The sequence below is a fragment of the Methylobacterium sp. AC315 genome (genome assembly GCF_979253755.1).
Map to the genome: position 1 here is coordinate 282,419 of NZ_CEEDEA010000001.1, position 56,529 is coordinate 338,947.

49 protein-coding genes and 1 tRNA gene (2 of these 50 only partly in view) are annotated in these 56,529 nt (G+C 69.6%); 30 read left to right on the forward strand and 20 right to left on the reverse strand.

The window, feature by feature from the left end:
* Positions 1-626, forward strand: partial view of a dihydrolipoyl dehydrogenase gene (gene lpdA, locus AC0IY0_RS01290; RefSeq protein ID WP_147907964.1) — the end only. It extends 814 nt beyond the left edge of the window; 626 of the gene's 1,440 nt are visible here — the last part of the coding sequence; its start codon lies beyond the left edge, outside the window; its stop codon occupies positions 624-626.
* A 137-nt stretch (positions 627-763) separates the two neighbouring features.
* Here lpdA and AC0IY0_RS01295 read toward each other — a convergent pair whose 3' ends face one another.
* Both AC0IY0_RS01295 and AC0IY0_RS01300 read right to left on the reverse strand, forming a co-directional pair.
* Positions 764-973: a hypothetical protein gene (locus tag AC0IY0_RS01295; RefSeq protein WP_147907963.1), complete on the reverse strand. Its 210-nt coding sequence runs from the start codon at positions 971-973 to the stop codon at positions 764-766.
* Between the two features lie 264 nt (positions 974-1,237).
* Entirely contained in the window at positions 1,238-1,462 is a 225-nt protein-coding gene (locus AC0IY0_RS01300; protein WP_147907962.1) for a hypothetical protein, read from the reverse strand.
* A 312-nt stretch (positions 1,463-1,774) separates the two neighbouring features.
* Between AC0IY0_RS01300 and AC0IY0_RS01305 the strand changes: the two genes are divergently transcribed.
* Together AC0IY0_RS01305 and AC0IY0_RS01310 are read left to right on the forward strand one after the other, a co-directional pair.
* Positions 1,775-2,773: a threo-3-hydroxy-L-aspartate ammonia-lyase gene (locus tag AC0IY0_RS01305; RefSeq protein ID WP_471762875.1), complete on the forward strand. Its 999-nt coding sequence runs from the start codon at positions 1,775-1,777 to the stop codon at positions 2,771-2,773.
* Between the two features lie 122 nt (positions 2,774-2,895).
* Positions 2,896-3,273: a HesB/IscA family protein gene (locus tag AC0IY0_RS01310; protein WP_147907960.1), complete on the forward strand. Its 378-nt coding sequence runs from the start codon at positions 2,896-2,898 to the stop codon at positions 3,271-3,273.
* A 110-nt stretch (positions 3,274-3,383) separates the two neighbouring features.
* On the opposite strand, the gene AC0IY0_RS01315 is transcribed toward AC0IY0_RS01310, so the two are convergent.
* The 3 genes from AC0IY0_RS01315 to AC0IY0_RS01325 form a co-directional block, all read right to left on the reverse strand.
* Positions 3,384-4,445, reverse strand: a complete 1,062-nt coding sequence (locus tag AC0IY0_RS01315) for a GGDEF domain-containing protein (RefSeq protein WP_471762876.1) — start codon at positions 4,443-4,445, stop codon at positions 3,384-3,386.
* Between the two features lie 93 nt (positions 4,446-4,538).
* Complete coding sequence (locus AC0IY0_RS01320; protein ID WP_471762877.1) at positions 4,539-6,200, reverse strand: DEAD/DEAH box helicase; 1,662 nt, start codon at positions 6,198-6,200, stop codon at positions 4,539-4,541.
* Between the two features lie 185 nt (positions 6,201-6,385).
* Positions 6,386-6,736, reverse strand: coding sequence for a hypothetical protein (locus tag AC0IY0_RS01325; protein ID WP_147907957.1), 351 nt, complete (start codon positions 6,734-6,736; stop codon positions 6,386-6,388).
* Between the two features lie 417 nt (positions 6,737-7,153).
* Here AC0IY0_RS01325 and AC0IY0_RS01330 point away from each other — a divergent pair, with 417 nt between their 5' ends.
* Together AC0IY0_RS01330 and AC0IY0_RS01335 are read left to right on the forward strand one after the other, a co-directional pair.
* Positions 7,154-8,020, forward strand: a complete 867-nt coding sequence (locus AC0IY0_RS01330; RefSeq protein WP_471762878.1) for an outer membrane protein — start codon at positions 7,154-7,156, stop codon at positions 8,018-8,020.
* 183 nt (positions 8,021-8,203) lie between these two features.
* Entirely contained in the window at positions 8,204-8,710 is a 507-nt protein-coding gene (locus tag AC0IY0_RS01335; protein ID WP_419830223.1) for a PRC-barrel domain-containing protein, read from the forward strand.
* A gap of 212 nt (positions 8,711-8,922) precedes the next feature.
* Here AC0IY0_RS01335 and parE read toward each other — a convergent pair whose 3' ends face one another.
* A complete protein-coding gene (parE, locus tag AC0IY0_RS01340) occupies positions 8,923-10,983 on the reverse strand; it encodes a DNA topoisomerase IV subunit B (protein WP_461231763.1) in 2,061 nt (686 codons plus the stop codon).
* A 168-nt stretch (positions 10,984-11,151) separates the two neighbouring features.
* Between parE and AC0IY0_RS01345 the strand changes: the two genes are divergently transcribed.
* On the forward strand, positions 11,152-11,526 hold the full coding sequence (locus AC0IY0_RS01345) for a hypothetical protein (RefSeq protein ID WP_471762879.1): 375 nt from the start codon (positions 11,152-11,154) through the stop codon (positions 11,524-11,526).
* A gap of 46 nt (positions 11,527-11,572) precedes the next feature.
* Here AC0IY0_RS01345 and topA read toward each other — a convergent pair whose 3' ends face one another.
* The 3 genes from topA to AC0IY0_RS01360 all read right to left on the reverse strand — a co-directional run bounded on the left by topA (position 11,573) and on the right by AC0IY0_RS01360 (position 16,472).
* A complete protein-coding gene (topA, locus tag AC0IY0_RS01350) occupies positions 11,573-14,260 on the reverse strand; it encodes a type I DNA topoisomerase (protein ID WP_147939463.1) in 2,688 nt (895 codons plus the stop codon).
* Positions 14,261-14,631: 371 nt separating this feature from the next.
* Positions 14,632-15,612, reverse strand: a complete 981-nt coding sequence (locus AC0IY0_RS01355) for a molybdopterin-dependent oxidoreductase (protein ID WP_471762880.1) — start codon at positions 15,610-15,612, stop codon at positions 14,632-14,634.
* Positions 15,609-16,472 (reverse strand): cytochrome b/b6 domain-containing protein, encoded by an 864-nt coding sequence (locus AC0IY0_RS01360; protein WP_419831065.1) that lies wholly within the window; start codon positions 16,470-16,472, stop codon positions 15,609-15,611. Before AC0IY0_RS01360 ends, AC0IY0_RS01355 begins: the two co-directional genes overlap by 4 nt.
* Before the next feature lie 192 nt (positions 16,473-16,664).
* On the opposite strand from AC0IY0_RS01360, the gene AC0IY0_RS01365 reads away from it, so the two are divergent.
* The 3 genes from AC0IY0_RS01365 (at position 16,665) to coaA (ending at position 19,177) form a co-directional block, all read left to right on the forward strand.
* Positions 16,665-17,612 (forward strand): aspartate carbamoyltransferase catalytic subunit, encoded by a 948-nt coding sequence (locus AC0IY0_RS01365; protein ID WP_147907951.1) that lies wholly within the window; start codon positions 16,665-16,667, stop codon positions 17,610-17,612.
* 255 nt (positions 17,613-17,867) lie between these two features.
* The gene (locus tag AC0IY0_RS01370; RefSeq protein WP_147907950.1) at positions 17,868-18,191 is read left to right on the forward strand and encodes a phosphoribosyl-ATP diphosphatase; all 324 of its coding nucleotides are present in this window, start codon (positions 17,868-17,870) and stop codon (positions 18,189-18,191) included.
* A complete protein-coding gene (gene coaA / locus AC0IY0_RS01375) occupies positions 18,188-19,177 on the forward strand; it encodes a type I pantothenate kinase (protein ID WP_419830219.1) in 990 nt (329 codons plus the stop codon). Before AC0IY0_RS01370 ends, coaA begins: the two co-directional genes overlap by 4 nt.
* Before the next feature lie 61 nt (positions 19,178-19,238).
* On the opposite strand, the gene thpR is transcribed toward coaA, so the two are convergent.
* Together thpR and AC0IY0_RS01385 are read right to left on the reverse strand one after the other, a co-directional pair.
* A complete protein-coding gene (thpR, locus tag AC0IY0_RS01380; protein WP_147907948.1) occupies positions 19,239-19,778 on the reverse strand; it encodes an RNA 2',3'-cyclic phosphodiesterase in 540 nt (179 codons plus the stop codon).
* Positions 19,778-20,377: an arylesterase gene (locus AC0IY0_RS01385; RefSeq protein ID WP_147939461.1), complete on the reverse strand. Its 600-nt coding sequence runs from the start codon at positions 20,375-20,377 to the stop codon at positions 19,778-19,780. Before AC0IY0_RS01385 ends, thpR begins: the two co-directional genes overlap by 1 nt.
* A gap of 213 nt (positions 20,378-20,590) precedes the next feature.
* Here AC0IY0_RS01385 and AC0IY0_RS01390 point away from each other — a divergent pair, with 213 nt between their 5' ends.
* From AC0IY0_RS01390 to AC0IY0_RS01405, 4 genes are all read left to right on the forward strand, one after another.
* Positions 20,591-21,292 (forward strand): ABC transporter ATP-binding protein, encoded by a 702-nt coding sequence (locus AC0IY0_RS01390; protein WP_419830218.1) that lies wholly within the window; start codon positions 20,591-20,593, stop codon positions 21,290-21,292.
* Complete coding sequence (locus AC0IY0_RS01395; RefSeq protein WP_419830217.1) at positions 21,292-23,871, forward strand: ABC transporter permease; 2,580 nt, start codon at positions 21,292-21,294, stop codon at positions 23,869-23,871. Before AC0IY0_RS01390 ends, AC0IY0_RS01395 begins: the two co-directional genes overlap by 1 nt.
* A gap of 381 nt (positions 23,872-24,252) precedes the next feature.
* Positions 24,253-25,023 carry a Bax inhibitor-1/YccA family protein gene (locus AC0IY0_RS01400; protein WP_147907945.1) on the forward strand — a complete coding sequence of 257 codons (771 nt, stop codon included), beginning with the start codon at positions 24,253-24,255 and terminating at the stop codon, positions 25,021-25,023.
* 97 nt (positions 25,024-25,120) lie between these two features.
* Positions 25,121-26,017 carry a dihydrodipicolinate synthase family protein gene (locus tag AC0IY0_RS01405; RefSeq protein ID WP_471762882.1) on the forward strand — a complete coding sequence of 299 codons (897 nt, stop codon included), beginning with the start codon at positions 25,121-25,123 and terminating at the stop codon, positions 26,015-26,017.
* A gap of 16 nt (positions 26,018-26,033) precedes the next feature.
* Here AC0IY0_RS01405 and AC0IY0_RS01410 read toward each other — a convergent pair whose 3' ends face one another.
* Positions 26,034-26,408, reverse strand: a complete 375-nt coding sequence (locus tag AC0IY0_RS01410) for a DUF2794 domain-containing protein (protein ID WP_147857607.1) — start codon at positions 26,406-26,408, stop codon at positions 26,034-26,036.
* A gap of 433 nt (positions 26,409-26,841) precedes the next feature.
* Between AC0IY0_RS01410 and bluB the strand changes: the two genes are divergently transcribed.
* Together bluB and AC0IY0_RS01420 are read left to right on the forward strand one after the other, a co-directional pair.
* Complete coding sequence (bluB, locus tag AC0IY0_RS01415) at positions 26,842-27,480, forward strand: 5,6-dimethylbenzimidazole synthase (RefSeq protein WP_471762883.1); 639 nt, start codon at positions 26,842-26,844, stop codon at positions 27,478-27,480.
* Between the two features lie 150 nt (positions 27,481-27,630).
* A complete protein-coding gene (locus AC0IY0_RS01420) occupies positions 27,631-28,140 on the forward strand; it encodes a L,D-transpeptidase (protein WP_147907943.1) in 510 nt (169 codons plus the stop codon).
* A 10-nt stretch (positions 28,141-28,150) separates the two neighbouring features.
* Here the strand turns inward: AC0IY0_RS01420 and AC0IY0_RS01425 are convergent, their stop codons facing one another.
* Positions 28,151-28,459, reverse strand: coding sequence for a cupin domain-containing protein (locus AC0IY0_RS01425; RefSeq protein ID WP_147856879.1), 309 nt, complete (start codon positions 28,457-28,459; stop codon positions 28,151-28,153).
* 219 nt (positions 28,460-28,678) lie between these two features.
* Between AC0IY0_RS01425 and AC0IY0_RS01430 the strand changes: the two genes are divergently transcribed.
* Entirely contained in the window at positions 28,679-29,689 is a 1,011-nt protein-coding gene (locus AC0IY0_RS01430) for a 2-keto-3-deoxygluconate permease (RefSeq protein ID WP_419830215.1), read from the forward strand.
* Between the two features lie 14 nt (positions 29,690-29,703).
* Here the strand turns inward: AC0IY0_RS01430 and AC0IY0_RS01435 are convergent, their stop codons facing one another.
* Complete coding sequence (locus AC0IY0_RS01435; protein WP_147897031.1) at positions 29,704-29,928, reverse strand: DUF1674 domain-containing protein; 225 nt, start codon at positions 29,926-29,928, stop codon at positions 29,704-29,706.
* A gap of 57 nt (positions 29,929-29,985) precedes the next feature.
* On the opposite strand from AC0IY0_RS01435, the gene AC0IY0_RS01440 reads away from it, so the two are divergent.
* From AC0IY0_RS01440 to AC0IY0_RS01455, 4 genes are all read left to right on the forward strand, one after another.
* Positions 29,986-31,359, forward strand: coding sequence for an RsmB/NOP family class I SAM-dependent RNA methyltransferase (locus AC0IY0_RS01440; protein ID WP_471762885.1), 1,374 nt, complete (start codon positions 29,986-29,988; stop codon positions 31,357-31,359).
* 972 nt (positions 31,360-32,331) lie between these two features.
* The gene (locus AC0IY0_RS01445; RefSeq protein WP_147906968.1) at positions 32,332-33,714 is read left to right on the forward strand and encodes a dicarboxylate/amino acid:cation symporter; all 1,383 of its coding nucleotides are present in this window, start codon (positions 32,332-32,334) and stop codon (positions 33,712-33,714) included.
* Positions 33,714-34,649 (forward strand): ROK family protein, encoded by a 936-nt coding sequence (locus tag AC0IY0_RS01450; RefSeq protein WP_147906969.1) that lies wholly within the window; start codon positions 33,714-33,716, stop codon positions 34,647-34,649. The genes AC0IY0_RS01445 and AC0IY0_RS01450 overlap by 1 nt, the downstream gene beginning before the upstream one ends.
* A 240-nt stretch (positions 34,650-34,889) precedes the next feature.
* Entirely contained in the window at positions 34,890-35,786 is an 897-nt protein-coding gene (locus AC0IY0_RS01455) for a bestrophin family protein (RefSeq protein WP_471763019.1), read from the forward strand.
* 8 nt (positions 35,787-35,794) lie between these two features.
* Here the strand turns inward: AC0IY0_RS01455 and AC0IY0_RS01460 are convergent, their stop codons facing one another.
* Positions 35,795-36,376 (reverse strand): histidine phosphatase family protein, encoded by a 582-nt coding sequence (locus tag AC0IY0_RS01460; protein WP_419830214.1) that lies wholly within the window; start codon positions 36,374-36,376, stop codon positions 35,795-35,797.
* 123 nt (positions 36,377-36,499) lie between these two features.
* On the opposite strand from AC0IY0_RS01460, the gene AC0IY0_RS01465 reads away from it, so the two are divergent.
* The 4 genes from AC0IY0_RS01465 (at position 36,500) to metH (ending at position 42,741) form a co-directional block, all read left to right on the forward strand.
* Positions 36,500-37,525: an ArsR/SmtB family transcription factor gene (locus tag AC0IY0_RS01465; protein ID WP_419830213.1), complete on the forward strand. Its 1,026-nt coding sequence runs from the start codon at positions 36,500-36,502 to the stop codon at positions 37,523-37,525.
* 75 nt (positions 37,526-37,600) lie between these two features.
* Positions 37,601-38,521, forward strand: a complete 921-nt coding sequence (metF, locus tag AC0IY0_RS01470) for a methylenetetrahydrofolate reductase [NAD(P)H] (RefSeq protein ID WP_419830212.1) — start codon at positions 37,601-37,603, stop codon at positions 38,519-38,521.
* 40 nt (positions 38,522-38,561) lie between these two features.
* Positions 38,562-38,813, forward strand: a complete 252-nt coding sequence (locus tag AC0IY0_RS01475; protein WP_419830211.1) for a hypothetical protein — start codon at positions 38,562-38,564, stop codon at positions 38,811-38,813.
* Positions 38,814-38,988: 175 nt separating this feature from the next.
* A complete protein-coding gene (gene metH / locus AC0IY0_RS01480) occupies positions 38,989-42,741 on the forward strand; it encodes a methionine synthase (protein WP_419830210.1) in 3,753 nt (1,250 codons plus the stop codon).
* Positions 42,742-42,820: 79 nt separating this feature from the next.
* On the opposite strand, the gene AC0IY0_RS01485 is transcribed toward metH, so the two are convergent.
* The 4 genes from AC0IY0_RS01485 to AC0IY0_RS01500 all read right to left on the reverse strand — a co-directional run bounded on the left by AC0IY0_RS01485 (position 42,821) and on the right by AC0IY0_RS01500 (position 47,821).
* Complete coding sequence (locus tag AC0IY0_RS01485) at positions 42,821-43,825, reverse strand: SMP-30/gluconolactonase/LRE family protein (protein ID WP_419830209.1); 1,005 nt, start codon at positions 43,823-43,825, stop codon at positions 42,821-42,823.
* Positions 43,826-43,932: 107 nt separating this feature from the next.
* Complete coding sequence (gene araD, locus AC0IY0_RS01490; RefSeq protein WP_471762887.1) at positions 43,933-45,663, reverse strand: L-arabinonate dehydratase; 1,731 nt, start codon at positions 45,661-45,663, stop codon at positions 43,933-43,935.
* Positions 45,664-47,037, reverse strand: a complete 1,374-nt coding sequence (locus tag AC0IY0_RS01495) for an MFS transporter (protein WP_471762888.1) — start codon at positions 47,035-47,037, stop codon at positions 45,664-45,666.
* 64 nt (positions 47,038-47,101) lie between these two features.
* Entirely contained in the window at positions 47,102-47,821 is a 720-nt protein-coding gene (locus AC0IY0_RS01500; RefSeq protein WP_147906978.1) for a ribonuclease activity regulator RraA, read from the reverse strand.
* 182 nt (positions 47,822-48,003) lie between these two features.
* Here AC0IY0_RS01500 and AC0IY0_RS01505 point away from each other — a divergent pair, with 182 nt between their 5' ends.
* The 4 genes from AC0IY0_RS01505 to AC0IY0_RS01520 all read left to right on the forward strand — a co-directional run bounded on the left by AC0IY0_RS01505 (position 48,004) and on the right by AC0IY0_RS01520 (position 52,361).
* A complete protein-coding gene (locus tag AC0IY0_RS01505; protein WP_471762889.1) occupies positions 48,004-48,696 on the forward strand; it encodes a GntR family transcriptional regulator in 693 nt (230 codons plus the stop codon).
* Positions 48,697-48,844: 148 nt separating this feature from the next.
* A complete protein-coding gene (locus AC0IY0_RS01510) occupies positions 48,845-50,515 on the forward strand; it encodes a thiamine pyrophosphate-binding protein (protein WP_471762890.1) in 1,671 nt (556 codons plus the stop codon).
* 61 nt (positions 50,516-50,576) lie between these two features.
* On the forward strand, positions 50,577-52,154 hold the full coding sequence (locus AC0IY0_RS01515; RefSeq protein ID WP_471762891.1) for an aldehyde dehydrogenase (NADP(+)): 1,578 nt from the start codon (positions 50,577-50,579) through the stop codon (positions 52,152-52,154).
* Positions 52,155-52,286: 132 nt separating this feature from the next.
* A tRNA-Gln gene (locus AC0IY0_RS01520) sits at positions 52,287-52,361 on the forward strand.
* 156 nt (positions 52,362-52,517) lie between these two features.
* Here AC0IY0_RS01520 and AC0IY0_RS01525 read toward each other — a convergent pair.
* A complete protein-coding gene (locus tag AC0IY0_RS01525; protein WP_471762892.1) occupies positions 52,518-54,821 on the reverse strand; it encodes a TonB-dependent receptor family protein in 2,304 nt (767 codons plus the stop codon).
* A 503-nt stretch (positions 54,822-55,324) separates the two neighbouring features.
* Between AC0IY0_RS01525 and AC0IY0_RS01530 the strand changes: the two genes are divergently transcribed.
* Positions 55,325-56,515, forward strand: coding sequence for a helix-turn-helix domain-containing protein (locus AC0IY0_RS01530; protein ID WP_471762893.1), 1,191 nt, complete (start codon positions 55,325-55,327; stop codon positions 56,513-56,515).
* Positions 56,515-56,529: the 5' end (the start) of an MFS transporter gene (locus tag AC0IY0_RS01535; RefSeq protein WP_471762894.1), read on the forward strand. 1,302 nt of this gene lie beyond the right edge of the window; the window shows 15 of its 1,317 coding nt (coding positions 1-15); its start codon is at positions 56,515-56,517; the stop codon falls past the right edge of the window. Before AC0IY0_RS01530 ends, AC0IY0_RS01535 begins: the two co-directional genes overlap by 1 nt.

The window sequence follows — 56,529 nt, forward strand, 5'->3', positions numbered from 1 at the left end:
CACAGACAATCACCGCGGAGAAGCTGATCTCGGCGGTGGGAGTGGTCGGCAACATCGAGAATATCGGCCTCGAAAAACTCGGGGTGAAGATCGACCGCGGTATCGTCGTCACCGACGGGCTGGGCCGGACCAACGTCCCGGGCCTGTACGCCATCGGCGACGTCGCCGGCCCCCCGATGCTGGCTCACAAGGCCGAGCACGAGGGCGTCATCTGCGTCGAGACCATCAAGGGCCTGCCCACCCACCCGATGGACAAGGCCAAGATCCCGGGCTGCACCTATTGCCAGCCGCAGATCGCCAGCGTCGGCCTCACCGAGGCCAAGGCCAAGGAGCTGGGCTTCGCCGTCAAGGTCGGTCGCTTCCCGTTCGCCGGCAACGGCAAGGCGATTGCGCTGGGTGAGCCGGACGGCCTCGTCAAAACGGTGTTCGACGCCAAGACCGGCCAGCTGCTCGGCGCCCACATGGTCGGCGCCGAGGTGACCGAGCTGATCCAGGGCTACGTCGTGGCGATGAACCTGGAGAGCACCGAGGAGGAGCTGATGCACACGGTGTTCCCGCACCCGACGCTCAGCGAGATGATGCACGAGAGCGTGCTCGACGCCTATGGCAAGGTGATCCACAGCTGAACGGTGGCGCGTCACGCCTGCGCACAACGGTTTTCGGCGGTCTCACACGTCCGACAGCCGAAACGCGCGTTGCTTGACGCAACAGCGCAGAAAGCAACGCGGGATAAGCGTGAGGATCGCTGCTCGTGGAGGCGCCGCTACGTCGGCGCCGCGGCGTTCGCGCGCGCCGTCATGGCAAGGCCGATGCCCTGGAACAGGGCGATTACGAACACGGTCGCCAGGCTTCCCCCGAGAGGAATCAGCGCCAGAGCCCACGGATCGAAACGACAGACCAACAGCAACGTGACAACGCTTCCGATCACGGACGCGATGATCATGCGAAAAATACAGCATTCCGAAGGCTGCATGATGTCTCCCGGTCGGCTACCCCCAACCTATAATTGTAATTTTAACCAAAGATTGCAATCGAAAATAGTACGCAGCACCGTGGCGGGATCTCTGTTCCGCTATTTCGCCGCCAAGGCGGATGCGCGGTCTACGGTCTCAACCCGTTCGCCGACCGCATGCAGGGACCGGCGGCCCGTCTCCCATGGCGTTTGGTTTACGAAAACGATCAAGGAGCCCGGGTCGGGGGCGGTGAAACGGCTTGCGCGATTACCTGTGTCAAACGCTCATCCGGTCCCGCGCTCCACCGGCTCCGCCTGATCTTGAGACGGCACATAGGCGCACCACTCGCAGATGCCGCGCTCGGCGCCGCGACTGGCGTTGCGCTGCGAACAGAGCGGGCAGACGAGCAGGATCAGCCGTCCGCCCGACCGGAGCGCCAGGCCCCGCCCGCGGAACGTGACCTCCGTCACCTCATCGCCAGCCCGCCGATCGCGCATCCTGTCGCTCATCGGGCCTCCGCGGTACCGCGCTGCGGGCCAGCGAGAAACGCGACTCGAACCTTCGATTCCAACGGCATGGCGACGCGACCCTCGAACGAATTCAGGGATACAAGCGGCGGGCCAACGAATGGCTCCGCTTGGCCTGTGAATCCCACGGATGCACGGGGCGCAAATCCTGCCTAAGAGTGGCCGCGACCGGGAGTGGTCCGCCGGCCTGATTCCGGTTTGGAGCGGGCGCGCGCAGGCGGTCGAGGGCAGGCGGCCGGAGCCGATCGCAGCGCGATCGAGCGCGGTTCTCAGGCAGGAGCTTTGTGGGATACGATGCCGGAGCAAGCACAGACGACGACCGCCGAGAGCGGCGTTCCGACCTTCGGGGACGTTGCCCGGGCCGCGGAGCGGATCGCCGGGATCGCCCACCGGACCCCCGTGCTGACCTCGCGCACCGTCGATGCGCGGACCGGCGCGAAACTGTTCTTCAAGGCCGAGAACCTGCAGCGGGGCGGGGCCTTCAAGTTCCGCGGCGCCTACAACGCGATCAGTGCCCTGCCGGAGGCGGTCCGCGCCCGCGGGGTGCTGTCGTTCTCCTCGGGTAACCACGCCCAGGCGATCGCCCTGGCGAGCCAGCTGCTGGGCATCCCGGCGACCATCGTGATGCCGGGCGACGCCCCCGCGGCCAAGATCGCGGCGACTCGGGGCTACGGCGCCGAGGTCGTGCTGTACGACCGCTATACCCAGGATCGGGAGGCGCTCGGCCGGGAACTCGCCGAGCCCCGGGGCATGACGGTGATCCCGCCGTTCAACCACCGCGACGTGATCGCCGGACAAGGGACGCTGGCGCAGGAACTGATCGCGGAGGCCGGCCCCCTCGACATGCTGGTGGCCTGCCTCGGCGGCGGCGGCCAGCTCGCGGGCTGCGCGCTCGCCGCCGCGGAATTGTCACCCGGCTGCCGGGTGATCGGCGTAGAGCCGGAGGCCGGCAACGACGGGCAGCAATCGTTCCGCGGGGGCGCGATCGTGACCATCCCGGTTCCTCGGACCATCGCGGACGGGGCGCAATCGACGGCGCTCGGCGACCTTACCTTCGCGATCATCCGCCGGGATGTCGCCGACATCCTGACCGTTTCGGACGCGCAGCTCGTCGAGACCATGCGGTTCTTCGCCGAGCGCATGAAGATCCTGGTCGAGCCGACCGGCTGCCTGGCGGCGGCAGCGGTCCTGCACGGGCTGGTCGACGTCAAGGACAAGCGCGTCGGCGTGGTGATCAGCGGCGGCAACGTCGATCTCGCCACCTTCGCGCGGCTCACGGGCGAAACAGCCTGACGCGCCGAATGCCGCGGCCCTGTGGCCCGGCCGTAGTGGACCGGGCGGGGACGGATGCTTATCTTGTGCCTGTCAGAATGCGCGCTCCCGGGCCTTGAACCCGGATGGGCGGGAGGGTGACGATGTTTGCAGGCTTCAAGGTTCTTTCGCTGACCGATCGTGCGGCCGAGCGGATCAAGGCGATCATGGCGGATGCCGACCGGCCGATCGCGGGCCTACGGGTCGGCGTTCGCAACGGCGGCTGCGCCGGCATGTCCTACACGATGGAATATGCCGAGGCGGCCAATCCCGGCGAGGACGTGGTCGAGGATCGCGGCGTCCGGGTGTTCGTCGATCCGAAGGCGGTGCTGTTCCTGCTCGGCACCGAGATGGACTTCACCACCACCAAGCTCGCCTCGCAGTTCGTCTTCAACAACCCGAATCAGACCTCGGCCTGCGGCTGCGGCGAGTCGGTGGCGATCACGCCGGTCTCGGAAGAGCGGATCCCGGCCCGGGTCTAGGGCGTCGTCCCGAAGGATGACGTCCGGCCTTCGGGAAATTCGTTGTGCGATCGACGACTTAGCGCATCATTCTGGCTGCGGTACCCAGGATGATGCCCGAACGCTTCGCGTCAGGCCACCTGCGGGAGCGACTCGGCCGCATCGTCCACGACGCGGTTCCGGCCGGCGCGCTTGGCCGCGAACATGCACAGGTCGGCGCGCTCCAGGAGTGAGGCCGGGCTGTCGCTGGCGTGCAGAACCGCGATGCCGAGCGAGATCGTGACCTTGCCGAGCGACTCGCCGGTGGAGCGCTTCACGAGTTCCCGGCCCATCACGCTGGTCCGGACCTTCTCGGCCACCTGTCGGGCCAGGACCCGGTCGGCGCCGGGCAGCACGATGCCGAACTCCTCGCCGCCGAACCGGGCGAGCAGCGCCTGCGGGCCGGCATTCTCCCGCATCACGATCGCCACGAGCCGAAGCACCTGATCGCCCGTGAGATGGCCGTACAGGTCGTTGAAGCGCTTGAAGAAGTCGATGTCGAGCACGACCAGGCTCATCGGCACGCCCCCGAAGCGGGACGCGTCCAGGGACGCCTTCAGCATCTCCTCGAAATGCTTGCGGTTCGCCAGCCCGGTCAGCGCATCGGTCAGGCTCTCGATCCGGCTCACCTCGAGCTTCTCGCGCAGGGTCTCGATCTCGGTGCGGGTCTCGCGCATCCGGGCCTCGAGGACGCGGTTGTTCACCGCGACCTCGCGGGTGGTGGAGACCAGGGTCGATACGATCTCGCCGAGGCGCGCCCGGGTCGGCATGCCCTCCTGGGCGAGGTCCTGGGCCAGGCCGCGCAGGGCTTCGCCATATTGCGTGGTGGAACCGAGCGACAGGTCGAGGATCTCGGTCACCGCTCCGATCTCATCGAGCACGCTGCGGCTGACGTCGCCGGCGGCGCTCGTGAGCTGGCACCCATCGAGATAGGTCTCGTGCAGGTCGTCGATGTCCGACTCGGTCAGGCAGCCGTTCTCGGTGGTCCGGCGCTTGACCGCGTCGCCCAGCAGCGGCAGCTCACCGGACACGTAGGCGTACCAGACCGCGTAGGCCCGGGGGGTGGCTGAGGGACCGTAATCGTGGATCAGATCGTGAGCCCGCTTCGCCAGCGCGAAGCTGCGGTCACGATCGGAATAGGTCTCCTGGCTCATCCGTAACCTGCGGTCCGAGGCCGCCGGTGGATCAATAAACCCGGCCCAAGACCAGTCTAGTGCCGGTTCGTAGCCGGAACGTTAAGCCGGACGTTACTTCTCTTTCTTTGCCAAAACTGGTCGAAGCAAGAAGGCTGGGACATGTGAACCAAGTCCGACCGGGGTATCCCCGTCGGGCTCGTTGCGGCGGCTGCGATCTTCGCGCACCCGCTCCTCGCGAACGGGTTCGGGGCGCGGAGCCGGACGGGTGTCTCCACGCGCGGCGGCCGACCCGCCGCGGAAGCGCTGGCGCCCACCGCCCTCGCGGCCATTCGGCTTGGCCTCGGCCCGAGGCTCCGACCTGCCATCGGTCGCGCGCGGCTCCGGTGCCCTGGCCTCCACCAGACCGGTCTCCGACGATCTGCTGTCGGGAGTCCTGCTGTCGGAAGTCTTACCCTCGGAAGATCTGCCCTCGGAAGATCTGCCCTCGGAGGCGCGCCGCTCGGAGCGTCCCCCCGATGACCGCCCTTCAGACGAGCGCCCCTCGGACGAGCGCCCCTCGGATTTGCCCGAGCGCGCGCCGCGGCGGCCCTCGCCCGAGCGGCCGCGATGCCGCGTGCCGGTATCGGCGGACGGATCGGCCACGGTGGACAGGTCACCGTCGAACCAAGGGATCGGCTGCCCGATCAGCGCCTCGATGGCGACCAGCGAGCGGTCGTCCCCGGGAGCGACCAGGGTGTAGGCGGCGCCGCTCCGGCCCGCCCGGCCGGTGCGGCCGATCCGGTGAACGTAATCCTCGGGGTGGTGCGGGATGTCGAAGTTGAAGACGTGGCTGACCGCCGGGATGTCGAGGCCGCGGGCCGCCACGTCGCTGGCGACCAGCAGGGCGGTCTCGCCGGCGCGGAACGCGTCCAGCGCGGTTGTACGCGCCCGCTGGTCCATGTCGCCGTGGAGCGCGGCGGCGTCGAAGCCGTGGCTGACCAGCGACTTCTGCAGCAGCGCGACGTCGCGCTTGCGGTTGCAGAAGATGATCGCGTTGTTCAACTCGGACTCGCCGCGGATCAGGGTGCGCAGGCGCTCGCGCTTGGCATGACCCTCGGAGCCGACCGCCACCAGCCGTTGCGTGATGGTCGAGGCCGTGGAGGCCGGCCGCGCCACCTCGATCCGCTGCGGGTTGTGCAGGAACATATCCGCCAGCCGCTCGATCTCCGGCGGCATGGTCGCCGAGAAGAACAGCGTCTGCCGGGTGAACGGCACCATCTTCACGATCCGCTCGATGTCGGGGATGAACCCCATGTCGAGCATGCGGTCGGCCTCGTCGATGACCAGCAGCTCGACTCCGGTGAGCAGCAGCTTGCCGCGCTCGAAATGGTCGAGGAGCCGGCCCGGCGTGGCGATCAGCACGTCGGTGCCGCGCGTCAGCTTGGCGTCCTGGTCCGCGAAGGACACGCCGCCGATGATCAGCGCGACGTTGAGCTTGTGGTTGGTGCCGTAGCGATCGAAATTCTCGACCACCTGCGCGGCGAGCTCGCGCGTCGGCTCCAGGATCAGCGTGCGGGGCATCCGGGCGCGGGCGCGGCCGTTCTCCAGCAGCGTCAGCATCGGCAGCGTGAACGCCGCGGTCTTGCCAGTGCCGGTCTGGGCGATGCCGAGGACGTCCCGGCGCGCGAGCACGTGAGGGATCGCCTGCGCCTGGATCGGCGTCGGCTCGGTGTAACCCGCCGTCTCGACGGCGTTGAGGACTTTTTCGCTCAGTCCCAGGTCGGAAAAAGGCATCTGCGTTCAGTAACCGTTGCGCGCCCGGCCGGCGCGGTGGACACCGTCGCGGCAACGGCTCGGGAGGGCTCACGTAAGGCGCACGAACGCACCCGTGGCCGCGGGGCGCATGGGCGAGTCAGTTAGGGGCTTGGCGCAGCTTGTCAATCTCGCAATGCGCGCATCGGGGTCCCGCACACAGCCGATCAGGGCTGGTGACGGTCCAGGGCGGGCAGGAGGCAGGGGTCGAGACGTGTCGCCCGAGCGGCGCCGGCCGGCGCGAGCGAGCCGGTCGTCTCAGGATCGGCCGGAAGCCCGTGTCCGGCCAGGGCGAGCTGCCCCGGCGCGGGGCCGGCCTGGCTCAAACGGGCGAGCTGGTGAGTCGCGGCCAGGGCGAGCAGACCCACGACGGCCGAGATGCGCAGCGCCCAGGCCAGGGATCCTGTGGGCCGGGCCGTTCGGCTCGGGCCCGGATGCGCCGGTACGGGCCTGTCCGACTCGGCGGCGGGTCGGCGAGTCCCGAAGGGCTTCTGACTCCGCTCGGCGGGCGGGAGCATGGTCTGTCCTTCTCGGTCCGGCGTGCGGCCGGCGACGGTCGATCCGGGACGGTTACCACCCCATGGTTAACCGCCGACTTACGCGGGACGGCACGAGCAAGCGCTCACCGTACCAGAATAAAACGGTGTCCCCGGCGCCCCCGCGGAAGAGCCCGACTTGCGCCGGGCCCGAATCGGACAGCTCCCGGCGTCTCCTGATAATGAAGCCCGACTAATCTTCAGACTTTGCTCAAACGCCGTTGCAGCTTCTGATACACAGTCCTTCGCCGAGGACAGGGATCTTCGCGCTTAACCTTCACCTTTCGTTGACGAGATCGGGCTAGTCTCGGCGGGCTTGTTGCAGGAAAGCGACAGACCCGCCGACCGAGAGCGCCTAGAAGGCAGCCGGCTCAAGCCAACCCCAGGACCCATGGCACCATGAAAAAAGTTCTTCTTGCATCGACCGTTCTCGCCGGCATGACTGTCGCCGCTTCCGCGGCCGACCTGCCGCGTCGCGCTGCGCCGCCGCCGGTGTTCACGCCGGTGCCGGTGTTCACCTGGACCGGAGCCTACTTCGGCGTGAATGCCGGCTACGGCTTCGATGCCAGCAGCCGCAACACCGCCAGCTACGGCCTGCCGGCCGGCTCGCTGGTCAATTCGCCCGCCACGAACGCCATCGTCAGCGTCGGCAACCGCAGCAACAACGACGGTTTCACCGGCGGCGCCCAGATCGGCTACAACTACCAGTTCACCCCGGGCTCCGGCATCGTGGTCGGCTTCGAGGCTGACGCCCAGTACGTCGACTTCGCCCGCCGCGCCAACGTCACCCAGAACTACGGCATCGCCGGCGCCCCGGGCTTTGCGTTCTCGAACCCGCGCGCCTTCGTCGCCACCAGCGGCAACGGCCTCGACTACTTCGGCACCGCCCGCGGCCGCCTGGGCTACGCCTTCGACCGGACCCTCGTGTACGCCACCGGCGGTTACGCCTACGGCTCGGGCCAGGACGACCAGAACTTCGCTGGCCGCAGCTTCCGCAGCAGCTTCCGCACCGGCTACGCCGTCGGCGGCGGCATCGAGTACGCCCTGCCCACCGACTCGTTCCTGAACTTCTTCAAGTCCTCGGCCGTGACCCTCAAGGTCGAAGGCCTGTACGTGAACCTGGACCGCCAGAAGAACACCGCCGGCGGCGTGTTCTACGGCAACCTGCTGGCCCCGAACGGCACCGCCTACCTCAACGGCGCCGCCGCCAACACCGAGTTTGCCGTCGTCCGCGCCGGCGTGAACTACAAGTTCGGCTCGTACTAAGATCGCACTTCGGCGCCGGCTTGGCCGGCGCCATCGTGACCCGGGGCCCGGCCGCAAGGTCGGGCCCTTCTGCGTTTTAGGACCACCGAGGCCCGGTGCGACAGGGGCGACAGGAACACCCGTCGCCGCCGGCGCCTTTCACGGTCGGCGCCCGGATGGCTCGGCCGCGCCGGAGCGATCCCGATGCGCAAGATCCGACTGATCACGTCCCGTCTGCTGCTGCCGCTGACTGTCCTGTCCCTGTCCGGACTCCCGGCTCCGGCTCAGGATGCCAGCGTGATCGGCACCAAGACTGTGCTGCCCGGGACCGGGCCGGGCACCTCCACCAGCGGGGAGGGCGGCGGCCGGCTGATGACGGCGGCCAGCGCCGAGGCCGCGGCCAGGCGCCAGGGCCTCAAGCCGGCGGCGTTCCTGGCCTCCAGGATGATCGGCGTGACGGTCCGCAACGCGGCCGGCGACAATGTCGGCACCATCGACGACCTGCTGATCGCCGATGGCGGTGCCCTGAAGGCGGTCGTGCTGGATGTCGGCGGCCCGCTGGGCCTCGGCAGCAAACGGATCGCCGTGGAGCCCGGCGCCCTCGTGCTGCGCCCGGGCGGGGAGCGGTTTTCGGCCGTTCTCAACATGAGCACCGACACCGTCGCGGCCGCCCAGCCCTTCGATCCGGCCAAGGCTATGGCGTCGGAGTAGCCTCGCCGGCAATCGCTTGACGCGGACGCGATCCAGGCGCTCCGACCCGAAAGCGGTCTGCAAGTCAGTCAGTGCGACCGTCGCGAAGCAACCCGGTATTGCGTTCCCCAGGTGTCGCGTTCCCCAGGTGTCGCGTTCCCCCGTGTCGCGCTTCCCCGAATCGCTTCGCTGCGGCCACGCTGAGGAAGCGTCGTTTTACGGCCGCCGTCGCCTCAGATATCCAGATCGACCCCGTCGGCGAAGGCGGCGCGCTCGCTGATGAAGGCGAAGCGGGCTTCGGGCTTGTTGCCCATCAGGCGCTCCACCGTATCGCCGGTGGATTCCCGGGCCTCCTCGAGGATCGCGACGCGCAGGAGCGTGCGCTTCTTCGGATCCATGGTGGTCTCCTTGAGCTGGGCCGGCATCATCTCGCCCAGGCCCTTGAAGCGCCCGATCTCGACCTTGCCGCTCTTGAACACCGTTTTGGTGATCCGCTCCCGGTCGGCGTCGTCCCGCGCATACACGACCTTCGAGCCCTGCTGCAGCCGGTAGAGCGGCGGGATCGCCAGGTAGAGGTGGCCGCGATCGATCAGCTTCGGCATCTGCCGGTAGAAGAACGTGATCAGCAGCGATGCGATGTGGGCGCCGTCCACGTCGGCGTCCGTCATGATGATCACCTTGTCGTAGCGCAGGTCCGCCTCACGGAAGGCCGCGCCGGTGCCGCAGCCGAGCGCCAGGGTGAGGTCCGAGATCAGCTGGTTGGCCCCGAGCTTGTCCCGGGAGGCCGAGGCGACGTTGAGGATCTTGCCGCGCAGTGGCAGGATCGCCTGGGTCGTCCGGTCCCGGGCCTGCTTGGCCGAGCCGCCGGCGGAATCGCCCTCGACGATGAAGATCTCGGAGTTGGCCGTTCCGGCGGCCGAGCAATCGGCCAGCTTGCCGGGCAGGCGCAGCTTGCGGGTCGCGCTCTTGCGGGCGACCTCCTTCTCCTGGCGCCGGCGCAACCGCTCCTCGGCCCGGTCGATCACCCAGTCCAGCAGCTTGTTGGCCTGGGCCGGGGAGGCCGCCAGCCAATGGTCGAAGGCGTCCCGCACCGCCGTCTCGACGATCCGCTGCGCCTCGACGGTGGCCAGCTTGTCCTTGGTCTGGCCCTGGAATTCCGGCTCGCGGATGAACACCGACATCATCGACGCGCAGGTCGCCATGACGTCGTCGGTGGTCACGGCCGTCATGCGCTTGGCCTGGTTCACGCGCTCGGCGTGCTCGCGCAGGCCCCGCAGCAGCGCGACCCGCAGGCCGGCCTCGTGGGTGCCGCCCTCCGGCGTCGGGATGGTGTTGCAGTAGGAATGCGAGAAGCCGTCCTCGGCGACCATCCAGGCCACCGCCCATTCGAGCGAGCCGTGGGAGCCGGGCTTGGTCACCTTGCCGGTGAACATCGCATCGGTGACCAGGTCCTTGCCCTCGATGTCCCGGGCCAGGTAGTCGCGCAGCCCGTCCGGGAACCGGTGCACCGCCTCGGCCGGTACGCCCTCCAGCCCTTCGAGCAGGGCGGGGGCGCAGCGCCAGCGGATTTCGACGCCGCCGAACAGGTAGGCCTTGGAGCGCGCCATCTTGAACAGGCGGCGCGGGTCGAACTTCAGGGAGCCGAAGATCTCGGCATCGGGGTGGAACCGCACCCGGGTGCCGCGCCGGTTCTGGACCCGTCCGACGAGTTCGAGGGCCCCCTGCGCGTGGCCGCGCGAAAAGGTCTGGCGGTAGAGGGTCTGGTTGCGGGCGACCTCGACTTCGAGGAGGTCGGACAGGGCGTTCACCACCGAGATGCCGACGCCGTGCAGGCCGCCGGAGGTCTCGTAGACCTTCGAGTCGAACTTACCGCCCGCATGCAGCGTCGTCATGATGACTTCGAGGGCCGACTTGCCGGGGAATTTCGGGTGCGGGTCCACCGGGATGCCGCGGCCGTTATCGGTGATCACCAGGGAGCCGGATTCCTCCAGCTCGACCTCGATGAAGCTGGCATGGCCGGCCACCGCCTCGTCCATGGAATTGTCGATCACCTCGGCGAAGAGGTGGTGCAGCGCCCGCTCGTCGGTGCCGCCGATATACATGCCGGGCCGGCGCCGGACCGGCTCCAGGCCCTCCAGCACCTCGATGTCGGAAGCCGTGTAGCCGGCCTCCGGCTCGGCCGCCGCGATGGCCGGGACCGAGGCCGATTCCACCAACCGCCGCCGCGGCTCCGCCGGACGCGGGGCAGGGGGCTTGCCGCCAGGCCCGAACAGGTCGCGCGCCGGATCGCTCACGCGCGGCCTCCGCGCGCACGGCGCGTCGGCCGGCTCGGCGTCGGGCAGACGGGCCTTTGGCGATCGGACCTGGGATCGTGCAGCATGCGCCTTCATCCCCGCATGATAGCGGAACAAAACAGAAACATCTAGAGGGTCCGGTGCGTCGCCGAACCGACCCATCATCGCATGCTGCGCCGCCGCGAGCGAGGGGCGCGGCCGGCGCGGCCGGCGCGGCGCGAAGGCGCCGTCATCGCCACGTTGCACAATCGTGGGTTAACGGTTTCTCCGCCGCCGCTCGGATCGGAACCGGGTGGCTCCGACCGCGTTCTGTCGGAAAAGAACTTGACCGTGGTCCGGGAGCCGCCGTCGATGAGCAACGCCGCTATCGAGGCCCGCCGCCTCACCCTGATCCGCTTTGAGCGAGCCGCCGGCACCGTATTCGGGTGCGAGGACGATGCGCCCTCGGTCGTTCCGCAGGCCCGCATCTTCGTGAACGGCCTGACCATCGCGTTGGCGACCGTCGCGACCGCGTTGGCGGCCACGATCACCTACCTGGCCTGAACGCGACGAACCGCGACGCTTTCTTCGCGGTTAGCGGGTCCGGCGCTCAGCCGGCCCCGGATTTCTTCGCCGTCGTCTTCTTGGCCGCTGGCTTCTTCGCGGCCGTCTTCTTCACCGCCGGCTTCTTCTCGCCCGCCGCCGCGCGCGCCGGCGCCTTCCGGGCCGAGCTGCGCTTGGCCGGCTTGCCGCCGCCCGACGCCCGCTTGGCGTTCACCAGCGCGATCCCCTCATCGAGGGTCAGCGCTTCGGAATTCATCGTCTTCGGCAGCGTCGCGTTGACTTCGCCATCGGTGACGTAGGGGCCGTACTTGCCGGCCTTGACCACGAGGTCCCGCCCACTCGTCTCGTCCTTGCCGAGCGGGCGGCCCGGATCGGCGGCAGCGCGGCCGCGGCCGCCGCCCTGCTCCTTGGCGACGATCAGGTCGATGGCGCGGTTGGCGCCGATCTCCAGCACGTCGTCGTCCTTGCCGAGGTTGGCGTACATCTTCCCGTGTTGAACGTAGGGACCGAACCGGCCGAGATTGGCCAGGATCGGTTCGCCGGTCTCGGGGTGGCGCGCCACCTCGCGGGGCAGCGCCAGCAGCGCCAGGGCCTTGTCGAGGCCGACCTCGGACGGCGAGAGCCCCTTGGGCAGCGACGAGCGCTTCGGCTTCGCGGCGTCCTTCTCGGTGGAGGCTTCGCCGAGCTGCACGAACGGCCCGAAACGCCCGTCCCGGATCGTCACCGGCATCCCGGTCACCGGATCGTCGCCCAGCACCCGGACGCCCGGCTGGCCACCCTCGCCCGAGGAGCCGTCGCCGTCGCCGTCGATCCCCGAGGCCGAAAGCTGACGGGTGTACTTGCACTCCGGATAGTTCGAGCAGCCGATGAAGGCGCCGAACTTGCCGAGCTTCAACGAGAGCTGGCCGGTGCCGCAGACCGTGCAGGTTCGCGGGTTCGCGCCGTCGCCCCTGTCGGGGAAGATGTGCGGACCGAGAAGGCCGTTGAGCGCCTCCAGCACGTCGGTGACGCGCAGCTCCTTGGTCTCCCCGATCGCCGCGGAGAAGTCCTTCCAGAAGTCGCGCAGCACCGCCCGCCAGTCGATCTCGGCGTTGGAGACCCGGTCGAGCTGGCCTTCGAGGTCGGCCGTGAAATCGTACTCGACATAGCGCCGGAAGAAGCTCTCCAGGAAGCCGGTGACGAGGCGTCCCTTGTCCTCCGGCTGCAGCCGCTTCTTCTCGATCTTGACGTATTCGCGATCCCGCAGGGTTTGGAGAACGGCGGCGTACGTGGACGGCCGGCCGATCCCGAGCTCCTCCATGCGCTTGACCAGGCTCGCCTCGGAATAGCGCGGCGGCGGCTCGGTGAAGTGCTGGGTCGAGGTGATACGCTCACGGGTGAGCGGGTCGCCGGCCTTCATCGGCGGCAGGCGCTTGCTCTCCTCGTCCTCCTCGTCGTCCTTGCCCTCCTGGTAGAGGGCCAGGAAGCCGTCGAACTTCACGACCTGGCCGGTGGCGCGCAGGTCGATCCGGCGCGGGCCGACGCTCGCCGCCACCTCCACGGTGGTGCGCTCCAGCTCGGCCGATTCCATCTGGCTCGCCATCGTGCGGGTCCAGATCAGGTCGTAGAGCTTGGCCTGCTCCGGCTCGAGGTGGCGGGCCACCATCTTGGGCAGGCGGCTCATGTCGGTCGGGCGCACGGCCTCGTGGGCCTCCTGCGCGTTCTTGGCCTTGACGCTGTACTTGCGCGGGACGTCCGGCACGTAGCGGTCGCCGAACTCGGTGCCGATGACCTTGCGGGTGTCCTGGATCGCCTCCGGCGCCATGTCGACGCCGTCGGTCCGCATGTAGGTGATGATGCCGACCGTCTCGCCGCCGACGTCCACGCCCTCGTAGAGGCGCTGCGCGACCCGCATGGTCTGCGCCGGCGCCATCCCGAGCTTTCGCGATGCTTCCTGCTGCAACGTCGAGGTGGTGAAGGGCGGCTGCGGGTGGCGCTTGGCGGGCTTCGCCTCGACGCTCGCCACCTGGAAGCTCGCGAGCTCGAGGTCGCGCTTGAACGCGGCGGCGTCGGCGCCGGTGCCGACATCGAGGCGCTGGATCCGCTTGCCGTCGGCTCCGACCAGGCGGGCCTCGAAGGTCGCGCCGTCCTTGGTGGTGAGGGTCGCGACGATCGACCAATACTCGCGCGGCTTGAAGCTCTCGATCTCCATCTCGCGCTCGACCACGAGCCGCAGCGCCACCGATTGCACGCGGCCGGCCGAGCGGGCGCCGGGGAGCTTGCGCCACAGCACCGGCGAGAGGTTGAAGCCGACGAGATAGTCGAGCGCCCGGCGCGCCAGGTAGGCGTCCACCAGCGCCTGGTCGATCTCGCGCGGCTTGCGCATCGCCGCCTCGACCGAGGCCTTGGTGATGGCGTTGAAGGTGACCCGCTCGACCGGGATGCCCTTGAGCGCCTTTCGGGCGTTCAGCGCCTCCAGGACGTGCCAGGAGATCGCCTCGCCCTCGCGATCCGGGTCGGTCGCCAGGATCAGCTTGTCCGCGCCCTTGCAGGCCTTGGCGATCTCGCTGACGCGGCTGGCGCCGCGGTCCGCGAGTTCCCAGACCATGTGAAAATCCTGCTCGGGATCGACCGAGCCGTCCTTGGCCGGCAGGTCGCGGATGTGCCCGAAGGAGGCGATCACCTCATAGTCGCGGCCAAGATACTTATTGATCGTCTTGGCTTTGGCCGGCGACTCGACGACGACGACTTTCATTCAGACCTCTGCCCCTCGACGGGGCCTGGGCGCGACGGACGAATTCTGTTCGAAATTCGCGTGGGACAAGTGCCCGCCGTCGGGCCGGGGCCGCGCGCCGGGGACAAGTGGGTTACGGGGCACGGGTTGTCAAATGGCAACGGTCGCCGAACGGCTCGCCGGGGCTGTCATGCGCGGGGCGCGCATCCGACAGGATTGCGGATCGCCGGCAATCACCGTCGACCTGGCCGGCTTGCCTCATGCCGTCGTGGGACGCCCAGCCAAGCGACCTGCCCAGCTAAGCGACCTGCCCAGCGCTACACGCGGGGATCGCGCGCCAGACCGGGTTGCCCCGCCGCGCGCGCACTGACGGCGGGGCGGGCTCGACCTGTTCAGATCCCCGCGTACCACTCGTAGCCGCGATCCTCCCAGTAGCCGCCGCTGCCCTGGCCGAAGCCCGCCAGCGAGTCCACCAGCTCGACCCGCATCACGTACTTGGCCTGCTTGTAGCCGAGCTGGCGCTCGACGCGCAGGCGCAGGGGGGCGCCGTTCGAGACCGGCAGCGGCTTGCCGTTGAGGTCGTAGGCGAGGATCGTCTGCGGGTTGACGGCGTCGAACAGGTCGATGCTCTCGTAGTAGCGGATCGGGGTCCGCTTATCCTCGGGCGCCTCCGGCTCCGGCGCGCCCTGGCCCCAATCGTCCGTGCCTTTGTCGTCCGTGCCTTTGTCGTCCGTGCCTTTGTCGGCCTTGGGCGGGGCACCGCCCCAATCCTCGGCGGCGGCAAATTGGATCATGCCGTCGCGGACCGAGCCCGGATGCTCGGGGCGCCACAGGGAGGCGCCGTCGCCGCCCTCGAGGCCGCCGCCGGCATATTCCAGCGTGTCGGCGCAATGGAACACGGCGTAGCGCGCCTGCGGCTTCAGGCCGGCCCGGGTGAGCAGCTCGGCCAGCGGCACGCCCGACCATTGGCCGATGCAGCTCCAGCCCTCGACGCAATCGTGGCGGGTGATCTGGGTGCGCGCCGGCAACCCGCGCAGGTCCGCAAGGCTGAGCGACAGCGGCGTCTGCACCAGCCCGTCGACCGTCAGCTTGAAGTCGGCGAATTTCTTGGCCGCCAGGGCGCGAAAATCCCTGTCCGGCGGGTCGATGGTGCCGTTCGGCTTGAACCACGGCGAAATCATCGCGGCCGGATATTCCCGGGCCAGGGTGGCGGGGGACATCAGCAGCCGCTGAACGAACAGGTTGGCATCCTCGCCGACCTTGAGGGTGCGGCGCCCGGTCTCGGTCCCGGCGAAGCGGTCGCAGCCGCCGAGCAGGGCGGTCCCCGCCAATCCGGCGCCGGCGGTGAGCAGCTTGCGGCGGTGCAGGATCATCGCACGGTCTCCTTCTCGGGACGGCCGAGGCTGAACCAGCCGGTGAGCATGCCGCGCATGTTGTTGACGAGGCCGGAGACCAGAACGAGGAGCACGTGGACGACGACGAACAGCACCAGCAGCCCGGCGGCGATGAAGTGGATGCTGCGCGCCGATTGCCGGCCGCCGAACAGCTCCGGCAGCCAGGGCCAGGCGGCGTCGACGCCGGGCGACATGGCGAGCCCCGCCAGCACCATGGCGGGCAGGAGGCCCAGCACCACGACGAGGTAGGTCAGCTTCTGGATCACGTTGTAGCGCTTGGCCTCCTCACCTTCGGGGAAGCGTAAGAGCAGGTGCTCCTTCACGGAGCCGGCGAAGTCGCGGATCTGGTCGCCGTCCGGGATCAGGCGGCGGCGGAGCTGGCCGCTGAACAGCCCGTAGAGCAGATAGACCGCGCCGTTGATCACCAGGAGCCACGCGAACAGGAAATGCCAGCGCCGCCCGGTGGCGAGGTCCTGATCGGCCGGAAGGGTCGCCCAGGCCGGGAAGGCCCGGTCCACCGCGGTGCCGCCCTCCCGGGACAGGCCGAGCACCCCGGTCGTGTCGAAGCTGTGCGATCCGACCGTCACCACACCGCGATTCGTGCCGTCGCGTCCCTGCTCGCTGGTGATCGCCAGGGCCGGATCGTCGAAGGTCGAGACCGCCCCCCAGTACAGCGCCGGGTGGGCGTTGAAGATCTGCAGGCCGCTCATCAGCAGCACCAGCAGCACCCCCGCGTTGACCCAATGCGCCACCCGGATCACCGCGGGGTGCCGGTAGAACCAGCGCCGCCCGGAGGCGTCGACGGTCTCCGGGGCTTCGAGCGCCGGGGCGGCGTCCAGAGTATCGGTTCTCAAGCGTGCGTCTCGCGAGGCGATGGCGGCGCGAATGCCGCGCGATCCGGCTGATACGTGGCGCGGGCGCCGAAGTTACCAACCGGTGAAAAAAGGCCGCCGGCACAGGCCATGAAAAGGGCCGCAGGCGCTCGTCCGCCTTGCCGGAACGACCGGCCGGACCTACACCCCGGTCTCATCATGACGAGCCCCGCGCCCCCGGCCTTCCCGCACCGGCATCTCCTCGGCATCGAGGGCCTGACCCGCCCCGACATCGAGGGGCTGCTCGACGCCGCCGACGCCGCCGTCGACATCTCGCGGCAGGTGGAGAAGAAGCGCACGACCCTGCGGGGCCGCACGCAGATCAACCTGTTCTTCGAGCCCTCCACCCGGACTCAGTCGTCGTTCGAACTCGCCGGCAAGCGACTCGGCGCCGACGTGATGAACATGTCGGTGGCCTCGTCCTCGGTGAAGAAGGGCGAGACCCTGATCGACACCGCGGCGACGCTGAACGCCATGCGGCCGGACATCATCGTGGTGCGCCACGAATCGGCCGGTGCGGTGCATCTGCTCGCCCGCAAGGTCGATTGCGCGGTAGTGAATGCCGGCGACGGGGCGCACGAGCATCCGACCCAGGCGCTGCTCGACGCGCTGACGATCCGCCGCAACAAGGGCCGGATCGAAGGGCTTCAGGTCGCGATCTGCGGCGACGTCCTGCACTCGCGGGTGGCGCGCTCGAACATCATCCTGCTGCAGGCGATGGGCGCCCGGGTTCGCCTGATCGCCCCCTCGACGCTGCTGCCCGCGGGAATCGAGCGGTTCGGCGTCGAGACCTTCACGGACATGCGCAAGGGCCTGGACGGCTGCGACATCGTGATGATGCTGCGCCTCCAGCGCGAGCGCATGAACGGCTCGTTCGTGCCCTCCGTGAAGGAGTATTTTCGGTACTTCGGCCTGGACGGCGAGAAGCTGGCGCTCGCCAAACCGGACGCCCTGGTGATGCATCCGGGTCCGATGAACCGCGGGGTCGAGATCTCCTCGGAGATCGCAGACGGCGCGCAGTCCTTGATCCGCGAGCAGGTCGAGATGGGGGTGGCGGTGCGCATGGCCGTGCTGGAATCGCTGGCCCGGCACCTGCCGAACGGCTGAGCACCGTCCCGGATCGATTTCGACCCCGCATAAGCCCGACAAAGCCGGGGCGCTTTCACCCGCGCGGCTTGATCGCCGGGCGGCTGCAGCGCAGTTTCCTGCCGAATACGGCGTCGGCCGGACCTTCAAGCATCATCCCGAGCGGCGGTTGCCGGCTTTCGGGGAACGATGATGCACCATCAAACGCTGGCGCATCGTACCGGATCGGATATCCAGGACGTTGCTCTACAGACGACCTCACATGCAGATCGCGTCATGACCGCCTACACGCTCGACGACCTCGCCAAGCTCGTCGCGAGCCGCGCCGGGACCGACCCGGAGACCTCCTACACGGCCAAGCTCCTGTCGGAAGGCCCAGCGAAGGCGGCGAAGAAGCTCGGCGAGGAGGCCGTGGAGGCGGCCATCGCGGCCGTGCAGGGCGACAAGACCGGCCTCCGGAACGAGGCCGCGGACGTTCTCTACCACCTGGTTGTTCTGCTTCGCGCCGGCGGCGTCGAGCTCGACGCCGTGATGGCGGAGCTGGAACGCCGCACCGCCCAGAGCGGGATCGCCGAGAAGGCCGCGAGGCAGCCCGCGTGAACGCGGCCGCGCTGCCGGGCTCCGTCGAGGCGATCCTCGACGGATCGGATCGGCTCTCGCCGTATCGCCGGTTCAACCGCGAGGAATGGGCGCAGCTGCGCGCCGACACGCCGCTGACCCTCAAGGCCGAGGACATCGAGCGGCTGCAGTCGATCAACGACCCGATCTCGGTCGAGGAGGTGGTGGCGATCTACCTGCCGCTGTCGCGGCTGCTCTCGCTCTACGTCGCGGCGACGCAGGGGCTGTTCAAGGCGACGCAGCGCTTCCTGCTGGCCGAGCGCGAGACCAAGGCCCCCTACATCATCGGCCTGGCCGGATCGGTGGCGGTGGGCAAGTCGACCACCGCCCGCATCCTGGCCGCGCTGCTGGCCCGCTGGCCCAACACCCCGAAGGTCGACCTCGTCACCACCGACGGCTTCCTGCTCCCCAACGCCGCGCTCACCGCCAACGGCATCATGGAGCGCAAGGGGTTCCCAGAGAGCTACGACACCGCCTCGCTGCTGCGCTTCCTCCACGACGTGAAGGCCGGGCACAAGCGCGTGACCGCACCGCTCTACTCCCACTTGGTCTACGACCGGGTACCGGGGGAGGAGCGGGTGGTCGAGAGCCCCGACATCCTGATCGTCGAGGGCCTGAACGTGCTCCAGCCCGCCCGCCTGCCGCGGGACGGCACCGCGATCCCGTTCGTCTCCGACTTCTTCGACTTCTCGATCTATCTCGACGGCCACGAGGACGACCTGCACCGCTGGTACGTCACCCGGTTCATGAAGCTGCGCCAGACCGCGTTCCGGGACCCGCGCTCGTACTTCCGGAAATACGCCGAGGTGCCGGAGACCGAGGCGCTGGACATCGCCGACCGGCTCTGGACCACGATCAACCTGCCGAACCTGCGCGAGAACATCTTACCGACCCGACAGCGGGCCAGCCTGATCCTGACCAAGGGCGCGAGCCACCGGATCGAGAGCGTGGCGCTGCGGCGGCTGTAGGTCCAGTCCGGGGATCCAACCCAACGCCCTCATCCTGAGGTGGTGGGTTGGACTGCGGGCGTTAGACGAACGGAAACTCAGCCTCCGCGAGGTACGGCCCGCCCCCGGTCGATTCCTTGGCCGAGAACATGGTCACCCGGTCGGCGGTGAAGGCCAGGGGCGCGAAGGCCGGAGCCTGGGAGAGATACATCGCCACCGCCTCCGGGCTGGCGTCGCGCTTGAGGCGGGCCAGGGTGACGTGGGGTGTGAACTTCCTGCGTTCGGGCGCGATGCCGGTGCGCCGCACCAGCCGCTCCTGCTCGGCCTGGAGGTCGATCAGCTCCGGGCTCGGTGCCACCGACGCATAGAGGGCCCGCGGCCTGTCGCCTCCGAAGATTCCGAGCCCGTCGAGGGTCACCGTGAGGGCGGGGCGCACCCGCATCTCGGCCATCGCCTCCAGCACGTCCTCGGCCGCGGGCACCTCGACATCGCCGAGGAACCGCAGGGTGACGTGGTAGTCGCCGGGCTCGATCCAGCGCGCGCCGGGCAGGCCGCCCCGGTAGATCCGCAGCGCCTCGGCAATCTCCGTCGGGATCGCGAGCCCTGTGAACAGGCGCGGCATTACCGCGATGCCCCCTGCCGGAGGCCGCCCAAGAAAGTCTCGACCGTGGGGAGGATCTGGGCCGCAATGGTCTCGACGCCCTGCCGGTTCGGGTGCAGCCCGTCGTCGAGGTGCTGGGCCCGGTCGCCGATGATCCCGTCGAGGAAGAACGGGTAGAGGGTCAGCCCGTAGCGCTTGGCCAGGGTCGGGTAGATCGCGTCGAACCGCGCCTTGTAGTCCGGCCCGAGATTGGGGGCGGCCTGCATGCCGGCGAGCAGCACCGGGATCCCCCTGGCCTGCAACCGCTCGATGATCGCCGCGAGCGCCCCCTCGGTGACCTTCGGGTCGGTGCCGCGCAGCATGTCGTTGGCGCCGAGTTCCAGGATCACCCCGGCGGTCCCGTCCGGCACCGACCAGTCGACCCGGTCGAGGCCGCCCGTGGCGGTGTCGCCGGAGACGCCGGCATTGGCGACGGTCACGTCCGCGCCCTTGGCCTTGAGCAGGCGCTCCAGCACGGTCGGGAAGGCTGCGTCGGATGGCAGGCGGTAGCCGGCGGTGAGGCTGTCCCCGAGGGCGACGAGCTTGACCGGGCCGGTGGTGGCGGCGTGAGTCGCTGTCATGAAAGGGAATACCAGACCCGCTAGCGCTGCGACAAACAGGGCGGCCCGCCGAACGCGGCCGGCGCCGTCATGGCGTAGCCCCAATGCGCCCCCCATATCGCGGTGCATCAACGGGCGGTGCCGCCAAGTTCGTCGCCACGTCAGCGGCCAAGTCAGCAGCCAAGTCAGGACCTCGCGCGCCATGCTCGTCATCGCCCACAGATCGGCCGCCCGGTGAGCAACGGCAAGGTGCTGCGCGAGCCGGCGATCGCGTTGTCCGACATCGATCTCAGCTTGGGACGCGGTGCCGCCCGGGTCCACGTCCTGCGCGGAATCTCGCTCACCGTCGATCGCGGCGAAGCAGTCGGGCTGGTCGGCCCCTCGGGCTCGGGCAAGTCGACGCTGCTGATGGTCATGGCCGGGCTGGAGCGACCCGATTCCGGCGGCGTGGTGATCGAGGACACCGACCTCGCCCGCCTCGACGAGGACGCGCTCGCCCGGTTCCGGGGCCGGCGGATCGGAATCGTGTTCCAGGCCTTCCACCTCGTTCCGACCATGACCGCGCTGGAGAACGTCGCGCTGCCGCTCGAGCTCGCCGACCGGCCCGGCGCCCTGGAGCGGGCCCGCGCCGAGCTGGAGGCGGTCGGCCTCGGGCACCGGCTGCACCATTATCCGGCCCAGCTCTCCGGGGGCGAGCAGCAGCGCGTCGCCATCGCCCGGGCAGTCGCCCCCGATCCGGCGATCCTGGTGGCCGACGAGCCCACCGGCAACCTCGACGAGGCCACCGGCCGGCAGATCGTGGACCTGCTGTTCCGGCTGAAGCGCGACCGGGGCGCCACCCTGGTGCTGGTCACCCACGACAACGGCCTCGCCCGCCTGTGCGACCGCACCGTGCGCCTGCGCTCCGGCCGGGTCGAGGAGGCGGTGAGCGCCTGATGCACGGCACGATCTCGCATCCCGAGCCCGCGCCTCGGCGCATCCCGCTCACCCTGCGTCTGGCCGTGCGCGAATTGCGCGCGGGCCTGTCCGGCTTCGGGGTGTTCCTCGCCTGCATCGCGCTCGGCGTCGCGGCGATCGCCGGCGTGGCGTCGATCTCGCGCTCGCTCTCCGACGGTCTCGGCCGGGAGGGGCGGCGGATCCTCGGGGGCGACCTCGCCTACAACCTGATCAACCGCGAGGCGACCGACGCGGAGCGGCAGGCCCTGTCGCGCGAGGGCACGGTCGACGCCGTGGCGTCCCTGCGTGCCATGGCGGTGGCGGCCGGTGGCGAAGCCGCGCTGGTGGAGCTGAAGGCCGTCGATCCCGCGACCTACCCGGCGGCCGGCGAACTCGTCACAGATCCGCCGGGCCGGCTCGCCGACCTGCTGGCGGAACGCGACGGGACGCCCGGCGCCCTCGCGGACCCGGCCCTGCTCACCCGCCTCGACGTCAAGGTCGGCGACCGGATCGCGCTCGCCGGGCACCCGGTCGTGATCCGCGGCACGCTTACCTCCGAGCCCGACAAGATCGCCGGCGGCATCGGCTTCGGCCCGCGGCTGATGATCTCGGAGCCGACGCTGCGCGCCACCGGCCTCGTCCAGCCGGGCAGCCTCAACCGCTGGAGCTACCGGATCGTCCTGCCGAAAGACGCCGCCCGGGACCCGGACCTCGACGCCGCGCAGGTGCGGATCCGAACCGCGACTCCGGAGGCCGGCTGGGAGATCCGGTCTCGCGGCAACGCCGACCCGCGCTTCGCCAAGAGCATCGAGCGCTTCACCCAGTTCCTGACCCTGGTGGGACTGACGGCGCTGATCGTCGGGGGCGTGGGCGTCGGCAACGCGGTCCACGCCTTCGTGGAGCGCAAGCGGCCCTCGATCGCGACGCTCAAGAGCGTCGGCGCCCCGGGCTCGCAGGTGGTCGCCCTCTACCTGACCCAGGTGATGCTGATCGCGGGCATCGGCACGGCGATCGGCCTCGCGGTCGGTGCGAGCCTGCCGTTCGTCCTGGATGCGCTGTTCTCCGCCGACCTGCCGCTGCCCCTGAACCCGACGCTGGCGCCCGGGGAATTGCTGCTCGCCGCCGCCTACGGGCTGCTGACCGCCTTCGCGTTCGCGATCACGCCGCTCGGCCGTGCCCACGACGTGCCGGTCTCGGGCTTGTTCCGCGACACGGTCGATCCTGCCCGGGTCAGCCCGCGCTGGCGCTACCGGATCTGGCTGGCCCTCAGCCTCGCCGCCCTGGTCGGCCTGGCGGTCGGCACGGCGTTCGACCGGCGCGTGGCCCTGATCTTCATCGCGGCCGCCGCTATCGCGTTCGCGCTGCTGCACGGGGTGGCGCTCGGCCTGATGGCGCTCGCCCGCCGCCTGCCGCATCCGCGCTGGCCGGCGCCCCGGATGGCGCTGGCGAACCTCCACCGGCCGGGCGCGCTGACCCCCGCCATCGTGCTGTCCCTCGGGCTCGGCGTGACCCTGCTGGTCACCCTCAGCCTGATCGACGCCAACGTCCGCCGGACGATCAGCGCGACCCTGCCGGCGCGTGCGCCGAACCTGTTCTTCCTCGATATCCCGTCCCGCGACGCCGCCGAATTCCGCGCGTTCCTGGCGCGCTCGGCCCCCAACGGCAAGATCGAGGACGTGCCGATGATGCGCGGCCGGATCGTCGCCCTTAACGGCGTGCCGGCCAACAAGATCCGCCCCCCGGAGGACGCCGCCTGGGTCCTCGACGGCGACCGGGGCATCACCTACGGCGACACGGTGCCGGAAGGCTCGACCCTCACCGAGGGGGCGTGGTGGAGCGCCGAGCAGGGGGCCAAGCCGCTGGTCTCGTTCGAGGCGGACCTCGCGCGCCAGCTCGGGCTGAAGGTCGGCGACACCGTCACCGTCAACGTGCTCGGGCGCGACCTGACCGCGACGATCTTCAACCTGCGCCGGGTGGAGTGGCGCAACCTCGGCATCAACTTCGTCATGGTGTTCTCGCCCGGCACCTTCCGGGGCGCCCCCCACTCGGATCTCGCGACCCTGTCGCTGCCCGGCGGTACCGATGCCGGCGCCGAGAACCGCATCCTGCGCGACGTCGCCAAGACGTTCCCGTCGGTGAGCGCCGTGCGTGTGAAGGACGCGCTCGACGCGATCGGCGACCTCGTCGGCCGCCTGGTCCTGGCGATCCGCGGGGCGAGCGCGGTGGCGGTGCTGGCGAGCCTGTTCGTGCTGGCCGGGGCCATTGCGGCCGGCCACCGGGCCCGCCTCTACGACGCCGTGGTGCTGAAGGTCCTGGGCGCCAGCCGGACACGGCTACTCAGCGCCTACGCCATCGAGTACGCCGCCCTGGGGCTCGCCACGGCCGTATTCGGCCTCGCCGCCGGCAGCCTCGCCGGCTGGGTGATCGTCGCGAAGGTCATGCACCTCGACTTCCGCCTCGACCTGTCCGGCGCGCTTGTGGCGGCGACCGCCGCGGTGGCGCTGGCGATCCTGCTCGGGCTGGCCGGCACGTGGCGCATCCTCGGCCAGAAGCCGGCGCCGTATCTCCGGCAGATCTAGAGCCTTGATTAGTCGCACTCGCTGACGCCGGACCGGTACCCATTTCGGCGGTGCGCGCTCTGACCGCTGGTCTTCGCGGCCCCGCTTCCGGTCTCCGCGCATGGTTAAGACTTGGGCGGAGAGACATCGACCCGATGCGATCCGGGCAACCGCCAGTCGAACCCGGGGCCGTGAGCGCGGGAATCCGTTTTAATCCCTGACTTCATGGACAAAAATACATCCTCCGACACCGGAAAAGCGCCCCCGCAACCGTAGCTGGGGACTTGTGCGGGCGGCGGCCGCGCAACATATTCCTGTGCGAGGTGCCAGCCTGGCGCCAGAGGTCCTGCGTGGGCCTCGCCCGAAACACCACGCTGAGAGAGCCTCCGCAAGGAAACTCCCATGGCATTCGAGAACTCTCCCTTCCGGTACGGCGCCCAGCAGCCGTCCGGGTACGCAGGCACCCAGGTCGATGTCGATCAGGGCCTGCGCACCTTCATGCTCGGCGTCTACAACAACATGGTCGTCGGGCTGGGCATCTCCGGCCTCGTCGCCCTCGGTCTGAACATGGCCGCGGTTGCGTCCTACCAGGGTACGCGCCCGATCCTGACCTCCTTCGGTCAGACCCTCTACACGAGCCCGCTCAAGTGGGTTCTGATGCTGGCCCCGCTCGCGTTCATCTTCGTCTTCTCGATGCGGATGGACCGGATGTCGGCCTCGTCGGCCCGGACGATGTTCTGGGCCTTCGCGGCGGTGATGGGCGCCTCGATGTCCTCGCTCCTCCTGGTCTTCACCGGGGCGAGCGTGGTGCGGGTGTTCTTCATCACGGCGGCGGCGTTCGGTTCGCTGAGCCTCTACGGCTACACGACCAAGCGCAGCCTGTCGGGCATGGGCTCGTTCCTGATGATGGGCCTGATCGGCATCATCCTGGCTTCGCTGGTGAACATCTTCTTCGCCTCGTCGGCGCTGCAGTTCGCCATCTCGGTGCTCGGCGTGCTGATCTTCGCGGGCCTGACCGCCTACGACACCCAGAAGCTCAAGGAGATGTATCTCTCCAGCAGCTTCGACGGTGAGATGGCGGCCAAGATGTCGGTGAACGGCGCCCTGACCCTCTATCTCGACTTCATCAACATGTTCCAGTTCCTGCTCAGCCTGGTCGGCGACCGCCGCTAAGTCCTGCAAGAACCCGGATCCAGAAGCCCCGGCGCGAAACCGCCGGGGCTTCTTTTTTGGCCTGCGCGGATCGGGTGAGGGCAGCTATCATGCCGGCATGCCCCAACCGATCTCCGGCCTCTCCGCCTTCCCGATCACCCCGAGCGACGCGGACGGCCGCGTCGATGCAGCCGCCTTGTGCCGGCTGCTGGAACGCCTCGTCGATGCACGGGTCGATTCGATCGGCCTGCTAGGCAGCACCGGAACCTACGCCTACCTGTCCCCGGACGAGCGGCGCCGCGTCGTCGAGATCGCCGCCGAGGCGGTGGCCGGCCGCGTGCCGCTTCTGGTGGGGATCGGGGCGCTGCGCACCGACGACGCGATCCGGCACGCTCGGGCGGCCCGGGCCGCGGGGGCCGACGTGGGCCTGCTTGCCCCCGTCTCGTACACGCCGCTCACCGACGACGAGGTGTATCGGCATTTCGCGGCCGTGGCGGGGGAGGGCGGCCTGCCGCTCGTGATCTACGACAACCCGGCGACCACGCATTTCCAGTTCTCGCCCGCGCTGATCGGCCGGATCGCGCGCCTGCCGGGCGTCGTGGCGGCCAAATGCCCCGCGCCGGAGCCGGCGGCGGCCGAAGCGGGAGTTGCCGGTCTGACGGAAGCGGTCCCGGCGGAGTTTCCGGTCGGGTTCAGCGGAGACTGGAACGTGACCGAGGCGCTGCTCGCGGGCGGTACGGCCTGGTTCAGCGTGGCCGGCGGCCTGTTTCCGAAAACCTGCCTGGCGATCGTGCGCGCCACCGAGGCCGGCGACGCCGCGCAGGCCCGGGCGCTGAACGAAGCGCTCGCGCCGCTCTGGACGCTGTTCAAGGCGCATTCGAGCCTGCGGGTGGTCTACGCCCTCGCCGACCATCTCGGCCTCTGCCGCGCCGAACCACCGCGGCCGATCCTGCTGCTGCCGCCGGAGGTTCAGGCGGACATCGTCAGCACCGTCGAGCGGTTGAACCTCGCCTGAGGCGATCCTGGAACACTCACACCGCCCGGGGAGGGGGCTCCAGCACGGCGAGCACCCGGGCCAGCTCGGTCCCGCGCTTCATCACCAGTCCGCTGGCGGCGATCACCGCGTAGGCGCCCTGGCGGCGGGCGAGCTTCGGGTCCTTCTCGATCCGGTAGAGCGGCATCTCGGAGGCGCGGCGGTAGATCGAGAACACCGCCTTGTCCCGGCGGAAATCCATGGCGTAGTCGCGCCACTCGCCCGCCGCGACCTGCCGGCCGTAGAGGTTGAAGATCGTGCGCAGCTCGTCCCGGTTGAAGGCGATCTGCGGGGGTTCCGCACGGGCGGGGAACGGAATGACATGGCCCGCCGCTTCCTCGGGCCTCGACTCCGCGCTCGTCCGCTCCGTCATCGTCACTCCGTGGTGCCCATGCTGTGCCGAATGATGGCCCCCGCGCCCGCGACCCGCAAGGGTGGCCGCGCCGGGACCCCGTGTCGCCCACGACACATCCAAGCGACAAAAAACACGGTTCCGCCCGAATGCCGCCTTTCCCGGGCCGCGTTGCACTGGCACAATACTGCCTGAACCTCGCCGGCTCCTGCCGGACCAGCGGCCGAAACCCAGCTCCCCAGCCTTCGGTCGCCGGTCGGGATTCCAGAATTCGGCACTCCGAGGTTTCGAGACCCAATGACTTCAGGCCGCCCCTCTGGGCGGCCTTTTTTCGTGGCCTGTCCCGCGCCCCGGCAGGAGGGTCGTCCCGAGAGGCCGCTGCCGGCTCCGATGCGCGGCCGGGGTGTTTTCGTTCTCCCGTTTGACGCCGGATGCAGGTAAGGCGAGCCGCATCATGGGTCCGCCCGCCTTCGACGTCAGCTTCATCCAGGCCCTCGACACGCTGTTCGCGTGGCGCCGCGACGTGCGTCGGTTCCGGCCGGACGCCGTGGACCCGGACGCCCTGCGCGCCTGCCTGGCCGCGGCGCACCGGGCGCCGTCGGTGGGCAACAGCCGGCCCTGGCGGTTCGTACGCGTGTCCGACCCGACCCGGCGCGCTGCCGTGGCAAGCGACTTCTCCCGCTGCAACGCGGCAGCCGCGGAGGGCTACGACGCGGCACGGGCCGCCCGCTACCGGGCGCTCAAGCTCGCCGGCCTGAACGAGGCGCCGGAACACCTCGCGGTGTTCTGCGACGACGCCACCGAGACCGGCCTCGGCCTCGGCCGCGCCAGCATGCCGGAGACCCTGGCCTATTCGGTGGTCGGGGCGGTGCAGTGCTTCTGGCTGGCGGCGCGGGCGCGCGGACTCGGGGTCGGCTGGGTCTCGATCCTGGAGCCCGCCCGCGTCGCCGGGATCCTTGCGGTGCCGGAGACCTGGCGGCTCGTCGCCTACCTGTGCGTCGGCCATCCGGTCGAGGAGCATCGCGACCCGGAACTGGAGCGCCACGGCTGGCAGGCGGAAGACCCCCGCGGCGCCGAGTTGTTTGAGCGCTGAGCCGTCCGGCCTCACGATTGAGGCTACTTCTTTACCCTCCCCAAGACTTCCCGGGAGAAGCAGAGCGTCAACCATAGCGCTCAAGGGAACGGCAAGCGCGGCCGTGGATTACTGGCCGGCATACGCTCACGCTTGTCGAGGAAGTCCAGGATGTCGGGTCGGGTGACGGCTTTATTCGGTTTGGCCGGCGCGATGCTGGCGGGTTGCTTCGGGGCGGCCCAGGCGCGGGAGGTGGTGCCGTTCCAGAACGGCGTCGCGCCGGGCTCGGTGGTGATCAGCGTGTCCCAGCGCAAGCTCTACCTGGTGAACGGCGACGGCACCGCGATCCGCTATCCCGTGGCGGTGGGCAAGCCCGGCAAGCAATGGTTCGGCACGGCCGCGATCGACGGCAAGTACGTCGCCCCGGCCTGGTCGCCGCCGGCCGAGGTCAAGCGCGACAACCCCCGGCTGCCGAACGTCATCGCGGGCGGCTCGCCCAGCAACCCGATGGGGGCGGCCGCGATGACGCTGGCCGGCGGAGAGTACGCGATCCACGGCACCAACCGGCCGAACTCAGTCGGGACCTACGCGTCCTATGGGTGCATCCGGATGTACAACCAGGATGTGGTCGATCTCTACGCCCGGGTTGATGTCGGCGCGCAGGTCTACATGACCCGGTGAGGGATTTCCCTTACTTCGCCGGCGGCGCCGTCGCCTCGACGGACGTGAAGGTCTCGAGGATCCGGTAGGTGTGCTCGGCGCCCGCCGGCACACAGTAGGAATCCCCTGGCGCGAGCGCGACCGTCTCGCCGCCGACCACCAGCTCCGCCCGGCCGCTGATGACGTAGCCCACGGTCTCGTGGGGCGAGGACGTCATCGGCTTGTCGGCGTTCGGCTCCTCGGCCCGCCACATGCGCATGCCGAGTCGCTCGCCGCGGGCCAGGGTGATCTCGCCGTGCGGTCCCGCGGCCGCGCCGTGGGCCGATACCTTCGTCGCCATCATCGTCTCCTGTCGGTGAACCAGCCCAACGGCGCCCGGCCCGCGACGTTCCGCGCCCGGTGTCGCGGCCTCGGCCTGGGTCGCCGCTTGACGCCTCCCGGGGGCGACAACAGGATGCGGTACCGGTCCGACAAGGCGCCCGACAGAGGCGTGGGCCGGTGCGACGCCGCGAATCCGTTCGGGTCCGGCGCGTCGCCGAATCGACCGGAGGGACGCGCCATGCAGATCAAGGCGGCGATCGACAGGATTCCCGGCGGGCTCATGCTGGTCCCGCTCCTGCTGGGCGCCCTGTGCAAGACGTTCGCGCCGGGAGCGCCGGCCTATTTCAAGGGCTTCACGCAGGGGATCATGACCGGGGTGATCCCGATCCTGGCGGTCTGGTTCTTCTGCATGGGCGCGTCGGTCAGCCTGAAGGCGACCGGCACCGTCCTACGCAAGTCCGGCACCCTCGTGCTGACCAAGCTGCTGTCGGCCTGGGCGATCGTGCTGGTGGCTGCGCTGTTCATCCCGCCCGAGGGCATCCAGACCGGCTTCTTCGCGGGCCTCTCGATCCTCGCGATCGTCTGCGCGATGGATATGACCAATGGCGGGCTCTACGCCTCCCTGATGCAGACCTACGGCAGCCGGGAGGAGGCGGGCGCGTTCATCCTGACCTCGATCGAGTCCGGCCCGCTGATGAGCATGATCATCCTGGGCGCTTCCGGGGCGGCGCATTTCGAGCCGCAGATCTTCGTCGGCGCGGTGCTGCCGTTCCTGGTCGGATTCCTGCTCGGCAACCTCGATCCAAAACTGCGCGCCCTGTTCGCCCCGGGCGGCCAGCTGATGATCCCGTTCTTCGCCTTCGCGCTGGGCAACACGGTGGATCTCAACAACCTGCTCTCGCCCCTCGCCGGACTCGGGATCGTGCTCGCGCTGGCCGTCATCGTGCTCACCGGGATACCGCTGATCCTGGCCGACAAGGCCATCGGGGGCGGAACCGGGACGGCGGGGCTCGCGGCCTCGTCCACCGCCGGGGCGGCCGCCGCCAACCCGCTGGCGATCGCGGCGGTGGCGCCGCAATTCGCCCCGGCGGCGCAGACCGCCACGGTGCTGGTGACGATCTGCATCATCGTCACGTCGATCCTGGTGCCGATCCTCACCGGGCTCTGGTACCGCCGGTTCGGGGCGGGCGCGGCGGAGGCCAGGGCCAAGCCGCCGCCGACGCCCTTCGAGGGCGTGCCCGCGGAGTAGGGTCGGGGGGCGGCTCAGAAATCGACCGCGAGACCCTTCACCTCCCAATCCTGGTAGCGCACCGGCTCCAGGCCACCGCGGCCGAGATGCTCCGGCGCGGCGCGGATCGCAGCCGCGCGGGCGTCGATCGCGGCCCGGCGCTCGGCCGCCTCGGCCAGGGCACGCTCGGCCGCAGGGCTGAGTTTGCGCGGGGCCGCGGCGGCGCCATCGGTCGCATCCTGTCCGTTCGGGTCTTGCATCGCGGTCGCTCGGGTGTGAGGGCGTGTGTCAGCGGATCATCGGGTTCAGGAGTAGAAGTGGCATCGCGGGACACAGGCCGCAACATTCCGGTCGAGACATCGACGGGTACGCCCGACACCGCGGGGCTCGGCGCCCGGCGGGCCGCCCTGAATGCGGTGGCCGAGATCATCGGCCAGGAGCGCCCCCCGGCCCTCGAGGAGACCCTGGCTCAGGCGATCCGGACGGAGAACCTGAGCCCCGCCGATGCGGGCCTGGCCCGGGCGATCGCGGTGGCGACCTTCCGGCGCTACGGCCTGATCCGGGCGGCCCTCGCCGCCCGGCTCGAGCGCGGCCTGCCGGTCGACAAGCCGCGGCTCACCGCGCTGCTCGCCACCGCGACGGCCCAGATCCTCGACCTCGCGGTCCCCGACCACGCCGCGGTCGATTGCGCGGTGCGACTCGCCAAGGGGGACAACCGCACCGCGCATCTGGCCGGCCTGGTCAACGCGGTGCTGCGCCGGGTCGTGCGGGAGCGCGACGCGATCCTGGCCGCCTCCGCCGACGCGCTGGCCGTCAACACGCCGGACTGGCTGGCGAGCCGCTGGCTTGCGGCCTACGGACCGGAGCGAGCGGCCGCCATCGCGCAGGCCCATCTCGCCGGGGCGGCGATCGACCTGACCCCACGCGGCGACGCGGCCGCGTGGGTCGAGCCGCTCGGTGCGGTGCGCCTGCCGACCGGCTCCCTCCGGCTGCCGGAGAACGGGCCGGCGATTCCCGACCTGCCGGGCTTCCAGGAGGGCGCCTGGTGGGTTCAGGACGCCGCCGCCGCGATCCCGGCGCGGCTGCTCGCCCCGCAGGCGGGCGCCCGGGTGCTCGATCTCTGCGCCGCCCCGGGCGGCAAGACGATGCAGCTCGCTGCCACCGGCGCGCGGGTGACGGCGGTCGACCGCTCGGCGCCGCGGCTGGAGCGCCTCCGCGAGAACGTCGCCCGCCTCGGCCTCGACGTCGAGATCGCGGTCTCCGACGCCCTGGCCTTCCAGGCCCAGGACCACGACGCGGTGCTGCTCGACGCCCCGTGCTCGGCCACCGGCACGATCCGGCGCCACCCCGACGTGGCCTGGACCAAGTCGAAGTCCGACATCATCCGGCTGTCGCTGCTCCAGGTCAGGCTCCTCCAGAGCGCGGCCGAGTTGGTGCGCCCGGGCGGCCGGCTGGTCTACTGCACCTGTTCGCTGGAGCCCGAGGAGGGCGAAGCGCAGATCGCCGCCTTCCTGGCCCGGGACACCCGCTTTGCGCGCGTGCCGGTGCGGCCGGAGGAGATCGGCGGCGCCGCCGAGATGATCGACGGCAACGGGGACCTGCGCACCCTGCCGTGCCACCTGCCCGAGGTCCCGGGCGCCCGCGGCGGCCTGGACGGCTTTTTCGCGAGCCGGCTCGAACGCGTGGGGTGAGGAGCGCCCCGCGGCCCTTTCCGTCATCGCGGGCGCAGCGACGCATCCGAGCAGAGCACGCGCTCGAGAACGGCGGATCCTTGGGCGAGGGACCGCGCGCGACCGGGTGCAGGCCGATCGGCACCCTACGCCGCCCTTGACAATGTTCCTATTTTGTGCTCATTAGCCGTCACCTGTCCTTCGGCGGTGTGGGGGTGACTCCACGGCGCTCCTCGGGGGTCCGTCCGGTGGCTGACCGGCGGGCTCGGGGGATGGGGCGATGCCCGCGTCGGTGGCTCTCAGCCGCCATCGCCCCGGGCGGCGTGCCGATGCAGGGCGTGTCTCGGATGCGGGCGTGAAGATCGGGCGGTAGTCTGCCCGGCGGGGTGCGGAAATGCCCCCGCGGCGACCCGGATCTGGGCGTGACCCTCAGAAACCTGCGGACCCGCCCACTACGAGGCGGATGTCGGGTGGAAGGCCACGGCGGTGATGCGGGTTCCGGGGGCGTCTCGGCTGCGATTGCGGCTTGGGCGCCATGGGCAGTGACCGCTAACACGGAGTCGCGGGGATCGGGGCGTCGCACAGACATCGCGACGAGACAGACGGCACCGGCCGGGGACCATGCCCGGCCGATGCCGCGGGTCGCCGCGGGGATCGGATCCCGCGCGTAACTTGGCCGACACCTGGGTTCCCGCGGCGTCCCGCGTCCAGCGTGAGGAGACTTCTTGGGCCATGCCCCCGGCGCACCAGGCGCGCGGGGACGATGAGGCCTGTCGGGAGGTCGCGTGCGAACCGTTGATTCGATCCGTCTGGTATGGATCGACTAGGTTGGCTGATGAATATCCGCCGCCGAGATCTTTCGGCCGGGGATCGATAGGTTTTTGTCACACTTCGTTCGAGGAGTAAGGCAGAGCCGCCGTTGAGGCGGGGAACGATTATCGCTAGCGTGCCGCCATATCGGGAGGATGCACGGCAACCGTGCACGGGATGGATATGGCACACGCAACCCACGCGACGACCGCGCCCGGCGCTCCCCGCGAGCCCTGGTACAAGGTCCTCTATATCCAGGTCCTGATCGCCATCGTGCTCGGCGTCCTGCTGGGCTGGTACGACCCGGCCACCGGCAAGGCGATGAAGTGGCTCGGCGACGCCTTCATCGGCCTGATCAAGATGATGATCGCGCCGATCATCTTCTGCACCATCGTACACGGCATCGCGTCTGTCGGTGATCTCAAGAAGGTCGGCCGGGTCGGCGTGAAGGCGCTGGTCTATTTCGAGGTCGTCTCCACCCTGGCGCTGCTGATCGGCGTGCTGGTCGGCGAGGTGATCCGGCCGGGTGCCGGCTTCAACGCCGACCCGACGAAGCTCGATGCCAGCAAGGTCGCGAGCTACGCCAACAAGGCGGCCGCCGATTCCACCGTCGCCCACATCCTGGCGATCATCCCCAAGAGCTTCCTGGATCCCTTCGCCACCGGCGACCTGCTGCAGGTGCTTCTGATCTCGATCCTCACCGGCGTGGTCGTGACCAGCCTCGGCGAGCGCGCGGCCGCGGTGAACAGCGCGATCGATACCGCCGGGCAGATCTTCTTCAAGATCATCGGCATCGTGGTGAAGCTCGCCCCCGTGGGCGCCTTCGGCGCGATGGCGTTCACCATCGGCGAGTACGGCATCCAGAAGGTCTACGACCTCGCCTGGCTGGTCGGCACCTTCTACGTCACCGCGATCCTGTTCGTGGTCGTGGTACTGGGCAGCATCGCCAAGGTCGCGGGCTTCTCGATCTTCCGCTTCCTCGCCTACATCAAGGACGAGCTGCTGATCGTGGTCGGCACGTCCTCGTCGGAGACCGTGCTGCCGCAGCTGATGACCAAGATGCGCCGGCTCGGCGCCTCGGATTCGGTGGTCGGCCTCGTGGTCCCGACCGGCTACTCGTTCAACCTCGACGGCACCAACATCTACATGACGCTCGCCACGCTGTTCCTGGCGCAGGCGGTGGGTGCGGACCTGACCTTCGCGCAATACGCGACGATCATCCTGGTGGCGATGCTGACCTCGAAGGGCGCCTCCGGCGTCACGGGTGCCGGCTTCATCACCCTGGCGGCCACGCTCTCGGCGATCCCGAACAGCCCGGTCCCGGTCGCCGCCATGACCCTGGTGCTCGGTATCGACAAGTTCATGTCCGAGTGCCGCGCGCTCACCAACCTCGTGGGCAACGGCGTCGCCTGCGTGGTGGTCAGCCGCTGGGAGGGCGAGCTCGACATGGCCAAGCTCAACGAGGTCATGGCCCATCCGGTCGCGATCGGCACCGACATCTCCGATCACGCGCCGCAGCCGATGGGGACCGACACCAAGGTCACCAAGGTCGCCGCGGCGGAGTGATGCCGGCGCCCAGCGGGCGGGCTCGCCTCGGCATCGATCTCGGCGGCACCAAGATCGCCGGGATCGTGCTGGATTCCAGCGGCGCGACCCTGGCCGAGGCCCGGGTCCCGGCCCCGCGCGGCGATTACCGGGGCACCCTCGACGCCCTGGCCGCCCTGGTGGAGCGACTGGAAGCCGAAGCCGGCGCCGCGTCCGGCGCTCCTTGCAGCGTCGGCATCGGCATGCCCGGCAGCCTGTCGCCGGCGACCGGCCTCGTGCGCAACGCCAACTCCCACTGGCTCAACGGTCATCCGTTCGGGATCGACCTCGCGCAGCGGCTCGACCGTCCGGTCCGAATCGAGAACGACGCCAACTGTCTCGCGGTCTCTGAGGCGGTCGACGGCGCCGGGGCCGGCGCCCGGGTGGTCTGGGCGGTAATCCTGGGCACCGGGGTCGGATCGGGCATCGCCATCGACGGCCGCGTGCTCACCGGCCGCAACGGCATCGCGGGCGAGTGGGGCCACGGCCCCCTGCCGGCGCCCACCCCCGACGAGCAGCCAGGACCGGATTGCTATTGCGGTCGCCGGGGCTGCGTCGAGACCTGGCTGTCCGGGCCAGGACTCGCCGCCGACCATGCCCGTCGGCACGGCGGCCATCGCACCGCCGAGGCTGTCGTCTCCGCCGCCCGCGACGGCGACGAGGACGCGCGGAAAACCCTGACGACGCATCTCGACCGGCTCGGGCGCGCCGCGGCCCAGGTGGTCAACCTGCTGGATCCGGACGTGATCGTGATTGGCGGCGGCCTGTCGCGCATCCCCGAGCTGATCGCCGGACTGCCCGGTGCGATCGCCCCGCACGTCTTCTCCGACGCCTTCGACACCCCCGTGCGCGCCAGCCTCCATGGCGACGCCTCCGGGGTGCGCGGGGCGGCCTGGCTCTGGGAAGCCGACCGATAACACCGGCTCAAGAGCTGGCCGCCGCTCCGGGATGCCGATGCGCCGGTGCCGGAGGAGCCTTGGACATCGCGGTCGTCGGGCGAACCTGAAAGTTACCTCCAAGGCCCGGCCGGGCGGCGCAGCCCGGGGCAAGGCGGCGGGAGACCACAGGCGGGAGACCACAGGGACGTGTACGGCGGGCCCCTTGCCCATGCCGGGAGGGCAGGGCAGGAGGGCCGCACCCGCTACCGCGAAGCCCCGATGATCGTCCGCACCCGGCCCAACCTGTTCACCCTGCTGTTCACGATGCAGGGCTCGATCCTGCCGCGGGTGGCCCAGAAACTCGTCGGGATCGTCGCGGTCTCCTGCCTGGTGGTCTGGGCGGAGGCGCGCTGGCCCGCTTTCTTCCCGGTGACCGCCGGGGTCGCGCCGTTCACGCTGGTCGGCCTCGCCCTGTCGATCTTCCTGAGTTTCCGTAACAACGCCTGCTACGAGCGCTGGTGGGAGGCTCGGAAGGCCTGGGGCAGCCTGATCGGCGAGGTGCGCAACCTCGCCCGCCTGATGCCGGCCCTGCTGCCGGCCGCCGAGGCGGCACCCCAGCTGCGGCGCCTGTCGGCCTTCGCGCACGGCCTGCACGCCCGCCTGCGCGGCCTCGACGAGGCCCGCACGGTGGACGGGAAGGCGCCGGGCTCGGACCTCTGCGGCCCGAACCCGACCGATTCGGTCCTGGCCGCCATGACCCGCGACCTCGCCGGGCTGATGCGGGCCGGGCGCCTCACCGACATCCAGTTCGGCCTCCTGGAAACCCGGATCGAGGCCCTGTCCGGGGTGCACACCGCCTGCGAGCGGATCGCCAACACGCCGCTGCCCTTCGCCTACACGCTGCTCGTCTACCGCACGGCCTGGCTCTACTGCCTACTGCTGCCGGTGGGCCTCGCGGGCTCGCTCGGCTGGGCGACGCCGGTCGTAGTGGCGCTCGTCGGCTACACGTTCTTCGGCCTCGACGCCCTCGGCGACGAATTGGAGGAGCCGTTCGGCACCGAGCCGAACGACCTGCCCCTCGATGCGATGGTCCGGGCCGTCGACCGCATCGTCCACCACGCCCTGGGCGAACCGATGCCGGCGCCGCTCGCACCGGACGGGTATTGGCTGCGGTAGCGCCGGGATCAGCAGTTCCAGGCACGCAGGACCGGTTCGCTCCGGTCGTGCTCGTAGCCCAGCACGCTGACCCTGGCGGTACCGAGCACCAGCAGCGCGCCGCCCTCCGGCGGCAGGCCGATCCAGCGGGCGGCGAGCACGCGCAGACAATGGGCACTAGAAAAGAGGATCAGGTCCGCATCCAGGGCGCGGATCCGGGCGATGACCCGGTCGGCCCGGGCGCCGACATCGGCGGCCGTTTCGCCGCCGGGGCAGCCGTCGCGAAAAAGCCGCCAGCCCGGGCGCTCGGCCAGGATCTCCTTCGTGGTCCGGCCCTCGTAGGCGCCGTAATCCCACTCGGCGAGGTCCGGATCGATCGTGCGGTCCGCGCCGAACCCCGCAAGCGCGCAGGTGGTCGCCGCGCGGCTCGACGGGCTCGACCAGACGGCCGCATAGGCTCCGGCCGCCAGGCGCGGCGCGAGGGTGCGGGCCGCAGCCTCGCCCGCCGGCGTCAACGGGATGTCGCTGCGCCCGGTATGTTGCCCGGACAAGCTCCAGGCGGTCTCACCGTGGCGGACCAGAGTGATCTGTGGGAGCTTGGTCTGGGACATGCGCGCCTCCGGGTGCCTGCACGCAACGCACCTGCACGCATCCGGCACACAAAAACCAGGCAATACGCTGGCACCGCAACATCACCCTTGCGCCTCTGATGAAACGGACATAAACATATCTTTATGTCTAGCGCTGAGAGTCGAACGGCGGGATCGATCCCTTTTCCAGAAGCCCTGGGCGTCCTGCGCGCGGCGGCCGAGGAGACGCGCCTGCGCATCCTGGCGCTGCTCACCGACGGCGAATTGTCGGTCTCCGACCTCACCGACATCCTGGGCCAGTCGCAGCCGCGCATCTCACGCCACCTCAAGCTCTTGGTGGAAGCCGGTCTCGTCGAGCGGCATCGGGAAGGAGCCTGGGCTTTCTTCCGCCTGTCCGAGGCCCGTGCCGGCCTGGCCGACCCCCTCCTGTCCGGGTTGGACCGGAATACGCCACCGCTCTCGGAGGATCGGGCCCGGCTCGACGCGGTCCGCACCCAGAGGGCCGAGACGGCCCAGACTTTCTTTGCCCGACTGGCGCCCAAATGGGATGAGCTGCGCTCCCTGCACGTTCCCGAGGCGACGGTCGAGGCGGCGGTCCTCGATGCGCTGGGCGAGCGTCCCCTCGGCAGCCTGATCGATCTCGGCACCGGCACCGGCAAGATGCTCGGCCTGCTCGCCCCGCGGGCCGTCCGGGCCACCGGCCTCGATTCGAGCCACGCCATGCTGTCGGTCGCCCGGGCCAACCTGGAGCGGCGGGGTTTGTCGCGCGTGGACTTGCGCCAGGGCGATATCCACGCGCCGCCCTTCGCCCGGGCGAGCTTCGATCTGGTGGTGGTGCATCAGGTGCTCCACTATCTCGACGATCCGGCCCGTGCCCTGCGGGGCGCCGTGCGTCTCGTGGCGCCGGGCGGACGGCTCCTGGTGGTGGATTTCGCGCCGCACGATCTCGAATTCCTGCGGACGAGCCAGGCCCATCGCCGGCTCGGCTTCTCCGCGGACCAAGTCTCCGGCTGGCTGGCCGAGGCTGGGCTCGCCACGGTCGCAACCCGCGATCTGGTGCCCCGGGAGGTCGGCCAGCTGACCGTCACGCTGTGGCTCGCGCAGGAAGCGAGTCACCGGCAGGCCGGCCTCGACCGCGCCGCCGAACCGCTCCAGCGAGCGGTCGCCTGACCCCGAAGTCCCGCGACCCTCACACAACCTGTCACCCTTATCGTCTGAACCGACCGACATAGAGGACGAGATCCGATGCGCCGCCCCACCCACCGCGCCAGCCGAGACGGCTACCACCCGATCCGCGTCTCGATCGAATTCTTCCCGCCCAAGACCGACGAGATGGAGAAGGTCCTGTGGTCGTCGATCGAGCGTCTGGCACCGCTTCAGCCGAAATTCGTCTCCGTGACCTACGGGGCGGGCGGCTCGACCCGGGAGCGCACACACAACACGGTCGCCCGGATGATCCGCGAGACGACCCTCAAGCCGGCTGCGCACCTGACCTGCGTGGATGCCAGCCGCGAGGAGATCGACGCGGTTGTGCAGTCCTATTGGGATGTCGGCGTCCGCCACATCGTGGCCCTGCGCGGCGATCCGGCCGACGGCGTCGGCCACGCCTACCGGCCGCATCCTGAAGGCTACGCCACGACCGCGGAGTTGGTGGCGGGAATCAAGCGCATCGGCGACTTCAAAGTCTCGGTCTCGGCTTATCCCGAGAAGCACCCGGAGGCCGCCACCCTCGATGCCGACATCGACGCCCTGAAGGCCAAGGTCGATGCCGGCGCCGACCAGGCGATTACGCAGTTCTTTTTCGAGAACGAAGTCTATCTGCGCTATCTCGAGAAGGTCCGGGCCGCCGGGATCACGATCCCGATCATCCCGGGCATCCTGACGGTGCAGAACTTCAAGCAGTCGGCGAACTTCGCCCGGCGCACCGGTGCCTCGGTGCCCTACTGGCTGGCAGCCCGGTTCGAGGGGCTGGACAACGACGTGGAGACCCGCCGGCTCGTCGCCGCCGCCGTGGCGGCCGAGCAGGTGCTCGACCTGGTGGACGAGGGCGTCCAGGACTTCCACTTCTACTCGATGAACCGCTCCGACCTCGTCTACGCGATCTGCCACCTGCTCGGCCTGCGCGCGCAGGCGCCGAAGCTGGCGGCGGAGAAGGCGGCGGCTTAAATTCAGCTGCGCCCGGTTCGGGCGGCAGGGGGTTAGGACCATGGCCGAACCGCAGGATAGCGTTCTTCCGATTCGCCGGGGGATACGGACCGATATACGAGACCGCAGGCGGAATGCCGCGCGCGCGTTCACCGTGGTCAACCGTCGACTCGACCAAATCGAGCGTCGGTCCGGCAATCTTCAGGCCGCCGTCGACGGCGAATCGCTCCTCGGGCGCTACGCGGCGGCCGAGGTCGAAGAACGTGTCGACGCGATCGAGACGCGGCCCGCCGCCCTGGGGAAGGCGCACTGATCCGGTCGAACGCCGGACCGGTTCAAGACAAGATCACACCCTCCGCCTCGTCCTGAGGTGCCGCGACGCGGCCTCGCGGGAGGGTTCCAGGGAACGCTAAGACATCTGGAGGCCTCCTTCGAGGCCTCCGTTTCGCTCCGGCACCTCAGGTTGAGGTGATCTGTTGGGACCGATCATGACCGACTTTCCGCCCGTCGACGGCACCGAGATCGCAACCGCGCTGCGCCAGCGCGCGTCGGAGAAGATCCTCGTCCTCGACGGGGCGATGGGCACCGTCATTCAGCGGCTCGGTCTGACCGAGGCGGATTTCCGCGGCGACCGGTTCAAGGATCATCCGAACGACCAGAAGGGCAACAACGACCTCCTGATCCTGACGCAGCCGGACGCGATCCGGCAGATCCATCTGGATTACTTCCTGGCCGGCGCCGACGTCTGTGAGACCAACACGTTCTCCGGCACCACCATCGCGCAAGGCGATTACGGCCTCGAATCGATCATCCACGACCTGAACCGAGAGGGCGCGCGGCTCGCCCGCGAGGCGGCGCAGCTCGCTGAGAAACAGGATGGTCGCCGCCGCTTCGTCGCCGGCGCCATCGGCCCGACGAACCGTACGCTGTCGATCTCGCCGGACGTGAACAATCCCGGCTACCGCGCAGTGACCTTCGATCAGGTCAAGACCGCCTACATGGAGCAGGTCCGCGGCCTGATCGCCGGCGGCGCCGAGCTGATCCTGATCGAGACGATCTTCGACACGCTCAACGCCAAGGCAGCAGTGGCCGCGGCCTGGGCCGTGTTCGAGGAGACCGGGATCCGCCTGCCGATCCAGATCTCCGGCACGATCACCGACCTGTCGGGCCGGACGCTGTCGGGCCAGACTCCGGCGGCATTCTGGAATGCGCTCCGCCACTCCGATCCGCTGACCTTCGGCCTGAACTGCGCGTTGGGCGCCCGCGAAATGCGCGGCCACATCGCCGAGCTGTCGCGGATCTGCGACACCCTGGTCTGCGCCTACCCGAATGCCGGCCTGCCCAACGAGTTCGGTCTCTACGACGAGAGTCCGGAGGCCATGGGGGCGCTGGTCGGAGAGTTCGCGCAAGCCGGCCTGGTCAACATGGTCGGAGGGTGCTGCGGCACCACGCCGGATCATATCCGGGCGATCAGCGAGGCGGTCGCCGGCAAGACGCCCCGGCAGACCCCCGAGATCCCGCGCCTGATGCGGCTCTCGGGCCTGGAGCCCTTCGTGCTCACCAAGGAAATCCCGTTCGTGAACGTCGGTGAGCGCACCAACGTCACCGGGTCGGCCAAGTTCAGGAAGCTCATCACCAACGGCGACTACGCCGCCGCCCTCGATGTCGCCCGCGATCAGGTCGCGGCGGGCGCCCAGGTGATCGACGTCAACATGGACGAAGGCCTGCTCGACTCGCAGAAGGCGATGGTCGAGTTCCTCAACCTCGTCGCTGCCGAGCCCGATATCGCCCGGGTCCCGGTCATGGTCGATTCCTCGAAGTTCGAGGTGATCGAGGCCGGCCTGAAATGCATCCAGGGCAAGGCGATCGTGAACTCGATCTCCATGAAGGAGGGCGAGGAGAAGTTCATCGAGGCCGCCAAGATCTGCCGCTCCTACGGGGCTGCCGTGGTGGTGATGGCCTTCGACGAGCAGGGCCAGGCGGACACCTACGAGCGCAAGGTCGAGATCTGCACCAAGGCCTACCGGATCCTGACCGAGCAGGTCGGCTACCCGCCGGAAGACATCATCTTCGATCCGAACATCTTCGCGGTGGCGACCGGCATCGAGGAGCATAACGGCTACGGGGTCGCCTTCATCGAGGCGACCCGGACGATCCGCGAGACCCTGCCGCACGCCCACATCTCAGGCGGCGTCTCGAACCTGAGCTTCGCGTTCCGCGGCAACGAGCCGGTGCGCGAGGCGATGCACGCAGTGTTCCTGTTCCACTGCATCCAGGTCGGGATGGACATGGGTATCGTCAACGCCGGCCAGCTGGCCGTCTACGACGAGATTCCGGCGGAGCTGCGCGAGCTGTGCGAGGACGTGGTCCTCAACCGCCGGGACGATTCCACCGAGCGCCTGCTGGAATCGGCCGAGCGCTTCAAGACCGGTGCCTCCGCCCAGGCCAAGACGGCCGACCTGACCTGGCGCGAAGCCCCTGTGGCCAAGCGCATCGAGCACGCGCTGGTCAACGGCATCACCGAGTACATCGTCGCCGACACCGAGGAGGCGCGGCAGGGCGTCGAGCGCCCGCTCCACGTCATCGAGGGCCCGCTGATGGCCGGCATGAACGTGGTCGGCGACCTGTTCGGCGCCGGCAAGATGTTCCTGCCCCAGGTGGTGAAGTCCGCCCGGGTGATGAAGCAGGCGGTCGCCTATCTCGAGCCTTACATGGAGGAGGAGAAGCGCGCCAATGGTGGCGACGGCAAGCGCCAGGCCGCCGGCAAGGTGCTGATGGCCACCGTGAAGGGCGACGTCCACGACATCGGCAAAAACATCGTCGGCGTCGTGCTGGCCTGCAACAACTATGAGATCATCGATCTCGGCGTGATGGTCCCGGCCGCCAAGATCCTCGACGTGGCCCGCAAGGAGAACGTCGACATCGTCGGCCTGTCCGGCCTGATCACGCCGTCGCTCGACGAGATGGTCCATGTCGCGGGCGAGATGGAGCGCGAGGGTTTTTCCGTGCCGTTGCTGATCGGCGGCGCCACCACGAGCCGCGTCCACACCGCGGTGAAGATCCACCCGGCCTACGCCAAGGGTCAGGCGGTCTACGTCACCGATGCGAGCCGCGCGGTCGGCGTGGTGTCGAGCCTGCTGTCGAAGGAGACCCGCGACACGACGATCGAGAAGGTGCGTGCCGAGTACGCCAAGGTCTCGGCCGCCCATGCCCGCTCGGAGCTCGACAAGCAGCGCCTGCCCCTGGCCAAGGCCCGGGCCAACGCGTTCAAGGTCGATTGGTCGGGCTACGCGCCGAAGAAGCCGGCCTTCACGGATGCCCGGGTGTTCGGGTCTTACGAGGTCGCCGACCTCGTCCCCTATATCGACTGGACGCCGTTCCTGCAGACCTACGAGTTCAAGGGCCGCTTCCCGGCGATCCTCGACGACCCGGACCAGGGTCCCGCTGCACGCGCCCTCTACGAGGATGCGCAGGAGATGCTCAAGCAGATCGTGGCGGAGCGCTGGTTCAACCCGAAGGGCGTGATCGGCTTCTGGCCGGCCAACAGCGTCGGCGACGACATCGTGCTCTACACCGGCGAGAGCCGCAGCGATCGGCTGGCGACCTTCCACGGTCTGCGCCAGCAGCTCTCGAAGCGTGACGGCCGGCCCAACACCTGCCTGTCGGACTTCGTCGCCCCCGCGGAAACCGGCATCGCCGATTACGTCGGCGGCTTCGTGGTGACGGCCGGCCTGGAGGAGGTGCGGATCGCCGAGCGGTTCGAGCGGGCCAACGACGATTACCGGGCGATCCTGGTGAAGGCGCTGGCCGACCGGATCGCCGAGGCCTTCGCCGAGCGCATGCACGAGCGCGTCCGTCGGGAGTTCTGGGGCTACGCGGCGGACGAGAGCTACACGCCGGCGGAACTGACGAGCGAGCCCTATGCCGGCATCCGCCCGGCCCCGGGCTACCCGTCCCAGCCCGATCACACCGAGAAGACGCAGTTGTTCGATCTCCTGAAGGCCGAGCGACGGATCGGGGTGAAGCTGACCGAGTCCTACGCCATGTGGCCGGGCTCCTCGGTCTCGGGACTCTACCTGGCGCACCCGCAAGCGCATTACTTCGGCGTCGCCAAGGTCGAGCGCGATCAGGTCGAGGACTACGCCCTGCGCAAGGGCATGGACATCCGTGAGGTCGAGCGCTGGCTCGGGCCGATCCTGAACTACGACCCGACGCGGTATCTGGCGGAGGCCGCGGAGTAGGGCGGCAGCCACGCCTCCAGCGGCGGCCCGACTCCGTAAAGCGGGGTCGCCGCCGGATGCGTCGTGCGATCGACCGGGATCAGCAGGTCCCGGCGCCGCGCGTGTTGACGTAGAGCGCGTAGACCGAATGCGAGGCGGACATCAGCAGCAGGTTGCGCTCGAGGCCGCCGAAGCAGAGGTTGGCGCAGCGCTCGGGCAGGCGGATCCGGCCGATCGGCTTGGCTTGCGGCGACAGGACGAGCACGCCGTCCTCGGCCTCGCTCATGCCCCAGCCGCACCACAGGTTGCCATCGACGTCGACCCGGAATCCGTCCGGCGTCCCCGTGCCGGCGTCGAAGAACACCCGTCCGTTGGCGGCCTTGGTGCCGTTATCGACGATGTCGTAGACGCGGATCAGGCGGTTCGGCTTGGCGCGCGCCTCGATGACGTAGAGCTTGGACTCGTCCGGTGAGAAGGCCAGCCCGTTCGGACCCGCGAGCCCCGCCACTGCAAGGCTCGCCTGCCCGCTGGCCGGGTCGATCCGGTAGACGTTGCCCGGAAGCTCCGGAGCCGCCATCGACTCGTGCGGGTTCGGCCCGAAGGCCGGGTCCGTGAACCAGACGGCGCCGTCGGAATGGCAGACCACGTCGTTGGGCGAATTGAGCGGCTTGCCGTCGAACCGATCGAGCAGCGTGGTGATCGAGCCGTCATGCTCGGTCCGGGTGACGCTCCGGGTCTTGTGCTGGCAGGTGACGAGGCGCCCTTGCCGATCCCGGGTGTTGCCGTTGGCATAGGCGGACGGCTTGCGGAACACCGTGAGCGCGCCGGAGGCCTCGTCCCAGCGCATGATCCGGTCGTTGACCACGTCGCTGAACAGCAGCGCCCCCATGTCGCCGAACCAGACCGGCCCCTCGGCCCAGCGCAGGCCGGTGGCGACCCGCTCCACGGTGGCGGAGGCCAGGCGGTACTTGGCAAAAGCCGGATCGAGCACCTCGACGGCCGGATCGGGCACACGCTGCGACGGCTCCCATCCGGCTCCGGCGGCCCGCGCGGCTCCAAGCAGGGCCGCACCCGCGAGCAGGCCCCTGCGTGCGATCGTGGCCATATACCCTCCCTCTCCGTTTCCGCCGCCGGCGCTTGCCGACAGCGTGCAGGCCGCTGTGCCGATGGGCTTCCTTGCGCCGGGCTGGGATCGCGGGCGGCGGGTTGGCGTCAGTGGATCTCGGGTTCGGGAATGCCGCCGGCGCCCTCCAGGAAATCGAAGTCGCAGCCCTCGTGCGCCTGCCGGACGTGCTGGGCGAACAGGCGGTTGTAACCCCGTGGATAGGCCCGGTTCGGCGGTACGAACGCGGCCACGCGCGCGGCGATCTCGGCTTCGTCGATGTGCAGGTGAATGCGCCGCTCGGCTACGTCGACCGTGATGCGGTCGCCGTTGCGCACCGCCGCCAGCGGCCCGCCGACCGCCGATTCCGGGGAGACGTGCAGGATGCAGGCACCGTAGCTGGTGCCGCTCATGCGCGCGTCCGAGATCCGCAGCAAGTCGCGCACACCCTGCCGGAGCAGCACTTTTGGGATTGGCAGCATTCCCCATTCCGGCATGCCGGGGCCGCCGACCGGGCCGGCGTTGCGCAGGACCATGATGTGGTCCGGGGTGACGTCGAGGTCGAGGTCGTTCACCGCCGCGCTCATGGCGTCGTAATCGTCGAACACCAGGGCCGGGCCGGTATGCTTGAGGAAGCGCGGGTCCGCGGCCGGCGGCTTGATCACGCAGCCATGCGGCGCAAGGTTACCGTACAGGATCGCGGTGCCGCCGGTCGTCACGATCGGCTTGTCCAGCGGGCGGATCACGTCGTCGTTGTAGACGCTCATGCCGGCGAGCCCGTCGCCGACCGTACCGCCCGTGACCGAGCGGGCGTCGAGGTGCAAGAGCGGGGACAGCCGCACCATCAGCGCCCGGATGCCGCCGGCGATGTGGAAATCCTCCATCAGCCACTGGCCCGAGGGCCGCAGGTTGGCGATCACCGGCACCTTCTGGGCGAACTCGTCGAACTCCGCGAGCTTGATCGGGATCCCGGCCCGCCCGGCCATCGCCACCAGATGGATCATCGCGTTGGTCGAGCCGGCCAGCGCGTTGTGGACCACCAGGGCGTTGTCGATCGAGCGCCGGTCGAGGATGTCGGACGGCTTCAGGTCCTCCCAGATCATCTCGACGATGCGCCGGCCGCAGGCGCTGGCCATGCGGGGGTGATCGGCGTCGGCCGCCGGGATCGAGGCCGAGCCCGGAAGCGACAGGCCGAGAGCCTCGGTGATCGACGTCATCGTCGAGGCCGTGCCCATGGTCATGCAGGTTCCCGCCGAGCGGGCGATGCCCGCCTCCATGTCGTTCCACTGCTGCGTGGTGATGGCGCCGGCTTCCTTCTCGGCCCAGTACTTCCACACGTCGGAGCCCGAGCCGAGGATCGTGCCGCCGGAATGCCCGCGCATCATCGGCCCGGCCGGCAGGAAGATCATCGGCAGGTTCATGGAGATGCCGCCCATCACCGTGCCGGGCGTGGTCTTGTCGCAACCGCCCATCAGCACCGCCCCGTCGACCGGGTGCTGACGCAGCAGTTCCTCCACCTCCATGGCCAGGAGGTTTCGGTAGAGCATCGTGGTCGGCTTGACGAAATTTTCGGACAAGGAGAGCGCCGGGAGTTCGATCGGGAACCCGCCCGCCTGCCACACGCCGCGCTTCACGTGCTCGACGCGCTCGCGGAAGTGGAGGTGGCAGGGATTGATGTCGCTCCAGGTATTGATGATCCCGACGATCGGCTTGTCGCTGAAATCGGCGCGCTCGTAGCCCATCTGAAGCATGCGCGATCGGTGACCGAAGCTGCGCAGGTCGGTGGCGCCGAACCAGCGCTGGCTGCGCAGATCGCCGAGGTCTTTCTTGCGTGCAGTCATTCAGACGGTCTCCGGTCTCGCGCGTTCGGTTGCGGCAACGACCGGCGGTCCCGCGGCGGTTCCCGGATCCGCCGAGGATACGATGGGCCGAACCGCCAGAAGGGTAATCGTCGCAGAGGCGCACGCACAGGCTGCCAGGAAGTACAGCCCGGCCTCGTAGGTGCCCGTCGCGTCTTTCAGCCAGCCAAGGACATAGGGGCCGACGAAGCCGCCGAGATTGCCGATCGCATTGATCAGCGCGATGCCCCCGGCCGCAGCCGGTCCCGACAGGAACTCCCCCGGCATTGCGCAGAAGGCCGGCTTTGTCCCGTAGAGGCCGATCGCGGCCACCGACATCGCCGTGAGCGCCCAGAGGCTGCCCAGCATCGGCCCCGCCGTGACGAGGCCGAGCACCGCGATCAGGCCGGCAACCACGAAGTGCCAGCGTCGCTCGTCGCGCCGATCCGACGACCAGCTCCAGGCGACCATGCCGACGGTGCCGACGACATAGGGAACCGCCGTGGCGAGGCCGGTTTCCCAGTCGGTGAGCTTCAAGCCCTTGAGGATCGGCGGCAGGAAGAAGGTGATGCCGTAGGTCGCCGTACCGATGAAGAAGTAGATCGACGCGAGCGCCAGAACCCGGCGGTCGGTCAGGGCTTGCCTGAGCGTGAAATGCCCATGCCTCCCGACCGTGCTCCGGCGCTCGGCCTCCAGCGTGTCCTCCAGCCAGATCCGCTCATCGGGTGCGAGCCAGGCGGCCCTGGCGGGCCGATCGGTCATCAGCGCGAGCACGGCGAAGGCCAGACAGATCGACGGCACCGCTTCCAGCACGAACAGCCACTGCCAGCCGTACAGGCCGAGCGCGCCATCGAGCTGGAGGAGCGCCCCGGAGATCACCGCCGTCAGGGCGTTCGAGCCCGGCACCGCCAGGAACAGGGCCGCGACGACCCGGGCCCTGTATCGGCGGGGAAACCAGTAGGTGAAGTACAGGATCATACCGGGGAAGAAGCCGGCCTCCGCGACCCCGAGCAGGAAGCGCATCACCAGAAAGCTCACCGGCCCGGTGATGAACGCCATGCTGCCCGCGACCAGGCCCCAGGTGACCATGATCCGGGCGATCCAGAGCCGCGCTCCGTTGCGTTCCAAGAGGATGTTGCTCGGCACCTCGAAGATGACGTAGCCGAGGAAGAAGATCCCCGCGCCCCATCCGTAGAGGGTCGCGGAGAAGCCGAACTGCCGGTTCAGGCCGAATGAGGCGAAGCCGACATTGGTGCGGTCCATGTAGGCGACGAAATAGATCACCACAATCAGCGGCAGAATTCGCCAAGCGACCTTGCCGACCGTTCGCTTCTCTATCTCCGTCTGCGCCGCGATAGCTGGTATGCCCCCCGACATAGCCGCTCTTCTGACCCCGGGTTTTCGTTTTGGCCGGCGACGCGCCGGTGCGTATCGGGCCCCGTCAGCGCCCGGTCTGCTTCCGCCACGCGGCGAAGTCGGCGAGACTCTGCTCGTCGGTGGCTGGGTAGAGGCCGAGGATCGAGCGCCCCTTGCGGACCTCTTCGGTGACGAAATCCTCGTAGGCGGTCATCTCCACCGCCTCGTCGGCGACCTCGTCGGCGAGATGGGCCGGGATCACCGCCACGCCGTCGCCGTCGCCCACGATCACGTCGCCCGGAAAGACCGGGGCGTCGCCGCAGCCGATCGGCACGTTGATGTCGATGGCCTGATGATGGGTGAGGTTCGTCGGCGCCGAGGGACGCACGTGGTAGCTCGGCATGTCGAGCTGGGCGATCTCGTCGGCATCGCGGAAGCCGCCGTCTGTGACGAGCCCGGCGCAGCCCCGCACCATCAGCCGGGTCGCCAGGATCGAGCCGGCCGAGGCCGCCCGGGCATCCTTGCGGCTGTCGATCACGAACACGGCGCCGGGCGGGCACTCCTCCACCGCCTTGCGCTGCGGATGCGCGCGGTCGCGGAACACCGTGATCGGGTTCAGGTCCTCACGGGCGGGCATGTAGCGCAGGGTGAACGCCTCGCCGACCATCGTGCCGCCGCCGGCCTTCAGCGGGCGCACGCCCTGGATCATCTGATTGCGCAGGCCGCGCTTGAACAACGCGGTCATCAGCGTCGCCGTGCTGACGGTCTTGAGCTTGTCGCGCGTCGCAGAGGACAGCCCGGCCATCCGCATCCCTCCCCTTGAAGGCGGTCGCCATCGAGCCCGGATCGTCGAGGATCCGGTCGGCGCGGATGCGCCCTGGGCGACTCCTGATATCTCAGTGCTTGAGTAGGGCGCCGACTGGAGCCATTGTCAACAGAAGCAAGCCAAGGCTTCGAGAGGGAATCGGGTTGGGGGATGCGAGGAGCTTGACGGCAAGCCCCGACGCGCGCGCGGTCGCGACCGACGCGGGACGGACGCGGTCCCTCGCCGAGACCGCCTACGACGCCATCGAGCAGATGATCATCAGCCGCCGCCTCGCACCGGGCGCGATGGTGTCGGAGGGCGAACTCGGCGCGGAACTGGCGCTCGGGCGCACCCCGGTCCGCGAGGCGCTGGCGCGGCTCAAGACGATCGGCTTCGTCGAGGTCCATCCGCGCCGCGGCGTGCTCGTCACCCCGGTCGACGTCATCCGCCACCTCGAATTGCTGGAGGTCCGGCGCCCGCTGGACGAGACGATGGCCCGCTGCATCATCGTCCGCGCCTCCGACAACGACCTGGACGCCCTGCAGCGTCATACCGAGGGCTTGCTCGTGGCCGCGGGTGCCCGGGATCGCGAGGTCTACTTCCGGCTCAAGCGCACCCTGCACGAGGCGATGGTCGGAGCGGCCTACAACCAGACGCTGACCAGCACGATGGTCCCGCTCCACGCCCAGTCCCGGCGGTTCTGGTACAGCCACGAGCCCACCGCCAGTTTCCAAGACTGCGCCGGAATCCACGCTACGATCGTGGCCGGCATCGCCGCCCGAAACGCCGAGCGGGCCCTTGCCGGAATCGCGACCCTGTTCGATCTCCTCGATCAGATGACGCGACGGGCCCTCGACCGACGGCCTCTGGTCTGACAGGTTGACCGGGCCACCCGCAGCCCTACCCTGAGGCTGACATATCAGTCGCATCCCAGGACACGGCATCGGTAAGGCGCACGGCCGCAACAGGCCGGCCGCCCCTGGAGACCTCCTCCGGGCGGCATCATCGCCAGGGAGAAACGGCTTGAGCGGATTGCCCCCACGCACCGGTGCGCAGGTGCTCGTCGATCAGTTGCTCGTCCAGGGCATCGAGCGGGTGACCTGCGTCCCCGGCGAGAGCTACCTCGCGGTGCTCGACGCCCTGCGCGACAGCGGCATCGACGTGCTCGTGTGCCGGCAGGAGGGCGGCGCCGCGATCATGGCGGAAGCCGCCGGCAAGCTCACCGGCCGTCCGGGCATCTGCTTCGTCACCCGCGGCCCCGGAGCCACCAACGCCTCGGCGGGCGTCCACATCGCGCGCCAGGATTCGACGCCGATGATCCTGTTCGTCGGGCAGATCGGCCGGGCGATGCGGGGCCGGGAGGCGTTCCAGGAAGTCGATTACCGCCATATGTTCGGTGGGCTGGCCAAGTGGGCGGTGGAGATCGACGACGCAGCCCGCATTCCGGAGATCCTCGCGCGGGCCTTCCGGGTCGCGCTGCAGGGCCGCCCCGGGCCGGTGGTGATCGCCCTCCCGGAGGACATGCTCGACGATGTGGCGGCGGTCGCCGACGCGCCGCGGGTGGTCCCGGCCGAGCCCTCCCCGTCGCCTGAGGATGTCGAGCGGTTGCGCACCCTGCTGGCCGCGGCGCGGCGACCGGTCGTGCTGCTCGGCGGCGCACGCTGGACGGAGGCCGCCCGCACCGCCCTGGCCGCCTGGGCCGAGAGCCACGACGTGCCGGTGGCGGTCTCGTTCCGGCGGGCCAACCTGTTCGATGCCGACCACCCGAACTTCGCCGGCGAACTCGGGATCGGACCGAACCCGGACCTCCTGGCCCTCATCCAGGCGTCAGACCTGCTGCTCATGGTCGGCGGGCGTCTCTCCGAGATGCCGGCCCAGTCCTACGGGCTGCTCGGCATCCCCAATCCTGGGCTGCCGCTGGTCCACGTCCATCCCGATCCGGAGGAGCTCGGCCGGGTCTATCAGCCAGCCCTGGCGATCCAGGCGAGCCCGGGGGCGTTCTGCGCCGCCCTGCCGCGCTACGACGCGCCGGGGGCAGGGCGCGCCGCCGAGGCACACGCCTCCTACCGCGCCTGGTCGGAGGCGCCGGAACCCAAGCCCGGGGCGTTCCAGTACGGCCAAGCGATCACCTGGCTGCGGGAGCGGCTGCCGCGCGATGCGGTGATCTGCAACGGCGCCGGCAACTTCGCCACCTGGATCCACCGCTACTACCGGTTCCGCGCGTTCGGCACGCAGCTCGCCCCGACCTCGGGGTCGATGGGCTACGGCCTGCCCGCCGCCGTGATGGCCAAGCGCAGCACGCCTGAGCGGATCGTCGTGACGCTCGCAGGTGACGGCGACGTGATGATGACCGTGCAGGAATTCGCCACCGCCGTGCAGTACGGCATCACGATCGTTGTCGTGGTCCTGGACAATGGCATGTACGGCACGATCCGGATGCACCAGGAGCGCGAGTATCCCGGGCGGGTCTCCGCGACCGAACTGCGCAATCCGGATTTCGCCGCCCTGGCCCGCTCCTGCGGCGGCCATGGCGAGCGCGTCGAGCGCACCGAAGAGTTCGCCCCCGCCTTCGAGCGCAGCCTCGCCGCCGGCCTGCCGGCGATGATCCACTGCCTCGTCGACCCGGAGGCGCTGACACCGACCATGACCCTAGCAGCGATCCGCGCGAAGGCCCTGGCGGCACGCGAGGGCTGAGAGGCCTCGTCTCACCGACCCGGTGCGGAGCGTCCGCACCCGTTTCGAACAGGAGTCGATTATGACCGTGCGTGGCGAGAACCTGATCGGCGCTCAGGCCCAGCGAGGCACGCAGGCCGCGTTCCAGGCCGTGGAGGCGGCCACCGGCAACACCCTGGAACCCGATTTCCCCGGCGCGAGCCTCGCCGATCTCGACGGGGTCTGCGCCCTGGCGGATTCCGCCTTCGACACCTACCGCGAGACCGCGCCGGAGGCCCGGGCGGCCTTCCTGGAGGCGATCGCCGCCAACATCCTCGACATCGGCGATGATCTCGTCACCCGCTGCATGGCGGAGACCGGGCTGCCCCGGCCCCGGATCGAGGGCGAGCGCGGCCGCACCGTGGGTCAGCTACGCCTGTTTTCCGGAATCCTGCGCGAGGGCAGCGCCTTCCAGATCCGCATCGATCCGGCGCTGCCGGACCGCAAGCCGCTGCCGCGGCCGGACCTGCGCCTGCGGATGCTCGCCGTGGGACCGGTGGCGGTGTTCGGCGCCAGCAACTTCCCGCTCGCCTTCTCGGTGGCCGGCGGCGACACCGCCTCGGCGCTGGCGGCTGGCTGCCCGGTGATCGTGAAGGCGCACCCGGCCCATCCTGGCACCTCCGAGCTGGTCGGCCGGGCGATCCAGCAGGCGGTCGTCGCGAGCGGCCTGCCGGAAGGGGTGTTCTCCCTGCTGTTCGATGCGGGCCAGTCGATCGGGCAGGGGCTGGTGGCCGACCACCGGATCGCCGCGGTCGGCTTCACCGGATCGCGCCGGGGCGGCACCGCCCTGATGGAGATCGCGGCCAAGCGCCCCCGCCCGATCCCGGTCTATGCCGAGATGAGCAGCATCAACCCGGTCCTGCTGTTCCCGGGCGCCTTGGCGACCCGGGGCGAGGCGATCGGGCGGGCCTTCGCGGCCTCGCTGACGCTGGGCGCCGGCCAGTTCTGCACCAACCCGGGCCTGATCCTGGCGGTGCCCGGCCCCGGCCTCGACGCCTTCCTGGCCTCGGCCACGGCCGTCCTGCGGGAGAGCCCGGCCGCGACCATGCTGACCCCCGGCATCCACCGCGCCTATGGCGAGGGCGTCGCGCGCCTGGGCCGCCACGCCGCCGTGACGCAGCTCGCCGAAGGGCCGGCCGGCGCGGCCACTCAGGGCCGGGCGGCCCTGTTCGCCACCGATTCGGACGCCTTCCTGGCCGAGCCGGCGTTGCAGGAGGAGATGTTCGGCGCGGCCGCCCTGGTGGTGCGCTGCGCAGACCTCGCCGCGATGCGGGCGGTGCTCGTGCAGCTCGAGGGACAGCTCACGGCGTCCCTGCACATCGCCCCCGAGGATCACGCGGCCGTGCGTGGGCTGCTCCCGCTGCTCGAGCGTCGGGTCGGACGCATCCTGGTCGACGGTTTCGGCACGGGGGTCGAAGTGGCACACGCCATGGTCCATGGCGGCCCGTACCCGGCGACCTCGGACGGGCGCACGACCTCGGTGGGGAGCCTCGCGATCGACCGGTTCCTCCGGCCGGTGAGCTACCAAGACCTCCCCGACGCCCTGCTGCCCGCAGCGCTCCAGGAAGCCAACCCGCTCAACCTCCCGCGCAGGCTCGACGGCACCCTTGAGCGCCGCTGACGGCCCCAGGGCCACGGGGCCAGGCACGCAGCCAGCCATCCCCGCGCGCCACAGGCTCGAACCCCGCCGTTCGCGCCCGAACGACCGCTTGCCACGCCGGGGCTGCCCGTCTAGACAGCCCCCGGCCCACGGTGGGGCGTCGCCAAGTGGTAAGGCAGCGGTTTTTGGTACCGCCATTCCCAGGTTCGAATCCTGGCGCCCCAGCCAAATTCCTCTGATTCTCAGCCGACCGTTGATTCTCCGGCTCTTGTCGGATCCGTCCGGGTTCGCTCGGGAGGTCCGTTGTCCGGGATGGACAAGGAGGTATGCCTCGCCCCGCTCCCGGAGCAGGTTGAGCGCATGACCGCTCGATCCGTCGAGGCTTCAAAACGCGAGCTTCAGACCTCCCACGAGCGTGCGTGGGGCGCCGGCGAAGATCGATCCTGTCGTCCGGGCGAGGATGCCCGCTCCGTTCTGAAGGCCGGTCTTGGCGTCGATCGTATCGGCCAGGTTCTGTGCTGAGTTGGTGTAGACCCGATCGAGCAGGTTGCGCATCTCGAGGTAAAGGCTCAGCCGCCGGGCGAAACCCATGTCCGCGCTGCCCGTCATGGCCCGGTCGTAGTGCAGGTTGAGGTTGACGACGGCAAAGCCGGACGCTTTCAGCAGGTTCGCGTTGTCGATGAAGAAGCTGCTCTGGTAGACCGACTCGGCGAACAGGCCCACGCCCGCCCACGGCCCATGCGTCTGCTCGTAGCCGAGCCGGATCAAGGCTGCGTCCGCGGGCACGCCGGGGATGTGGTTGCCGGCACGGTCGAAGCGGGCGGCCCGTGTCCCGGCGCTGAGTCGCTCCACGAAGCTGGTGTAGACTTGGTCGTCGTGGGTGTAAGCCAATGTGGCGCGCCAGCCGTCTGGTGAAATCCAGCGGCCGCCGACCTCGACACCTCGGTGTTCCGAGGCCGGAGCATTGAAGACATAGGGCAGCAGGCCGGCCCCTGGTGACTGCGAGAGCAGTTCGTTGCGGAACAGTTCGTAGAAGCCGGTGACGGACAACTGCAGGTCTGGTGCGGGGGCCCAGTTCACCTCGAGGTCAAATCCCAGGTTTCTCTGGGCCTGAAGCTGCACGTTGTCGCCCGGTTGCCCCGCGGGTGTGATGAACAGGTTGGTCGCCGCAGGCGTCCCGTAGCCGATGGCGGCCCGGGCGCGGATTTGCCATTCGCGAACGGGGCTGAACACCAGCGCCAACTCGGGCGCGACATTCAGGAAGCTGCGATCCACGCGCACGACCGTGCCGACCGTGCCGGCGGCGCTGGTCGAGAAGGCGTTGTTCTGCCCGGTGATGACCGTACGCTCGACGCCGAAACCCGCCACAGCCGTCCAGTGCTCTCCGAGCGCCAGCTCGATCCGCGCCCGCCCGCCGAGATTGTCCTGCACGGTGCGCTGATCGCCGACGAGGGCTCCCAGGCGTGGGCCGCCGTAAGGCACCCTGTTGAAGATAGCCGCGTGGCCGTCGATCGTGTTGTAGGTGAGTGCCGCGTAGCCGACCGCCGGGAGCCCGAACAGCGTATCCTGTCGCCTCAGGTCGGTGAGGAAATTCCAGGCCGGGTACGATCCGCGCGGGGCCGCCGTCGAGAACGGCTGATTGAAGTCTCGCTCATCGAAACCGAGCTGCGTGCGCAGAGTGGTGGACGCGTCGAGGTCGTGCTCCCAGCGCGCGGCCACCACCGAACGCTGGTCGGCGCGCAACAAGGCCGCTTCGCTCGCTGTGACCGACGCCATCGGTCCGAAAGCGCCGTTGACGAAGTAGGCGACCGTCGTGCAGCCCGGCGCAGCGGTCGCCGCTGCCGCGCAGCCGCGCTGGTAGGGGTTGATCCGGTACTGCGCCAGAGACGAGCGGGCCGCGAGGTTCGCGTTGAGCGTGTTGTCGATGATCTTCAAAGTAAAGCGATTGTCCGGGGTCGGGGTATAGTTCGCCAAGAGGTTTATCGTCTGCGTGTCGTAGCTCGAATGATCCTGATAGCCGTTGGCGCGGACATCGCTGGCGAACAGGCTGATCTCGAACGGCCCGCTGGCGTCGCCCACGGTGAAATAGGTGTTGCGGTATCCGAAGCTGCCGGCGTCGGTGCCGATCTCGTAGCCGTCGATCTCGCGGCCGGTCCGGGTCTGGAATGCGATGGCGCCCCCCGTGGCGTAATTGCCGAACAACGCCGATTGCGGTCCGCGGAACACGTCGATGCGGCTGTAGGCGTGCGGGTCGGTCAGATCGAAGCGGGAAACACCGTCCGGTTGTGTCAGGGAGAAGCCGTCTTCCACGACGACGATGTTCCTGTTCGTGCCCGTCGACCGGGCATTGCTGCCGCGGATCGACACGATGACGTCGCGGCCTCCCGTCCCCTGACGGACCGTGACGCCGGGACTGTCGATCAGGACCTGTCCGATGTCGGCGGCGGGCCGATACGCAATCGCGCCCAGGTGGGTCATCGTCGCTCCGGCCGACTCGCGGATTGGCCGGGCTCGGTCGTCCAGCCGGGGCCTGGATGCGAAATCGTCGGCGGATGGGTTCGCGTCGCCGACGACGGATAATTCATCCAGGACGAGGGCACGGGCCGCCGGTGCGGCGCCTGCGCCCGTGCACGGCAGGGAAGCCGCGAGAAGCGCGATGACGCCACAGGCTGCACGGTGGCGGGTCATGGCGTCGGAGAGCCGTCGGTCACGCACATGACGATGTCGGCCTGGAGCGCGCGCCGCCGAAGTGTATACCGGTTCGGCGCCACGGCTCCAGCCGACGTCTCGAGTGGATGCCGGATGGCGAAAGGCGCTGCGCGTGCATCGAGGCACAGTCGATGACACGGGCGTAACATGTGAAAACGGTCAGCACTACGGCCCGAGATTGAGATTGGCCCGATATCGACTTTACCGTCGAGCAGCGACGGTCCGGATCGTACGGTCTTTGCGGGCGGCTTCCTGCGTTCGCCGCGGCGCGGTCGCGGTCTCCGGCGTGGATCCCGCTGCAAGGTCGGCAAGTCAGCGGCTCGAACGCGGGGGACCACGGCTCGCCAATCGCTTACGGTCCGCGGTTGCGAAGTCACCAGATCGTGACCGCGGCTGGCGTGGGGCCTGTTACGGCCGGGTCTGGCAGGTCGGCCGTTCGGGAGGCGCGAAATCAAGGTTGCGCGAGGACGCTGCCGACGCCCTTGCGTCGGGTTGGGCCGCTTGGCATCCCAGGAACCATTCGAACCGTCGCTCGTATCGCAGTGCGGTCGCCGCACCTGGGCGGGGATCTATGGGACCGCTGCGAGCGCGTGCTTGGCCGCGCTCGCAGTCGCGATCCGACCGAGATCCTTGCCTCAACCGTCCGGGAGAGACGCCGATTCATGCCTGTCGAAGCGCTGACCTTTGACGCGCGCGCCGCCACAGACCGCGGCAGCTTCGAAGCGTATCGGCGGCTCTACAGCTCGGGCACCGACGTCACGCGCACCGACGGCTGTTTCCACGCCAGCGTCCGGATCGTGCGAGAGCCCAGGATGATCGTGTTCGATCGTCAGATCAGCGGCCTTCGGCACAGCCGGGACGCCGCGCGCGTCCGACGCGACGGCTTCGACCATTTCGCTCTGCACCTCCTCCTCTCCGGAGAACTGGTGTCGGGTCCGATCGAGGACGAGCGGCGGCTCAGTCCCGGCGAGATCATGATCGTCGACACCTCGCGGCCGCACCGATCGCAGATGGAGCGCGCCCGGCTCATCTCCGTGCAGTTGGCGCGCGAGCACGTGCAGAGCGTGCTCGGGACCATCGATCACATCCACGGGGCGATCCTGCCGGCGGCCGCGGCCGGGTTGCTCTCCGACTTTCTGGCCTCGTTCGTCCGGCGGGTGGCGACGTTGCCGCCGGACGGCACCGGCCATGCGGCGCGCGCCGTGACGGAGCTCCTGGGCCTCGGCCTCGCCAACCTGCCGATCACGGACCGGGCGCTCTCGCACGAGGCGGCCGACCCCGTGCGTCGAGCGCGGGCGGAAGCGTTCATCGGGGCCCACCTGATGGACGCAGGGCTCGACGTGCAGGCTGTCGCGACCGGAATCGGGATGTCGCGCTCGGCCCTCTACAAGGTTTTCGGCGTGGACGGCGGCATCGCGCGCTACATCCAGCAGCGCCGGCTGGCGGCGGTGCGGAAGGCCCTGCTGCGGCCCGGCGAGGATCGCCCCCTGGCCAGCCTGGCGCATGAGCACGGGTTCGCCAACGAAAGCCATTTCAGCCGCGTCTTCGCGGGTGCCTACGGCGCGCCGCCGGGCCGGTTCCGCACGGAGATCCGGCAGGCCCGTTCGACCGGAGCGAAAGACGGGGTCGCCCCCGACCCGGTCCTCGCGCGCTGGGTCGCCGAGCTGTACTGATGCGGGCCGTCCAG

Excerpts from the sequence above, each read along its gene's own strand:
- AC0IY0_RS01310 (WP_147907960.1), top strand. The coding sequence starts at position 2,896 with ATGTTTGCAGGCTTCAAGGTTCTTTCGCTGACCGATCGTGCGGCCGAG.
- AC0IY0_RS01295 (WP_147907963.1), bottom strand. The coding sequence starts at position 973 with ATGCAGCCTTCGGAATGCTGTATTTTTCGCATGATCATCGCGTCCGTG.
- AC0IY0_RS01405 (WP_471762882.1), top strand. The coding sequence starts at position 25,121 with ATGCCCCAACCGATCTCCGGCCTCTCCGCCTTCCCGATCACCCCGAGC.
- AC0IY0_RS01395 (WP_419830217.1), top strand. The coding sequence starts at position 21,292 with ATGCACGGCACGATCTCGCATCCCGAGCCCGCGCCTCGGCGCATCCCG.
- AC0IY0_RS01325 (WP_147907957.1), bottom strand. The coding sequence starts at position 6,736 with ATGCTCCCGCCCGCCGAGCGGAGTCAGAAGCCCTTCGGGACTCGCCGA.
- bluB (WP_471762883.1), top strand. The coding sequence starts at position 26,842 with ATGGGTCCGCCCGCCTTCGACGTCAGCTTCATCCAGGCCCTCGACACG.
- AC0IY0_RS01425 (WP_147856879.1), bottom strand. The coding sequence starts at position 28,459 with ATGGCGACGAAGGTATCGGCCCACGGCGCGGCCGCGGGACCGCACGGC.
- AC0IY0_RS01465 (WP_419830213.1), top strand. The coding sequence starts at position 36,500 with ATGTCTAGCGCTGAGAGTCGAACGGCGGGATCGATCCCTTTTCCAGAA.
- AC0IY0_RS01435 (WP_147897031.1), bottom strand. The coding sequence starts at position 29,928 with ATGCAAGACCCGAACGGACAGGATGCGACCGATGGCGCCGCCGCGGCC.
- AC0IY0_RS01300 (WP_147907962.1), bottom strand. The coding sequence starts at position 1,462 with ATGAGCGACAGGATGCGCGATCGGCGGGCTGGCGATGAGGTGACGGAG.
- AC0IY0_RS01335 (WP_419830223.1), top strand. The coding sequence starts at position 8,204 with ATGCGCAAGATCCGACTGATCACGTCCCGTCTGCTGCTGCCGCTGACT.
- AC0IY0_RS01365 (WP_147907951.1), top strand. The coding sequence starts at position 16,665 with ATGACGAGCCCCGCGCCCCCGGCCTTCCCGCACCGGCATCTCCTCGGC.
- AC0IY0_RS01330 (WP_471762878.1), top strand. The coding sequence starts at position 7,154 with ATGAAAAAAGTTCTTCTTGCATCGACCGTTCTCGCCGGCATGACTGTC.
- AC0IY0_RS01385 (WP_147939461.1), bottom strand. The coding sequence starts at position 20,377 with ATGACAGCGACTCACGCCGCCACCACCGGCCCGGTCAAGCTCGTCGCC.
- AC0IY0_RS01495 (WP_471762888.1), bottom strand. The coding sequence starts at position 47,037 with ATGTCGGGGGGCATACCAGCTATCGCGGCGCAGACGGAGATAGAGAAG.
- araD (WP_471762887.1), bottom strand. The coding sequence starts at position 45,663 with ATGACTGCACGCAAGAAAGACCTCGGCGATCTGCGCAGCCAGCGCTGG.
- AC0IY0_RS01455 (WP_471763019.1), top strand. The coding sequence starts at position 34,890 with ATGATCGTCCGCACCCGGCCCAACCTGTTCACCCTGCTGTTCACGATG.
- thpR (WP_147907948.1), bottom strand. The coding sequence starts at position 19,778 with ATGCCGCGCCTGTTCACAGGGCTCGCGATCCCGACGGAGATTGCCGAG.
- AC0IY0_RS01370 (WP_147907950.1), top strand. The coding sequence starts at position 17,868 with ATGACCGCCTACACGCTCGACGACCTCGCCAAGCTCGTCGCGAGCCGC.
- AC0IY0_RS01500 (WP_147906978.1), bottom strand. The coding sequence starts at position 47,821 with ATGGCCGGGCTGTCCTCTGCGACGCGCGACAAGCTCAAGACCGTCAGC.
- metF (WP_419830212.1), top strand. The coding sequence starts at position 37,601 with ATGCGCCGCCCCACCCACCGCGCCAGCCGAGACGGCTACCACCCGATC.
- AC0IY0_RS01410 (WP_147857607.1), bottom strand. The coding sequence starts at position 26,408 with ATGACGGAGCGGACGAGCGCGGAGTCGAGGCCCGAGGAAGCGGCGGGC.
- AC0IY0_RS01430 (WP_419830215.1), top strand. The coding sequence starts at position 28,679 with ATGCAGATCAAGGCGGCGATCGACAGGATTCCCGGCGGGCTCATGCTG.
- AC0IY0_RS01475 (WP_419830211.1), top strand. The coding sequence starts at position 38,562 with ATGGCCGAACCGCAGGATAGCGTTCTTCCGATTCGCCGGGGGATACGG.
- AC0IY0_RS01485 (WP_419830209.1), bottom strand. The coding sequence starts at position 43,825 with ATGGCCACGATCGCACGCAGGGGCCTGCTCGCGGGTGCGGCCCTGCTT.
- AC0IY0_RS01420 (WP_147907943.1), top strand. The coding sequence starts at position 27,631 with ATGTCGGGTCGGGTGACGGCTTTATTCGGTTTGGCCGGCGCGATGCTG.
- AC0IY0_RS01400 (WP_147907945.1), top strand. The coding sequence starts at position 24,253 with ATGGCATTCGAGAACTCTCCCTTCCGGTACGGCGCCCAGCAGCCGTCC.
- metH (WP_419830210.1), top strand. The coding sequence starts at position 38,989 with ATGACCGACTTTCCGCCCGTCGACGGCACCGAGATCGCAACCGCGCTG.
- topA (WP_147939463.1), bottom strand. The coding sequence starts at position 14,260 with ATGAAAGTCGTCGTCGTCGAGTCGCCGGCCAAAGCCAAGACGATCAAT.
- AC0IY0_RS01450 (WP_147906969.1), top strand. The coding sequence starts at position 33,714 with ATGCCGGCGCCCAGCGGGCGGGCTCGCCTCGGCATCGATCTCGGCGGC.
- AC0IY0_RS01305 (WP_471762875.1), top strand. The coding sequence starts at position 1,775 with ATGCCGGAGCAAGCACAGACGACGACCGCCGAGAGCGGCGTTCCGACC.
- AC0IY0_RS01445 (WP_147906968.1), top strand. The coding sequence starts at position 32,332 with ATGGCACACGCAACCCACGCGACGACCGCGCCCGGCGCTCCCCGCGAG.
- AC0IY0_RS01320 (WP_471762877.1), bottom strand. The coding sequence starts at position 6,200 with ATGCCTTTTTCCGACCTGGGACTGAGCGAAAAAGTCCTCAACGCCGTC.
- AC0IY0_RS01315 (WP_471762876.1), bottom strand. The coding sequence starts at position 4,445 with ATGAGCCAGGAGACCTATTCCGATCGTGACCGCAGCTTCGCGCTGGCG.
- AC0IY0_RS01355 (WP_471762880.1), bottom strand. The coding sequence starts at position 15,612 with ATGATCCTGCACCGCCGCAAGCTGCTCACCGCCGGCGCCGGATTGGCG.
- AC0IY0_RS01515 (WP_471762891.1), top strand. The coding sequence starts at position 50,577 with ATGACCGTGCGTGGCGAGAACCTGATCGGCGCTCAGGCCCAGCGAGGC.
- AC0IY0_RS01460 (WP_419830214.1), bottom strand. The coding sequence starts at position 36,376 with ATGTCCCAGACCAAGCTCCCACAGATCACTCTGGTCCGCCACGGTGAG.
- AC0IY0_RS01345 (WP_471762879.1), top strand. The coding sequence starts at position 11,152 with ATGCTGCGCCGCCGCGAGCGAGGGGCGCGGCCGGCGCGGCCGGCGCGG.
- AC0IY0_RS01525 (WP_471762892.1), bottom strand. The coding sequence starts at position 54,821 with ATGACCCGCCACCGTGCAGCCTGTGGCGTCATCGCGCTTCTCGCGGCT.